Source organism: Streptomyces sp. NPDC026522, from assembly GCF_055567555.1.
Map to the genome: position 1 here is coordinate 225,911 of NZ_JBVHQF010000008.1, position 55,569 is coordinate 281,479.

The 55,569-nt window shown below is 73.6% G+C and carries 51 protein-coding genes and 2 pseudogenes (1 of these 53 running past the window's edge); 25 read left to right on the top strand and 28 right to left on the bottom strand.

The genetic code is table 11. From position 1 onward, the window contains the following. The 8 genes from ACZ4M3_RS22120 to ACZ4M3_RS22155 all read right to left on the bottom strand — a co-directional run. On the bottom strand, positions 1–399 hold the 5' portion of the coding sequence (locus ACZ4M3_RS22120) for a roadblock/LC7 domain-containing protein (protein ID WP_467735117.1). 6 nt of this gene lie to the left of the window's left edge; only the first 399 of its 405 coding nucleotides appear in the window; its start codon is at positions 397–399; its stop codon lies beyond the left edge, outside the window. A gap of 6 nt (positions 400–405) precedes the next feature. Continuing rightward, a complete protein-coding gene (locus tag ACZ4M3_RS22125) occupies positions 406–1,962 on the bottom strand; it encodes a sensor histidine kinase (RefSeq protein WP_467735119.1) in 1,557 nt (518 codons plus the stop codon). A 428-nt stretch (positions 1,963–2,390) separates the two neighbouring features. Beyond that, a complete protein-coding gene (locus tag ACZ4M3_RS22130; RefSeq protein WP_467735121.1) occupies positions 2,391–2,867 on the bottom strand; it encodes an MSMEG_6728 family protein in 477 nt (158 codons plus the stop codon). 9 nt (positions 2,868–2,876) lie between these two features. Next, positions 2,877–4,397 carry a glycine betaine/L-proline transporter ProP gene (gene proP / locus ACZ4M3_RS22135; protein ID WP_467735123.1) on the bottom strand — a complete coding sequence of 507 codons (1,521 nt, stop codon included), beginning with the start codon at positions 4,395–4,397 and terminating at the stop codon, positions 2,877–2,879. Between the two features lie 176 nt (positions 4,398–4,573). After that, positions 4,574–5,860, bottom strand: a complete 1,287-nt coding sequence (locus tag ACZ4M3_RS22140; protein ID WP_467735124.1) for a tachylectin-related carbohydrate-binding protein — start codon at positions 5,858–5,860, stop codon at positions 4,574–4,576. Between the two features lie 77 nt (positions 5,861–5,937). Beyond that, positions 5,938–6,387, bottom strand: coding sequence for a peptidase inhibitor family I36 protein (locus tag ACZ4M3_RS22145; protein ID WP_467735126.1), 450 nt, complete (start codon positions 6,385–6,387; stop codon positions 5,938–5,940). Between the two features lie 154 nt (positions 6,388–6,541). After that, on the bottom strand, positions 6,542–7,537 hold the full coding sequence (locus ACZ4M3_RS22150) for an ArsR/SmtB family transcription factor (protein ID WP_467735128.1): 996 nt from the start codon (positions 7,535–7,537) through the stop codon (positions 6,542–6,544). 197 nt (positions 7,538–7,734) lie between these two features. Beyond that, positions 7,735–8,967 carry a serine hydrolase domain-containing protein gene (locus ACZ4M3_RS22155; protein ID WP_467735130.1) on the bottom strand — a complete coding sequence of 411 codons (1,233 nt, stop codon included), beginning with the start codon at positions 8,965–8,967 and terminating at the stop codon, positions 7,735–7,737. Between the two features lie 121 nt (positions 8,968–9,088). Here ACZ4M3_RS22155 and ACZ4M3_RS22160 point away from each other — a divergent pair, with 121 nt between their 5' ends. The 3 genes from ACZ4M3_RS22160 (at position 9,089) to ACZ4M3_RS22170 (ending at position 11,455) form a co-directional block, all read left to right on the top strand. Further along, a complete protein-coding gene (locus ACZ4M3_RS22160; RefSeq protein ID WP_467735132.1) occupies positions 9,089–9,781 on the top strand; it encodes a spermine/spermidine synthase domain-containing protein in 693 nt (230 codons plus the stop codon). Positions 9,782–9,969: 188 nt separating this feature from the next. Then, positions 9,970–10,158 carry an antitoxin gene (locus ACZ4M3_RS22165; protein ID WP_467735134.1) on the top strand — a complete coding sequence of 63 codons (189 nt, stop codon included), beginning with the start codon at positions 9,970–9,972 and terminating at the stop codon, positions 10,156–10,158. Between the two features lie 85 nt (positions 10,159–10,243). Continuing rightward, on the top strand, positions 10,244–11,455 hold the full coding sequence (locus ACZ4M3_RS22170; RefSeq protein ID WP_467735136.1) for a glycosyltransferase 87 family protein: 1,212 nt from the start codon (positions 10,244–10,246) through the stop codon (positions 11,453–11,455). Positions 11,456–11,500: 45 nt separating this feature from the next. Here the strand turns inward: ACZ4M3_RS22170 and ACZ4M3_RS22175 are convergent, their stop codons facing one another. Continuing rightward, entirely contained in the window at positions 11,501–11,824 is a 324-nt protein-coding gene (locus ACZ4M3_RS22175; RefSeq protein WP_467735137.1) for a nuclear transport factor 2 family protein, read from the bottom strand. 139 nt (positions 11,825–11,963) lie between these two features. Here ACZ4M3_RS22175 and ACZ4M3_RS22180 point away from each other — a divergent pair, with 139 nt between their 5' ends. Next, positions 11,964–12,944, top strand: a complete 981-nt coding sequence (locus ACZ4M3_RS22180) for a TAXI family TRAP transporter solute-binding subunit (protein ID WP_467735139.1) — start codon at positions 11,964–11,966, stop codon at positions 12,942–12,944. Between the two features lie 5 nt (positions 12,945–12,949). Here the strand turns inward: ACZ4M3_RS22180 and ACZ4M3_RS22185 are convergent, their stop codons facing one another. The 3 genes from ACZ4M3_RS22185 to ACZ4M3_RS22195 all read right to left on the bottom strand — a co-directional run bounded on the left by ACZ4M3_RS22185 (position 12,950) and on the right by ACZ4M3_RS22195 (position 16,572). Further along, positions 12,950–14,329: a HAMP domain-containing sensor histidine kinase gene (locus ACZ4M3_RS22185; RefSeq protein WP_467735141.1), complete on the bottom strand. Its 1,380-nt coding sequence runs from the start codon at positions 14,327–14,329 to the stop codon at positions 12,950–12,952. After that, the gene (locus ACZ4M3_RS22190) at positions 14,326–15,039 is read right to left on the bottom strand and encodes a response regulator transcription factor (protein WP_467735143.1); all 714 of its coding nucleotides are present in this window, start codon (positions 15,037–15,039) and stop codon (positions 14,326–14,328) included. Before ACZ4M3_RS22190 ends, ACZ4M3_RS22185 begins: the two co-directional genes overlap by 4 nt. 111 nt (positions 15,040–15,150) lie before the next feature. Then, on the bottom strand, positions 15,151–16,572 hold the full coding sequence (locus tag ACZ4M3_RS22195) for an MFS transporter (protein WP_467735145.1): 1,422 nt from the start codon (positions 16,570–16,572) through the stop codon (positions 15,151–15,153). A 166-nt stretch (positions 16,573–16,738) separates the two neighbouring features. Between ACZ4M3_RS22195 and ACZ4M3_RS22200 the strand changes: the two genes are divergently transcribed. Beyond that, on the top strand, positions 16,739–16,963 hold the full coding sequence (locus ACZ4M3_RS22200) for a hypothetical protein (protein ID WP_467735147.1): 225 nt from the start codon (positions 16,739–16,741) through the stop codon (positions 16,961–16,963). 47 nt (positions 16,964–17,010) lie between these two features. On the opposite strand, the gene ACZ4M3_RS22205 is transcribed toward ACZ4M3_RS22200, so the two are convergent. Together ACZ4M3_RS22205 and ACZ4M3_RS22210 are read right to left on the bottom strand one after the other, a co-directional pair. After that, a complete protein-coding gene (locus ACZ4M3_RS22205) occupies positions 17,011–18,252 on the bottom strand; it encodes an MFS transporter (protein ID WP_467735149.1) in 1,242 nt (413 codons plus the stop codon). Between the two features lie 33 nt (positions 18,253–18,285). Then, entirely contained in the window at positions 18,286–18,807 is a 522-nt protein-coding gene (locus tag ACZ4M3_RS22210) for a GNAT family N-acetyltransferase (protein WP_467735151.1), read from the bottom strand. A 182-nt stretch (positions 18,808–18,989) separates the two neighbouring features. On the opposite strand from ACZ4M3_RS22210, the gene ACZ4M3_RS22215 reads away from it, so the two are divergent. The 3 genes from ACZ4M3_RS22215 (at position 18,990) to ACZ4M3_RS22225 (ending at position 20,835) form a co-directional block, all read left to right on the top strand. Then, complete coding sequence (locus tag ACZ4M3_RS22215) at positions 18,990–19,403, top strand: rodlin (protein ID WP_467735152.1); 414 nt, start codon at positions 18,990–18,992, stop codon at positions 19,401–19,403. A 111-nt stretch (positions 19,404–19,514) separates the two neighbouring features. Then, entirely contained in the window at positions 19,515–20,120 is a 606-nt protein-coding gene (locus ACZ4M3_RS22220) for a GNAT family N-acetyltransferase (RefSeq protein WP_467735154.1), read from the top strand. 127 nt (positions 20,121–20,247) lie between these two features. Further along, positions 20,248–20,835, top strand: coding sequence for a DUF6817 domain-containing protein (locus tag ACZ4M3_RS22225; RefSeq protein WP_467735156.1), 588 nt, complete (start codon positions 20,248–20,250; stop codon positions 20,833–20,835). Here ACZ4M3_RS22225 and ACZ4M3_RS22230 read toward each other — a convergent pair. After that, entirely contained in the window at positions 20,795–21,292 is a 498-nt protein-coding gene (locus ACZ4M3_RS22230; RefSeq protein WP_467735158.1) for a flavin reductase family protein, read from the bottom strand. The two genes, ACZ4M3_RS22225 and ACZ4M3_RS22230, sit on opposite strands and share 41 nt — an antisense overlap. A 416-nt stretch (positions 21,293–21,708) precedes the next feature. On the opposite strand from ACZ4M3_RS22230, the gene ACZ4M3_RS22235 reads away from it, so the two are divergent. Continuing rightward, positions 21,709–21,912 (top strand): hypothetical protein, encoded by a 204-nt coding sequence (locus tag ACZ4M3_RS22235; RefSeq protein ID WP_467735160.1) that lies wholly within the window; start codon positions 21,709–21,711, stop codon positions 21,910–21,912. 80 nt (positions 21,913–21,992) lie between these two features. On the opposite strand, the gene ACZ4M3_RS22240 is transcribed toward ACZ4M3_RS22235, so the two are convergent. Together ACZ4M3_RS22240 and ACZ4M3_RS22245 are read right to left on the bottom strand one after the other, a co-directional pair. After that, positions 21,993–22,742 carry a ZIP family metal transporter gene (locus ACZ4M3_RS22240; protein WP_467735162.1) on the bottom strand — a complete coding sequence of 250 codons (750 nt, stop codon included), beginning with the start codon at positions 22,740–22,742 and terminating at the stop codon, positions 21,993–21,995. Positions 22,743–22,847: 105 nt separating this feature from the next. Further along, a complete protein-coding gene (locus ACZ4M3_RS22245; protein WP_467735164.1) occupies positions 22,848–23,531 on the bottom strand; it encodes a DUF4230 domain-containing protein in 684 nt (227 codons plus the stop codon). A 165-nt stretch (positions 23,532–23,696) separates the two neighbouring features. Between ACZ4M3_RS22245 and ACZ4M3_RS22250 the strand changes: the two genes are divergently transcribed. Continuing rightward, complete coding sequence (locus tag ACZ4M3_RS22250) at positions 23,697–24,866, top strand: aromatic acid exporter family protein (RefSeq protein ID WP_467735166.1); 1,170 nt, start codon at positions 23,697–23,699, stop codon at positions 24,864–24,866. Positions 24,867–25,004: 138 nt separating this feature from the next. Continuing rightward, on the top strand, positions 25,005–25,844 hold the full coding sequence (locus tag ACZ4M3_RS22255) for a hypothetical protein (protein WP_467735168.1): 840 nt from the start codon (positions 25,005–25,007) through the stop codon (positions 25,842–25,844). Positions 25,845–25,865: 21 nt separating this feature from the next. On the opposite strand, the gene ACZ4M3_RS22260 is transcribed toward ACZ4M3_RS22255, so the two are convergent. Further along, positions 25,866–26,825: an anti-sigma factor RsbA family regulatory protein gene (locus ACZ4M3_RS22260; RefSeq protein WP_467735170.1), complete on the bottom strand. Its 960-nt coding sequence runs from the start codon at positions 26,823–26,825 to the stop codon at positions 25,866–25,868. Further along, entirely contained in the window at positions 26,822–27,628 is an 807-nt protein-coding gene (locus ACZ4M3_RS22265) for an MEDS domain-containing protein (RefSeq protein ID WP_467735172.1), read from the bottom strand. Before ACZ4M3_RS22265 ends, ACZ4M3_RS22260 begins: the two co-directional genes overlap by 4 nt. 237 nt (positions 27,629–27,865) lie before the next feature. Here ACZ4M3_RS22265 and ACZ4M3_RS22270 point away from each other — a divergent pair, with 237 nt between their 5' ends. The 3 genes from ACZ4M3_RS22270 (at position 27,866) to ACZ4M3_RS22280 (ending at position 32,751) form a co-directional block, all read left to right on the top strand. Then, positions 27,866–29,074: an MFS transporter gene (locus ACZ4M3_RS22270; RefSeq protein WP_467735173.1), complete on the top strand. Its 1,209-nt coding sequence runs from the start codon at positions 27,866–27,868 to the stop codon at positions 29,072–29,074. Between the two features lie 107 nt (positions 29,075–29,181). After that, a complete protein-coding gene (locus ACZ4M3_RS22275) occupies positions 29,182–30,456 on the top strand; it encodes a hypothetical protein (RefSeq protein WP_467735175.1) in 1,275 nt (424 codons plus the stop codon). A gap of 81 nt (positions 30,457–30,537) precedes the next feature. After that, positions 30,538–32,751: an FUSC family protein gene (locus ACZ4M3_RS22280; RefSeq protein WP_467735177.1), complete on the top strand. Its 2,214-nt coding sequence runs from the start codon at positions 30,538–30,540 to the stop codon at positions 32,749–32,751. Here the strand turns inward: ACZ4M3_RS22280 and ACZ4M3_RS22285 are convergent. Together ACZ4M3_RS22285 and ACZ4M3_RS22290 are read right to left on the bottom strand one after the other, a co-directional pair. Further along, positions 32,687–34,021, bottom strand: a complete 1,335-nt coding sequence (locus ACZ4M3_RS22285) for an RNA polymerase sigma factor (protein WP_467735179.1) — start codon at positions 34,019–34,021, stop codon at positions 32,687–32,689. The two genes, ACZ4M3_RS22280 and ACZ4M3_RS22285, sit on opposite strands and share 65 nt — an antisense overlap. Beyond that, a complete protein-coding gene (locus ACZ4M3_RS22290; protein ID WP_467735181.1) occupies positions 34,018–34,419 on the bottom strand; it encodes a YciI family protein in 402 nt (133 codons plus the stop codon). Before ACZ4M3_RS22290 ends, ACZ4M3_RS22285 begins: the two co-directional genes overlap by 4 nt. A gap of 257 nt (positions 34,420–34,676) precedes the next feature. Here ACZ4M3_RS22290 and ACZ4M3_RS22295 point away from each other — a divergent pair, with 257 nt between their 5' ends. Further along, on the top strand, positions 34,677–36,602 hold the full coding sequence (locus tag ACZ4M3_RS22295) for an extracellular catalytic domain type 2 short-chain-length polyhydroxyalkanoate depolymerase (RefSeq protein ID WP_467735183.1): 1,926 nt from the start codon (positions 34,677–34,679) through the stop codon (positions 36,600–36,602). Positions 36,603–36,980: 378 nt separating this feature from the next. Here ACZ4M3_RS22295 and ACZ4M3_RS22300 read toward each other — a convergent pair whose 3' ends face one another. Next, positions 36,981–37,964, bottom strand: coding sequence for an aldo/keto reductase (locus ACZ4M3_RS22300; protein ID WP_467735185.1), 984 nt, complete (start codon positions 37,962–37,964; stop codon positions 36,981–36,983). A gap of 116 nt (positions 37,965–38,080) precedes the next feature. On the opposite strand from ACZ4M3_RS22300, the gene ACZ4M3_RS22305 reads away from it, so the two are divergent. The 6 genes and pseudogenes from ACZ4M3_RS22305 (at position 38,081) to ACZ4M3_RS22330 (ending at position 43,790) form a co-directional block, all read left to right on the top strand. Beyond that, a complete protein-coding gene (locus ACZ4M3_RS22305; RefSeq protein ID WP_467735187.1) occupies positions 38,081–38,671 on the top strand; it encodes a TetR/AcrR family transcriptional regulator in 591 nt (196 codons plus the stop codon). A gap of 20 nt (positions 38,672–38,691) precedes the next feature. Beyond that, the gene (locus ACZ4M3_RS22310; protein ID WP_467735189.1) at positions 38,692–39,303 is read left to right on the top strand and encodes a nucleoside/nucleotide kinase family protein; all 612 of its coding nucleotides are present in this window, start codon (positions 38,692–38,694) and stop codon (positions 39,301–39,303) included. Positions 39,304–39,511: 208 nt separating this feature from the next. After that, a pseudogene (locus ACZ4M3_RS22315) lies at positions 39,512–40,609 on the top strand (type III polyketide synthase); the annotation flags it as partial. 798 nt (positions 40,610–41,407) lie between these two features. Beyond that, positions 41,408–41,899, top strand: a pseudogene (locus tag ACZ4M3_RS22320) (cytochrome P450); the annotation flags it as partial. 35 nt (positions 41,900–41,934) lie between these two features. Continuing rightward, positions 41,935–42,516 carry a cupin domain-containing protein gene (locus tag ACZ4M3_RS22325; RefSeq protein ID WP_467735191.1) on the top strand — a complete coding sequence of 194 codons (582 nt, stop codon included), beginning with the start codon at positions 41,935–41,937 and terminating at the stop codon, positions 42,514–42,516. Then, positions 42,513–43,790: a cytochrome P450 gene (locus tag ACZ4M3_RS22330; RefSeq protein WP_467735193.1), complete on the top strand. Its 1,278-nt coding sequence runs from the start codon at positions 42,513–42,515 to the stop codon at positions 43,788–43,790. Before ACZ4M3_RS22325 ends, ACZ4M3_RS22330 begins: the two co-directional genes overlap by 4 nt. Before the next feature lie 40 nt (positions 43,791–43,830). Here ACZ4M3_RS22330 and ACZ4M3_RS22335 read toward each other — a convergent pair whose 3' ends face one another. The 3 genes from ACZ4M3_RS22335 to ACZ4M3_RS22345 are packed head-to-tail and all read right to left on the bottom strand — an operon-like array spanning position 43,831 to position 46,242. Continuing rightward, a complete protein-coding gene (locus ACZ4M3_RS22335; RefSeq protein ID WP_467735195.1) occupies positions 43,831–44,166 on the bottom strand; it encodes an STAS domain-containing protein in 336 nt (111 codons plus the stop codon). Between the two features lies 1 nt (position 44,167). After that, positions 44,168–45,439, bottom strand: a complete 1,272-nt coding sequence (locus ACZ4M3_RS22340; RefSeq protein WP_467735197.1) for a PP2C family protein-serine/threonine phosphatase — start codon at positions 45,437–45,439, stop codon at positions 44,168–44,170. After that, positions 45,439–46,242, bottom strand: a complete 804-nt coding sequence (locus ACZ4M3_RS22345) for an alpha/beta fold hydrolase (RefSeq protein WP_467735199.1) — start codon at positions 46,240–46,242, stop codon at positions 45,439–45,441. Before ACZ4M3_RS22345 ends, ACZ4M3_RS22340 begins: the two co-directional genes overlap by 1 nt. A 200-nt stretch (positions 46,243–46,442) precedes the next feature. On the opposite strand from ACZ4M3_RS22345, the gene lanKC reads away from it, so the two are divergent. From lanKC to ACZ4M3_RS22365, 4 genes are all read left to right on the top strand, one after another. After that, on the top strand, positions 46,443–49,127 hold the full coding sequence (gene lanKC, locus ACZ4M3_RS22350; RefSeq protein ID WP_467735201.1) for a class III lanthionine synthetase LanKC: 2,685 nt from the start codon (positions 46,443–46,445) through the stop codon (positions 49,125–49,127). Then, a complete protein-coding gene (locus ACZ4M3_RS22355; protein ID WP_453355770.1) occupies positions 49,114–49,251 on the top strand; it encodes a SapB/AmfS family lanthipeptide in 138 nt (45 codons plus the stop codon). Before lanKC ends, ACZ4M3_RS22355 begins: the two co-directional genes overlap by 14 nt. 74 nt (positions 49,252–49,325) lie before the next feature. Beyond that, entirely contained in the window at positions 49,326–51,224 is a 1,899-nt protein-coding gene (locus tag ACZ4M3_RS22360; RefSeq protein WP_467735203.1) for an ABC transporter ATP-binding protein, read from the top strand. Continuing rightward, the gene (locus ACZ4M3_RS22365) at positions 51,221–52,969 is read left to right on the top strand and encodes an ATP-binding cassette domain-containing protein (RefSeq protein ID WP_467735205.1); all 1,749 of its coding nucleotides are present in this window, start codon (positions 51,221–51,223) and stop codon (positions 52,967–52,969) included. Before ACZ4M3_RS22360 ends, ACZ4M3_RS22365 begins: the two co-directional genes overlap by 4 nt. A gap of 19 nt (positions 52,970–52,988) precedes the next feature. Here ACZ4M3_RS22365 and ACZ4M3_RS22370 read toward each other — a convergent pair whose 3' ends face one another. The 3 genes from ACZ4M3_RS22370 to ACZ4M3_RS22380 all read right to left on the bottom strand — a co-directional run bounded on the left by ACZ4M3_RS22370 (position 52,989) and on the right by ACZ4M3_RS22380 (position 54,873). Then, positions 52,989–53,597 carry a response regulator transcription factor gene (locus ACZ4M3_RS22370; protein ID WP_467735207.1) on the bottom strand — a complete coding sequence of 203 codons (609 nt, stop codon included), beginning with the start codon at positions 53,595–53,597 and terminating at the stop codon, positions 52,989–52,991. Positions 53,598–53,912: 315 nt separating this feature from the next. Continuing rightward, a complete protein-coding gene (locus ACZ4M3_RS22375; RefSeq protein ID WP_467735208.1) occupies positions 53,913–54,263 on the bottom strand; it encodes a PRC-barrel domain-containing protein in 351 nt (116 codons plus the stop codon). A gap of 160 nt (positions 54,264–54,423) precedes the next feature. Beyond that, a complete protein-coding gene (locus ACZ4M3_RS22380; protein WP_467735210.1) occupies positions 54,424–54,873 on the bottom strand; it encodes an SRPBCC family protein in 450 nt (149 codons plus the stop codon). Positions 54,874–55,569: the final 696 nt, after the last annotated feature.

Consider the following 55,569-nt stretch of genomic DNA (forward strand, 5'->3'; position numbering starts at 1 on the left):
GGGCTGCCCGTCATGTCGGGGCGGACTGCTCAGGTGCTCCCTCATCCGGCCCACGAGGTTGCGCATCTGAGCACCCATCAGCCCCGCGTCCACGCCCTCGTCGGCGAGGACCGCCAGGTAGGAGCCGTCGCCGGCGGCCATCAGGTAGAAGAACCCGCCGTCCATCTCGATCACGACCAGGCGCATTCTGCCTTCGGAGTGCGGCAGTTCGGAGGCCACCGCTCCGGCGAGGCTCTGCAGGCCGGCACAGGCTGCCGCCAGCCGGTCGGCCGTGTCGGTCTCCGCCCCGTACTGCGCCACGCAGAGCCCGTCCGCGGACAGTACGATCACGTGCCGCGTCTGCGGCACTCCGGCGGCCAGGTCCTTGAGCATCCAGTCCATACTGCTTCGCTGAGTCATCACTGTTCATGCCCCTTTGGTCGCTGAGCCCGACGCGTCCTGGGCGTCCTGGGCGTCTTGGCCGGTCGCGCCGGACAGTCCGCTGTGGAATGCCTCCAGCCACATGCCGGGGCCGGGGTCCTCCGCCGAGTGCGGCTCCGCCGCCGGCGGGATGTCGGAGAAGACGGCACGGTCCTTGCGGCGGCGCTGCGGCAGGCCCGTCGCGGTACGTCCGACGGCGGCGCCGTCCGCGGCGGGGGCCGGCCCCGGCACGGCAGCCGGCGCCCGCCGCGGCGCCGGGGCCGCCGCCGGCCTGGGCGCCGACGCGGCGGTGGACGGGCGGTCGACCGGGTGCTCGCGCGGTGTGGCGGGTACCGCCCTGGGCCCGGAGGAGGAACCGATGCCGTGGGCGAGGCCGGTCGCGGCGGCCGCCGTGGTGATCAGGTGCTGCGGGACGATGACCACGGCGCGGACGCCGCCGTACGCGGAGGAGCGCAGGGACACCTGGAACCCGTACGCCTGCGCCAGCCGGCCGACGACCGCGAGGCCCAGCCTGGGCGTCTCGCCGAGGTCGTTGAGGTCGATCCCGGACTGCGCCTGCGCGAGCATCCGCTCGGCGCGCCTGCGGGCCTCCTCGCTCATGCTGAGGCCGCCGTCCTCGATCTCCACGGCGATGCCCGACTGCACCTCGGCGGCGGTGAGGTGGACCCGGGTGTGCGGCGGGGAGTACCGGGTGGCGTTGTCCAGCAACTCCGCCAGGGTGTGGATCAGGGGCTCCACGATCGGGCCGACGACGGCGACCTCGGTGACCGAGTGGAGCTCCACCCGCTGGTAGTCGATGATCCGCGACATCGCGCCGCGCAGCACGCTGTAGAGGGTCACGGCCCGGCTCCACTGGCGGCCGGGGCGCGCCCCGCCGAGGACCGAGATCGAGTCGGCGAGCCGACCGATCAGGGCGGTGCCGTGGTCCAGGCGCAACAGGTCGCCGAACACGTCCGGGTCGCGGCCGTGCCGGTCCTCCATCTCGCGCATTTCCTGCGCCTGCTGGTGGACGATCGCCTGCACGCGGCGCGCGATGTTCACGAAGGCCCGCTGCGCCGAGACGCGCAGGTTCTCCTCGTTGTCGACCGTGTCGATGACGTAGGCCAGCACGCTTTGCAGGGCGGCTCTGAAACGCGGTGTCAGCGCGGTGTCGTTGCCCCAGCGGTTGCCCGGGCCGCCGCGGCCGCCCAGGGCGGTCAGCACCTCTTCGGGCAGCTCGCCCTTGCGCAGTCGCCCGATGGCCTCGGCCAGCACCACCTCGGCCAGGCGGACCGCTTCGGTCTCCTGCCGGACCAGTGCGTGGCGCAGAGCCGCGATCTCGGAGCGGCGGGCGGTGAGCGCCCGGCCGCGCCGGAGCGCTTCGGCGAGGGCCGCGGCGGTGCCCGCGGCGCCCACGGCGATGCAGACGGTGCGGACCGGTTCCGAGGAGGAAACGAGCGCCCCGATGAGGCACACGGCGGCCACGGCCGCGATCGCGGGCAGCGTCCAGGTCGGGCCCGCGGCTGGGCGGGCGGCTTCGGGTGGAATGTCTTCTTGCGCCATCGGCGTCCTCGAACCATCGAAAGTGGGGATCTTATGACCGGTGGGCGGGAGCATAACTACGCCCAACTTCTCGCACGGGTGCTTTCGTTGGAGTTCATCGGACCGGAGGACCCAATACGCGCCATCCACCGGGCCGGATTCCGGCCGCACCGGTGTCCTGTTCATTGCGCTCGGCGCGATAAGCGGAGGTCGCAGGCATTCCGCCGGTTACACCGGCGAGGGAATTCGAACTCATATCCCGCTCGATTTCGGCCGCATTCCGTCGTCCCGATGTGGTATTCCGAACGGAAGTGCGCTATGGCCGGGGCGGAACGGCGCCCGGCGGGGGTTCATAAGACGGACGGCCGTCGGGCCGGCTGTCGAAGGTCCCGCGCTCGCCCATGACCTGGCCGGGCCGCCGGTGGGCTACGGATGCGGGCGGGCCGGCCTCACGGGCCGGGGCCCTGCCGGTCGGACGGCGGCCAGACGTACGGGAGGTCGTCGGGCACGCCGGGGAAGTGGCGGCGGTAGACCTCGGGGGCCTTGCGCAGCAACGCGGACTGATGGCTCCGGTGGAAGGCGGTGTCGCCGAGCCAGGGCGGCAGCTCGCCGACCGCCGCGAGCCGGCGCTGTGCGCGCGGAGCGGCCCCCGGGCGCCAGGCGAGGTAGCCGCCCATGAGCGTGCCCGCACACGTATCGGAGCGCCCCCCGGCGGTCCAGACGCCGCAGACATCGAGGCCGTACCGCACCAGGGCCTCTTCGTAGCCGGCCCACATCCGTACCGCGGGATGGCGACGCCACCCGTACCCGGGCACCGTGAGGCCCCGGAAGACCTGGAGCGCCTCGACGCGCTGTTTGCCCAGCCGCCTGGGGTCCAGTACGGCGGCCGATTCCAGGAATTGCGGATAGGGGAGGAACGTCTGCACGGGCTGCCCCTACTTCCCGTGGCCCCGGTGGGCCCACGGGTGCCGCAGCCGGATCCAGACGTCCCTGGCCTGGCGCCCGGCCGCCGAGCGGCTGCCGGCCACCAGTCGCTCCGCCTCGCCGGGCGTCTCGACCATCGGGCCGGAGCCGCGCAACGGTTTGCCCGCGGTCTCGTGCAGGAAGAGCGTCGAGACGAAGCCGACGGCGCCGGCGACCATGAGGTAGTACGCCGGGACCATGGTGTTGCCGGTCGCCTCCACGAGCGCCGAGGCGAACAGCGGGGTGGTCCCGCCGAACAGCGAGACGGAGATGTTGAAGGCGAGGGACAGCGCCCCGTACCGCAGCCTGGTGGGGAACAGGGCGGGCAGCGTGGACGCGGCCGTTCCGGCGAAGCAGACCAGCAGCAGGCCGAGGACGGCGCAGCCGATGGCGGGCAGCAGGATGCCGCCCTCGCGGATCAGCAGGAACGCCGGAACGGAGAACGCCACCAGGGCGACGCTGCCGGCCAGGAACACCGGCCGGCGGCCCCAGCGGTCCGACGACCGGCCCACGGTGGTGATGGTCAGTACCACCAGCAGCATGGTCGCGAGGACGAGCAGTTGCGCGGTGGTGTCGCTCTGGCCGAGCGTGACGGTCATGTAGGTCGGCAGGTACGAGGTCACCATGTAGTTCGTGACGTTGTACAGCAGCACCAGTCCCATGCAGATGAGTACGGCCTGCCAGTGCCCGGTGACGATCTCCTTGAGGCGTCCCTTGCCGGACTCGCGGGCGGCCTCGACGGGATCCTCGTCCCCCTCCTCGCCCTCCGCGCGGACGGACGCCGCGTAGGCGGCCTCCTTCTTGAAGGCCGGGGTCTCCTCCAGTTTCATCCGCATGTAGAGCCCGATCAGGCCCAGCGGGCCCGCCAGGAAGAACGGCAGGCGCCAGCCCCAGTCCTGCAGGCCCTGGGTGCCGAGAACCACGGTCAGCACGGTGACCAGGCCGGAGCCCAGGGCGTAGCCGACGAAGGTGCCGAAGTCGAGCCAGCTGCCGAGGAAGCCGCGGCGGCGGTCGGGGGCGTACTCGGCGATGTACGTGGTGGCGCCCGCGTACTCGCCGCCCGTCGAGAAGCCCTGGACCAGGCGGCAGACGAGGAGCAGCAGCGGCGCGACCACGCCGACGGCGGCGTACGTGGGCAGGAAGCCGACGGCGAAGGTGCTGGCCGCCATCATGATCATGGTGGCGGCCAGCACCTTCTGCCGTCCCACGCGGTCGCCGAGCGGCCCGAAGACCAGTCCGCCCAGGGGGCGGACCAGGAACGCGGCGGCGAAGGTGGCGAAGGCGGAGACGACCTGCACCCCGGGGGAGCTGTCGGGGAAGAAGACCTTGCCCATCGTCCCGGCGAGGTAGGCGTAGACGCCGAAGTCGAACCACTCCATGGTGTTGCCCAGGGCGGCGGCGGTCACGGCCCGCCGTACCTGCGGCCGGTCGGAGACGGTCACGTCCTCGCTGCGGATCGGCGTCTTGCGGCGGCGCAGGAGGGTACGCAGCATCCGGTCGGTCGCGGGGTGGCCGCCGCGGGGCAGCCTCCTCCCCCGTCCGCCCCCGGGCCTCTGCGCCGGTCCTGCCATGCTGTCAACCCTCCTGGCTGGTTCGCCGCTGTCCCGCCGGTCTCCGATTCTGTCGTCTTCGCCCGGGCGGGGCCTGCCGGCGGGGCCGAGCGGGTGACTCAGGTGATCTTGTCGTACCGGATGGCCGCGTAGGAGGAAGCGGGATGGCCGGCGATGCTGCCGCTGTAGACGTTCGCCGTCCCGTATTCCATGTCCACGGCCGGATTCGATTCGGAGTAGTAGGTGAAGGTGCCCGCCTCCTGGTCCTTCCAGCCGATGAACAGCACCGTGTGCTGCCCCGGGTAGTTCAGGGCGTCGCCGGGGCGCAGGGCGCTCTTGGGGATCGTGGAACTGACGTCGCTGAGGGTGGAGGTCGTCTTGGACGTGGTCAGGTGCCAGGCCATCGAGACGAAGCCGGAGCAGTCGGTGCGGTAGTAGTCGTCGCCGTTGATGTCGACGGCGGTGGCGCTCTGGCTGTAGGCCACGTCGCGCACGTACCAGTCCTTGCCGCGGACCAGGACTTCGCTGCGGCTGATGGGGCCGCCCTGGGTGGAGGCGGGCGGAGCCGTGGGTACGTAGGCGCAGTTGCCGGCCGAGGCGGAGAGCAGTTGCTGGGTCCAGCCCGATGCGTCGACGGGGTCGTCGGGGTGGTAGGTGATGTCCTCGCCGTCGCTGTCGAACGGGTCGGCGTCCTGGTACCAGTACATCCCGCCGTTGGTCCGGCCGTAGTAGAGGCCGCCACCGGGCGATACGAGGGAGTCGACGGCGGACCAGCCCGCCGGCCGGAGCACCGCGCGGTCCCAGTCGTTCACACCGTTGATCTTGTAACTGAGCAGCCGTCCGTCGGCGGTCGAGGCGATGATCCGGTCGTCGCCCGCGGCGGCGAGGGTCTTGAGGACGAAGCCGGTGTCGATGACCGCGTGCTGGCCGATGTGCGCGGGGCCCTGCGGCTTGTCCTGGGACACCACGTACTGGTGGAGTTGGCCGGCCACGGTTCCGTAGAGGTGGCCGTGACCGTCGTAGGTGAGCTTGTCGAACGTCCAGCCGCCGTCCCAGATCTTCTCGACGGCGGCCAGGGTGAGGGAGGTGGAGTTGGTCTGGACGTCGACGCGGTACAGGTTGCCCGCCGCGTCGGTGACCAGGACGGTGTTGAAGTTGAGCGTGGCCATCGCCCTGGGGGCGAAGCCGAGGTCGGGGCCGATCAGGGTGCGTATCCGGTCACCGGTGGCGGGGGCTATCGCCGTATAGGTGAGCCTTCCGTCGTCCAGGACCCCGTACACCGACACGTACCCGCTGCAGGACGCGGCGGCGTGGGCGGTGCCGGTGGAGACCGGCAGGAATCCCAAGGAGAGGGAGGCGGCGAGCACGGCGCCGGTGACGGACGTGCGTATGCGCGCGAGGTTCAAGGCGAGTTCTCCGTTCGGTTCGTCGAGGTGGGCGGGAGACCGGGCGCGGGCGGGTCGCCGGCGCCCGGTGCGCTCGTTCAGGAGCCCTTGTAGGAACCGATCGGGGTCGCTGTTCCGCAGGACGTGCCGCCCAGCTTCTGCACGGAGGAGATCTTGTCGTGGAGGCCGAACCAGTCCCCGAGCTTCGACACCGAATAGCCGGGGCGGACGCAGTACTTGGCGCCCTGGTCGTAGGCGTCGACGTAGACGTACCAGGACACGCTGTTGCGGTTCCACAAGGAGTCGAACCGGTCGTTGTCACCGCCGAGGGCGGGCGCGGAGGCCGGGTAGGCGGTGAAGATTCCGGCGTAGTTGTCGTCGGACCAGGCGCACAGGCGGTTGTCGGCGCACTGGGCGGTACTCGCCGACGCGGGTGCCTGAGCGGTCGCGAAGGCGATCGCCGCGGCGCCCAGGAGGACGGCGGCGCGCTCCCCCGCCCGGCGCGCGCGGGACTTCGTACGCCGTGGCGTCATCCCTGAAATTGCCATGTTCATGCTCTCATTCCCGTCGTGGATGTGCGGACGTGCGGATGTGGTGCCGCGCGCGGTCACGGGCCGGCGCCGTCACGCATCCTGCTGACGATCGGCTTCCGGCGGCCATGGCCTTAAGCCACCGCTTAAAAGGGGCGGCCGCCCGCCTGTGCTAACCCGTCCCGCCGAGCAACTCCCGTCCCAGGGCGGTCGCTACGTGCAGTACGGAGCCGCCCCGACGGCTCGTGGCGATGAGGCCCGCGCCGCGCAGGACGCCGGCGTGCTGACTCGCCGCGGCCGGGCTGATGCCGAGCCGCCGGGCGAGTTCGGTGGTGCCGCAGCCGTCGGCGAGGAGGCGCAGCGCGGCGGCCCGGGTCCGGCCCAGGAGGGCGCCCAGGGCCTCGTCGGCGGTCGGGCCGGCGCCGTCCTGCCACAGGGCGGAGCCGCTCGCCGGGTCGGTCACCGCCGGTACGGTCAGCCGGGGTACCGACGCGTCGTCGTACGGGTCGTAGAGCAGGCTGAGCTCGCGCCAGGAGAAGACCGTCGGCGCGAGGACGAGTCCCCGGCCGCCCAGCTGGACGTCGACGGAGCGGGGGTGACGCACCTCCAGCACCGGTGCGGTCCAGCGCACCAGCGGCGGGCACAGCGATGCGAGCAGGCCCTCGACGCCGGTCTCCAGGAAGGTACGGGCGTACTGCGCGCGTACCGCGTCGAGGCGGGAGCGTGCGGCCGCCCAGTACGGGCCGACGGTCACCCGGTGGCAGGCCGCGAGGGCCGCCGCCAGTTGCCGGCGCGCTTCGCCGTCCCCGTCGGCGACGGTCCTCGCCCAGGAGGAGTGGACCGGGCCGAAGCCGACCGGCTCCAGTTCACGGCGTACGCGGGCGCGCGGAGCCCGCAGCAGGGTGTCGACGGCCTGGTCGATGTCGGGCGAGTCCCCCGCCAGGGTCAGCAGGTCCAGCCCCGGGCCGCGGTCCGGCACGAGCACCGTGAGCGGCTTGCCGTCCTCGGGTAATCGCCCGGCCACCTTCGCCCGCCAGCGGTGGAAGGGCACCGCGAGGGAGCCTCTGCCCAGCATCTCCAGGCTGTAGTACGTCTCCGCCGCGGCGCCGATCGTGGGAGCCACTCGGGTGCGGGCGAGATCGTCCGCCGTGAAATGAATGCGCAGCACCACTGGCCCCACTGACCCCGGACCCCTACGGCGACGCGGGTGGGTCCGATGTCACTCGCGGCCGGCCGCTCGGGTGGCGGCGGAAGAGAGTCTGGGGCGCTCACCGGCGGCGCTTCAACGGCGTTTCCGGACCTTCTGCGCGACGGTGGCCGATGTCCCGATGAGGGCGGACACCGGCCACCGGGCGCAGTGGGCCGTCAGCCGGCCTTGGGCGCGGCCGGCTGGTGACCGGGATACACGTGCTGGGGGGTCACGATGCCGGTGACCGCCTTGCCGAAGAGCGTGCTCGGCTCCTGGCCGTTGTGCAGGATGTCCGTGTTGAGGACGATCACCATGGTCGCCTGCGCCTGGGGCAGGTAGACCACGAGGCACTCGTAGCCGGGGAGCGAGCCGTTGTGGCCGATCCAGCCCTGGACGTTGAAGACACCCAGCCCGTAGCCGTCGCCCGAGGCGTTGATCGGTCGGGTCTTCAGCCGCTCGGCCTGCGTCGCGGGCGTCAGCAGCGTGCCGGTGGCGACGGTGTGGGCCCAGCTGCGCAGGTCCTGCATGTCGGAGATCATCGCGCCGGCGGCCCAGGCCCAGGAGGGGTCCCAGTCGGTCGCGTTCTCGACCTTGCCCGTCGCCGTCTGGTTGGTGTAGCCCTGCGCGTGGGGGTCCGGGAACTCCGCGCCCGTGGGGAAGAGCGTGTGGTGCAGCCCCGCCGGCCCTACGACGTCGCGCATGACGACCTCGTGGAGCGGCCGGCCGGTGACCTTCTCGATCACCAGGCCGAGCAGGACCAGGTTGGTGTTGGAGTAGTCGAACTGGGCGTCCGGCTGGAACTGGATGCCGTGCTTGAAGCTGTAGCCGAGCAACTGCTGCGGGGTGAAGGGCTGGTCGGGGTGGGCCTCGAACGCCTTGTCGAAGTCCGGGTCTTCACTGTAGTTGAACAACCCGCTGCGCATGCCCGCCAGTTCGCGCAGCGTGATGTGGTCCCCGTTCGGCACGCCCTGGACGTACGTGCCGATGGGGTCGTCCAGGCCGGCCTTCCCCTGGTCGACCAGCCGGAGGAGGGCGGTGACCGTGAACGTCTTGGTTTCGCTGCCGATGCGGATGCGCAGCGCCGTCGTCATCGGGGCGCCGGTCGCCTCGTCCGCGACGCCGAAGGACTTCACGTAGCTGCCCTTGCCGGGCGCCCACAGCCCCACGGCCACGCCGGGCACCTGCGTCTGACGCTGGACGAGCCGGATGGCGGCGTCGAGTTCGGCGGCGACGGCCGGGGTGAGCTGTGCGAATTCCGTGTCCGGGGAAGGGGCTGCGGGGGCTGCGGGGGCGGACCGCGCCGGATCCGGCGCGCCGTGCGCGGGGCCGGCGGCAGCCGGAGCGATGAACAGACCTGCGGTGGCAGCGGCCACGCAGGCCCGGCGCAACCGAATGCGGTACGGCTTCACGGCGTGGCCTCCAGTATCCGAGGACCCGAGCAGGACCAGGGTAGGTCCGCCCCGTCCGGGCCGCCCGGCGAGCCGCCCGCCGGCCCGGAACACCGGTCGGCCGTGGTTCGTTGGGCCTCGCATGACCACACCTGTGACATCGGGAGCGGCCCGGACAGTGGACCGCCGGGAGGGCCGGTTCGGCGAGGTCGTACTGCGCCGGCGCGGAGCCGTGTACGAGATCATCGCCAACGGCTGCTTCCTCATGGACACCTCCGACGGGCGCTCGGAGCGGCTGCTCGTCGACGCCGCGTACCTGGCACTCGACCCGCCGCCCGGCAGCCCGCCGCCGGACCTGCTGATCGGGGGCCTGGGCGTCGGCTTCTCACTGGCGCACGCCGCAGCGCAGCCGCACTGGGGACGGATCGCCGTCGTCGAACGCGAAGAGGCGATCATCGAGTGGCACCGGACCGGGCCGCTCGGCTCGATCTCCGCCCGGTCCCTCGCCGACCCGCGGACGGCGATCGTGCACGCCGACCTCGTGGAGTACCTCGCGACGTCCGCCGACCGGTACGACGTGCTCTGCCTGGACATCGACAACGGCCCCGACTGGACGGTCGACGAGGAGAACCGGACGCTCTACTCCCCGGCCGGCCTCGCGTCATGCCGTGACCGGCTCAACCCCGGCGGAGTCCTGGCCGTATGGTCGGCACAGCACTCTCCCGCCTTCGAACACGCCCTGCGCGCGGCGGGTTTCACCGACGTCCGCACCCGGGAGGTGCCCGTCGCCCGAGGAGTCCCGGACGTGGTCCACCTGGCACGCGAACCCGGGTGAACCGTCACCCGGCGTGATCCGCTCCCGGCGCGGTCCGTAGGGTTCGCCGGGCCCGGCGAGCTTCTGGACCCGCTGGCCGCCGGGCCGGCGAAGGGCGCCCGGACGGGGCGCGGCGGCGCCCGGATGCGGATCGCGGGCCTCTGGAACATCCTGGGAGCGCTGGACAACGAGCCAAAAGGAGATCGGTCATGTCCGTGATGGACAAGCTCAAGCAGATGCTCAAGGGACATGAAGACAAGGCCGGCCAGGGCATCGACAAGGCCGGGGACTTCGTCGACGAGAAGACCGAGAACAAGTACCGCGCCCAAACCGACATGGCACAGGACCAGCTCAAGCGGCGCCTCGGCCCGGACGAGCCCCCGCCGCCCACCCGGTAACCGCCGGCGGTAGCCGCCGGAACGCCCGCGCCGGTGCGTCGCACGGTGCGGGCGTCGAGGCGTGGGACGCGAGATGATGGCCGGCATGACGAGTTGGCTGACGCGCCACGCCACGCTGATCCTGGCGTGCTCAGCGGTCGCACACCTGGTGGTCGCCTTCTGCACGGCCGACATGTTCGACCTCCGGGTGTACCGGGAGGGGGCGCCCGGCATCCTGACCGGCCACCTCTACGACTTCCGGCTGGCGCGCGCCGATCCGCAGGCCCTGCCGCTCCCCTTCACCTACCCGCCCTTCGCGGCCCTGCTGTTCCTGCCGCTGGCGTACCTGCCGTGGTGGCTGACGCAGGTGCTGTGGCAGTTGCTCTCGCTGGTCGCCGCCTGGTACCTGGTCCGTGGCTCGTTCGTACTGCTCGACCCGGGCAGAGCCGCGCAGCCCTCGCGGGTCTTCCTGTGGACGGCGCCGGTGCTGTGGCTGGAACCCGTGCTCCACGGGCTCTCGCTCGGCCAGATCAGCCTTCCGCTCGCCGCCCTGTCGCTGGCCGCCGCGCTGCGGCCGGCTCCCTTGGCGGCGGGCGCCGGAATCGGTCTCGCGGCCGGCATCAAGCTGACCCCGGCGGCCGGCGTCCTGTACCTGCTGGCGGCGGGCCGGCGCCGGGTCGCGGTGTGGGCGGCCGGCGCGTTCACGGCGACGGTCGCCCTGGCCGCCTTCGTGGCCCCGGCCCAGTCCTGGCGGTACTGGCGCCACATCATCGGCGACAGCGGGCGCATCGGGCCGATGGCCTCGGTGGAGAACCAGTCGCTGCGCGGCTGCCTGGCCCGGCTCCTCGGGCACGACGGCGGTGTCACGGGCCTGTGGTGGCCGGCCGCGGTGCTCCTCGCGGCGGCCGCGACGGCCCTCGCGCTGCGGGCCGCGATGCGGCGGGGCGACCGGCTGGCCATGATGCTGGCCGCCCAGTTCTTCGTCCTGCTGGCGAGCCCGATCTCGTGGAGCCACCACTGGGTGTGGGTGGTGCCGGCGCTGATCTGGCTGCGGTACGGCCCCCTGCGCGGTCGGCGCCTCAGCGCGGCGGCCGCCGCGGTCTGGATCCTGACGGCCGGCGCCTGGGTCGTCCCGGCACTCCACGCGGTGGCCCCGGCGGGCCGTCCCGTGCCCTGGCCCGTCGCGGTCGCCGCCTGCGCGTACCCGCTGGCGGCCGCCCTCACCCTGGCAGCCCTCGCGTCTTCCCGGCCGTCCGTCCCGGCCCCGCCGCCGGGCCCCTTCCCGGTGGCGGCCCGTACCGCCGCCCGCGGTCGCTGACCGGAACCGGCCCGGTCCACGCGCGGGTCCGGGGACGAGGTGCCGTCAGGCCTGGCCGGTCTCGAAACGGGCCACTTTGCCGCCCTGCACGGTGAACTGCCAGGCGGTGCGCATGCTGCCCCACGTGTCGTTGCGGAAGTCGGCCACCAAGCCGAGGCCGTCGTGGCTCTGGGTCTCGACGGCCATGTGGCCGCCGGAGCCGAAGATCTCCCGCTCGGTCCAGTCGGCGAGGTCACGGTCGCTGCCGTCGTCCGACATCGTGGCGCCCTGGGTCAGGGACGCGTGGAACGCCTGCCGGTCTCCGGCGTTCAGCGCCAGGACGAAGGCGCGCACCGCCGGTTCGGTCAACTGCTCTGGGGGGATGGCCATCACTGTTCTCCGTGTCTGTCTCGGGGCGGACACCGTGCTGGTATTGGACCCCACGGAGCGGTGCTCTTCGCGGTCCGCGGGGCGCGTGTCGGGGATCCGGACCGGTGGCGGTGGGCCGGGCACTGGCTACCCTCTTGGCGTGAGCAGTACAAAGTTGGACCGCCGGCGGATGCTGGTGGCGGGGCTCGGCGCCGTCGCCTCCGCCATGGCGGGCGGCTGCGCCGGATGCTCCGGGAGACCGGGTCCGACCACCCGGCTGCGGCTCGCGACGGGCCCCGAGGGAGGTCCGTACAACGCGTTCGGCCGGGCCCTCGCTCGGGCCGTCGCGGTGAGCGGCAGCCGCCTGCGGATCGTTCCCGTGAGCACCGCCGCCAGCGTGGACAACCTGCGCGAGCTGGACGCCGGGTCCGTCGATCTCGCGCTGGCCATGGCGGACGTGGCCGAGGACGCGGCGCTGGGGCGCGAGCCGTTCGCCCGCCCGGCCGCGGTGACGGCCCTGGCGCGGGTCTACGTGAACTACACGCACCTCCTCGTCCCGGCGCAGGGGCCGGTACGGTCGGTACGGGACCTGGCCGGACGTCCGGTCGCGGCGGGCGCGGCGGGCTCGGGCGTGCAGGTGGTGGCGGGGCGGGTACTGCGCGAAGCCGGGCTGGGCGACGGCCCCTCCCCCGCGCGCGAACGGCAACTGGGCCTCGCCGAGTCGGTGACGGCGCTGCGCGAGGAGACCGTCGACGCGCTGTTCTGGTCGGGGGGCGTGCCCACCCCGGCGCTGTCGGCGCTCTCGCACGAGCTGCCCCTGCGGTTCCTGCCGCTGGACGGGTACGTGGGGCCGCTCCGGGAGCGCTACGGGCCCGTGTACACGGCCGTCACGCTGCCGGCCGGTGCGTACGGGCTGGCGGAGCCCGTGGGCACGCTCGGGGTCGCCAACTACCTCCTGGCCCGTGCGGACGTACCGCAGGGCGCGGCGCGGGAGCTGCTGACGGTGGTGTTCGACCGGTGGAGCGACCTGCTGCGGGAGGTGACGGCCGGGGCCCGGCTGGAGCCCCGGTTCGCCATCTCGACCGGCCGCGTACCGCTCCACCGGGGTGCGGTCGCGTACTACCGGTCGGTGTACGGCTGAGGGGACTACGAGGGCGGCAGCCGCAGCTCGAAGGCCAGTCCGCGGGGCGTGTTCCCGCTGACGTCGAGCCGGCCGCCGCTGATCCGGGCGATCTCGTCCGCGATGGCCAGCCCCAGACCGCTGCCGGGGACGTTCTGGTGCTCGGGCGAGCGGCCGAAGCGCCGTAGCAGCACGGCCAGTTGCTCCTGCGGAACTCCCGGACCGTCGTCCGTGACCCGGACCACCGCCTGCCCGTCGTCGGCGTCCCGCACCGCGCCGACGACCACGCGGCCGCCGGGCGGGACGAACTTGACGGCGTTGTCGAGGAGGGCGTCCAGGATGCGGCCGGCGGCGTCGGGCAGGGCGGTGGCCCGCAGGTCCTCGGGGAGGCCGGAGGTGGTCAGCTCCAGTCCGGCGGCGCGGAACACCGGGGTCCAGGCCGTCACCCGTTCCCGTACCGCCCGCGACACGTCCTGGTCGCCCAGCTCGGCGGCGCCCGACTCCACCCGCGCCATCGCCAGCAGGCCGTCGAGCAGTTCCTCCAGCCGTTCCGCCTCGTCCAGGGCGCGGGCGTGCTCGGCGCGGCCGGGGCCGGGTGCGATGTGCGGTTCGACGTTCTCCAGCTGGAGCACGAGGGTGGCGAGCGGATTGCGCAGCTGGTGGGAGGCGTCGGCGACGAAGTCGCGCTGGCGGCCGATGGCGTCGGCCATGGCCTGCGCCATGGTGTTGAAGTGCTGCCGCAGGCGGCGCAGTTCGGGCGGGCCGGTGTAGGAGACGGCGCGTGCCTGGAGGCGTCCCGCGGTCAGCCCTGCCACCGCCCGGTCCAGGTCGAGGACCGGACGCATCAGCCAGCGCGCGGTTCCCGCCGCGACGAGCGCGGCCGCCGCGAAGGCGGCGAGCGCCCCGGCGGCGATCAGCGACCAGCGGACCGTCACGTCCCGGCGGGCCGCCCCCGTGGGTACGGACATCAGGACCGCTCCGCTGACCCGCTCGTCGCGGCCCACCGGTTCGGCGACGACGACGCGCCGCGGACCCCACGGGCGCAGGGTGGGCAGCCGGTCGGTGGAGCGGCCGGTCAGGGCCCGGCGGCGGGCGTCCGCCGTCTCGGCGGACGAGGCGGGCGAGACGGGTCCGGCCTGTGCGAGCGGGCGTCCCGCCGGGTCGACGACGAGCACCCCGGCGCCGTACAGCTGCGCGTACCGGCCGATTTCGGCGGACAGCTCCGACCGGTCGGCGCCGGTGCGCATCCGGTCGGCGAGGTCGGCGAACCGCACCGCCTCCGAACGCCGTTGCAGGAGCAGGTGCTCGGTCCGGCCGCGCGCGTACGCGTCGGCGAGGGGGAGGCAGAGCAGCAGCGCGGCGGTGCCCATGAGCACCGTCAGTACCGCGAGGAGCCGGCGTCTCACCGCCCCGCGTCCGCTTCGTCGCGTACGGCGGGTGAACCGAGTTGGTAGCCGAACCCGCGGACGGTGCGCACCAGGGCGGAGCGGCGCGTCTTGGCGCGGATGCCGGCCACGTGGACGTCCAGTGAGCGGGAGGCGCCGAGGAAGGCGTCGCCCCAGATCCGGTCCAGGATCTCCTCGCGGGAGTGGACCTCGTCGGGGCGGGCGGCAAGGAAGGCGAGGACGTCGAACTCGCGTCGGGTCAGGCGCACTTCCCGGCCCGCGACGGTGACCGTGCGGCCCGCGAGGTCGACTTCGACGTCTCCGCTGCGTACCGACCGGTCGCCCTCGGAGGCACCGGCCGCCGAACGGCCCGCCGGGGTACCCGTCCGGCGGCGCACGGTGTCGATGCGGGCGATCAACTCGGCCATCCGGAACGGTTTGACGACGTAGTCGTCCGCGCCGGCCCGCAGGCCCTGCACGATGTCGCGCTCTTCGCAGCGCGCGGTCACGACGATCAGCGGCGCATCGCAGACGGTACGCAGCCGGCGCAGCAGTTCCAGGCCGTCCAGGTCGGGCAGACCCAGGTCGAGCAGGACGAAGTCGGCCTCGTGGACGTGCCGCAGGGCGTCCAGGGCGCGGCCGGCCCGGCGGACCGTGTGGCCGCGCTGGGCGAGCGCGGTGCCGAGGGCCTGGGCCATGCGGTCGTCGTCCTCGACCAGAAGGGCGTGCACCGGCAGTCCTCCTCGTCAGGCGTACGGGCCCGGGAGCCGGGCCTCCCCGCCCGACCGGTCGGCCCGGTGCAGCAGCTTACGTGAACTGCCGCCCCGGGCCGTCCGCGCAGCTCAGCGGGCGCTCTCGCGGGCGCCGGCGGCCGGCTGCCCCGCGCGGTCGGTGCGGCCGTCGGCCGCCGTCTCCGCCGCTGCTTCCGCTTCCGCCTCCGCTTCCGAGCGGCTGAGCGCGGCGCGGCGGGTGTCGGGCATCAGGACGTAGGTCACGAGGGAGACGAGCGCACAGCCGGAGACGTACCAGAAGAACAGCTTCTCGTGGCCGGCGTCCTTGAACCACAGCGCCACGTACTCGGCCGTGCCGCCGAAGAGGGCATTGGCGACGGCGTACGGCAGCGCCACGCCCAGCGCGCGCACCCGGGTCGGGAACAGCTCGGCCTTGACCGCCGCGTTGATGGAGGTGTAGCCGGTGACGATCACCAGGGCCAGCAGGGAGAGCCCCAGCGCGGACCAGTACGAGGACGCCGACCCGAGGGCGGTCATGATCGGGTAGGTACCGACGGTGCACCCCACCGCGAAGGTGATCAGCAGCGGGCGGCGGCCGATCCGGTCGGACAGCATCCCCGCGAAGGGCTGGAGCACGGCGAAGAGGGCCAGGGCGGTGAAACTGACCAGGGTGGCGGTGGTCTTCGCCATCCCCGCGCTGCCGACCAGGTACTTGGTGAGGTAGGTGGTGTACGTGTAGTAGGCCACGGTTCCGCCGAGCGTGAGCGCCATGACCAGACCGGCTTGCCGCCTGTACTGCCACAGGGCCTTGAGGGTGCCGCGTGCGCTGTGGTCGGCTGCGGCGGGGCCGGAGGACTCCTCCCGGAACGCTTCGGTCTCCTGGAGCCGCCTGCGCAGCCAGAAGACGACCACCGCGAACAGGGCCCCGAAGACGAACGGGACGCGCCAGCCCCAGTCCTGGAGCTGCGCGGTGGTGAGCGTGTGCTGGAGGGTGATGAGGATGCCGAGTCCGAGCAGCTGACCGCAGGTCATCGACACGTACTGGAAGGACGAGCCGAGGCCCCGCCGGTCGCGGGCCGACGCCTCGGTGAGGTAGGTGGCGCTGGCCGCGTACTCACCGCCGATGCTCATGCCCTGGAGCAGCCGGGCGAGCAGCAGCACGAGCGCGCCCGCGTAGCCGGCCTGCCCGTACGTAGGGGCGACGGCGATGAGGAGGGCGGCCCCCGACATCATGGCGACGGTGAGGGTGAGTGCGCTCTTGCGGCCGCGCCGGTCGGCGGCACGGCCGAGGATCCAGCCGCCGACGGGGCGCATCAGGAAGCCGACCGCGAAGATGCCGGCCGTGTTCATCAGCTGTGTGGTCGGGTTGTCGCCGGGGAAGAACGAGTCGGCGAAGTAGATGGCGAAGCTCGCGTAGACGAACCAGTCGTACCACTCCACGAGGTTGCCGAGGGACCCGCCGACGAGGGCGAGACGGCGCTGCTTGCGGGCGTCACCGGGCCGCGCCGGCGGCAGGACGGCGGACGAGGACATGGCGGCTCCAGACGGACGTCCCCGAGGGGGAGGAGGAAGTGCCCAGAGCATGCGGCCGCCACGCGCACCGGGACAAGGAACGCCGCCCAGATCTAACGTCCCGCTAAGAAAGCCCCCTCCGGTCCCTGGCAGTCCCGGCCGGCAACCGGTTTCGTACACTCGCCGGATGACCGAGATGCGGTGCACTTACTGCGGCGAGGGCGAACTCGATCCCGGATTCGTCGAGGACACCGGCCAGTCCGCTCCCGGGTACGCCCGCTGGATAGCCGGGCCACTGGAACGGGGCCTGTTCGGCGGAGCGAAGCGACTCGGGCGCCCCCGGCGCCAGATCGACGCCTGGCGCTGCCGGCGGTGCGGGCACCTGGAACTGTTCGCCACGCACCCCAGCTGAACCCCTCGGCGGCCCCCGCCCGGGAGGCATGCGCAGCGGTGGGTCGGTCAGCGGCTGCCGACGAGGTCGGTCTCGACCGGCGCGCGCCGCCGTACGGCCCACACGCTCGGGGCGAGGAGGAGCACGAGGGTGGCCAGGGTCATCACGACCGCGCCGCCGAGGAGGACGGAGGCCGGCCCGAGTGAGGCGGCCGTGGCGCCGACGACGAGGTAACCGAGCGGCACCGCCATGAGTTCGCCGGTCGAGCTGAGGGAGTTCACCCGGCCCAGCAACTCGGGCGGCAGCTGCTCCTGTAGGGCGGTGTGCCAGCAGACGATGGCGATGTCCAGGCCGATGCCGGCCAGCACCGCGCCGGCCGCCACGACGACGAGCGGGGCGCGCAGTCCCAGAGCGAGCAGCGGAAGCGCCGACGGCAGGTTCGCACAGACGCACACGACCATGAGCCGGTGGGGTTTCCACTTGAGGGATATGAACCCACCGCCGAACAAGCCGAGGGCGAAGGCGCCTTGGACGGTCCCCCAGGCGGCCGCGCCCAGCTGCCGGTCATGGGCCACGACGGGTCCAAGGAGCTGGTAGCCGCCGAGCCACAGCGCAACGACGACCGTCCCCGACGCCACGTACGACCAGAGCCAGAAGCGGCCCGCGAACGCCGCCCAGCCCTGCTTGAAGTCCCGCAGGACCGATGACGTCCGCTTCTCCTGTACGGAGATGCCGATGCGGCCCACGAGGACGGCTGCGACGGCGAAGCTGGCACCGTCCCAGGCCAGGGTCCACTCCGGTCCGATCAGTGCCACCAGCACGCCGCCCACTGCCGGTGCGACGATTTTGACCGCGTTGACGGGAAGGCGCATGAGCGCGTTCGCTTCCTGGATTTCGTCCGCTCCGACGAGGTGGGGAAGAAGGCTGTTCATCGCGGGCTGCGCGAGGGCGGAGGCAGCGCCGGCGAGGACGGCGAATGCCGCGACCCGCGTGACGTCCGCCGTCCCGGAGGCCACGAGCAGGGCGACTCCTGCCTGCGTGCACGCCGATAGGAGGTTGCCGAACACGACGACCCGCCGCCGCGACAGCCGGTCGGCGACCACTCCTCCCACGAGCAGCATGATCAGCTGCGGAACGGTGTTGCAGGCCAGGACGATCGCCAGCGAATCCGGACGGTCATCGAACCCGAGCACCGCGAAAGCCAGGGCGACCGGCGCCATGGCCGAGCCGCTCATCGAGATGATCCGGGCCAGGACGAACAGACGGAACGGCTTGTGCCGCAGTACGGAGAAGGAGGAGGTGACAGCCACCCGGCGCACAGTACAACCCGCCCCGGGCGGTGTTCAGCGCAGCGGGCGTTCGTACCCGAGCTCGGTGAGGGTGACGTCGCCGTAGACGTCGCCCCGGCTCCCGCCGTCGGGCCGGTAGCCGGCTCGTTCGTAGAAACGCCGGGCCTGCCGGTTGTCAGCGAGGACCCACAGGGCCGTGGTCCGGTACTGCTGCTCCTGCAACCGGGCGTGGGCCGCGCCGACCAGCGAGCGGCCGACGCCCCGGCCGGTGAGGTCGGGCCGGACGTAGCAGGCGTAGATCTCCCCCGTCGGCCCACGGGCGGGCACCTGCCCCCGGTAGGGGCCGCAGCTGACCCAGCCCACCGGAGCGCCGTCGGCACCGAGGGCGACCAGGTCCGTCGACCGCCGGAGCGGGTTCGCGAACCAGGACCGGCGCTGTTCCGCGTCGCCCTCGACGGTCATCGCGTCCAGGTACGCCTGGGGAACGATCCCCGCGTACGCGGACTGCCAGCCCCGCACCCGGATCGCCGACACGTCATCGACGTCGCCCTCGTCCATCTCCCGTACCCGCACCATCACGCCACCCTAAACACACAGCTCGGTGAGCCGAACCGGTTTACGGGGCCGGCGGCGGGTGAGGCAGCGGCCGCCTCTTACGCGATCGGGTGACACACCGCCACATCGGGGGCCACTGCGGCGTTAGCAGGACGACTCCCCCTCAGGGACCCGTTTCCGCTCAAGCTAAGGAACGCTCGAGAATGCTGAAGAACATGATGATCACCGCAGCCGCCACCGCCGCCGCGCTCGGCGCGGGCGCTGCCGTCGCCGCCCCGGCCATGGCCATCGGCAACGACAACGGGATCAACACCGTCAACGGCAACGGCGCCTCCCAGATCTACGGCAACCAGAAGACCGAGGGCGCCATGAGCCCGCAGCTGAGCCTGGTCCAGGGGACGCTGAACAAGCCCTGCATCGGCCTGCCGGCCAAGGTCAACGCCCAGTCGCTGGTGGCGGTCATCGCCAACATCGGCGTCCAGGACATCAACGTCCTGTCCAACCCGCAGAACCAGCAGTGCACCGAGAACTCCACCCAGGCCAAGGGCGACGAGTCCCTGTCGCACATCCTGGACAACATCCCGATCGCGTCCGGCAACCTCTCCAGCGGCAGCTGACCTGCCGGTCCGCGCGGCGAAGGGACCCGGCCTCCCCGAGGGGGCCGGGTCCCCGGCCGCATCCGCCGGGGCCGGGTGGTGGCCACAGCCGCGCTTCGGCATGATGCGGTGATGATCCCTTCGATAGGCCCTGTGGTACCGGCCGGCAGCATGAGCGGTGGCGGCCAGCCGTCCTTCCGTCTCGCGAACGGCTTCCTGTTGCGTCCGTGGCGGCGCGAGGACGCCCACGTGCTGGTGGCCTCCTGCCGCGACCCCGAGGTCCGGCAGTGGAACCGGCCCGTGGAGCTGTCGTTGGACGCGGCGCGCGCGAAGATCGCACGGTGGGAGCAGGGCTGGCAGGCCGAGGAGGTCGCGGTCTGGGCGGTCTGCCGGACCGGAGACCGCGGCCCGGTGGGCCTGATCGGGCTGGCGGACATGGACCTCCCGGGCGGCAGCGCGGAGTTCCTGTACTGGCTCCTGCCCGCCGGGCGCGGCCACGGGGTCATGGCCGACGCCACGCTCCGCGTCAGCCGGTGGGCCGTCGGTGAACTGGGCCTGCACCGGCTGAGGATCACGCATTCCGTGGCCAACCCGGCGTCCTGCCGCGTCGCGACGAGGGCCGGGTTCCCCCTGGAGGGAGTCATGCGGAGCGCTCTGCTCCACGCGGACGGCTGGCACGACGAGCACCTGCACGCACGCGTCAAGGGCGATCCCTGGCCTTCCGACCGCGTCGAGTGAGGCGCGCGGACCCAAGCCGCCGCTCGGGCCGGGCGAACCGGACCCGAGGATTGACCCGGGGCTTCGCCCCGCGTGACGATTTCGTCGGCCGGTCCGGCCCGATCCGATCCGAGAAGGCGTGATCCAGATGACGTTGCCCGCCGACAGCACCGCCGACGCCGCCCTGCGCCTCCTGGACGGGCTCGGTGCCTCGGCCACCGCGCATCCCGGGGGCACTCTCGACGCGCACCTGCGACGGGTCCGGGAGCAGCTCGAACGCTGGGCGGCCCGCCCCGCGCTGCAACTCGCGGGACTGTGCCACGCGTTCTACGGCACCGACGGGTTCGCCACCGCTCCCCTGCCGCTCGCTGAGCGTTCCCGGCTGGTGGGGGTGATCGGCGCCGAGGCCGAGTCCATCGTCTACCTCTACGCCAGCTGCGACCGCGGCGCTTCCTATGCCACGCTCGGCGACACCGACGCGCCGATCCGGGACCGGTTCACCGGCCACGCTTTCCTGCCCACGCTCCGGCAGCGCATGGACTTCGTCGAACTCACCGCCGCCAACGAGCTGGACATCGCACGCGTCGACCCGGGCTTCCGCGAAACCTCCGGAGCCGGCCTGCTGACGCTGTTCACCCGCCTGCGGGCGCTGTTGAGCCCGCCGGCGTGGAGGGACTGCACCTCCGTACTGGCGGTCAGGCCGGGTGGCCCGGCTCGAAGTCCTTCACGTCGCTGAACCTGAGCAGCGCGGGCGCCCCCGGGGCCGGCGGGGACTGCTCGGTGGGCGTCAGGAGGAAGCCGACGTGGTCGCCGCCCGGGATGCGCTCCTCGATCCGTCCGACGAACCAGGCGCAGGCATCCGTCAGGACCGGGCTGCCGTCCGCGCTCGCGCGCCAGGCGACCCTCTCGAACTTGTCCACGCGGTCGCCCGTCTCACTGCCGAACCATCTCGCCAGCTCGCGCTGCTCCCGCCGCAGCACGTGCACGGCGAGGTGGGTGGCCCGGCCGGCGACCGCGAAGGTGTGGTTGGCCTCGGACAGCCACACCATGTAGCGCGCCGGATGGATCGAGCACTGCGAGGCGAAGCCGACGAGGCACCCGGCCCGCTCGTCGCCGGCCGCCGCCGTGACCACGTACATCGGGCCGTCGAGCAGATCCGTGAACGGATCAAGGTCCAGGTCCAGCTCCGGCATCACGGCTCCTCACGTTCGTCCCGGCCCGGCATGCGGCGGCTACCCAGCGCACGCGCGTCCAATCAGCCCCTGGCCGGTCGCCCCCGCCGAGGCCGTCCCGTCCGGACCGATCGCCGCCCGGCCGGACGCCCTCGCTCCCCCCAACAGGTGGTGCGCCCCTTCAGCCGGTGACATTGCGCCGAACGGCGGCAAGTCGCCTTCCCGCCGCCGCGTCCCCGGGGTCCCCCGCAGGCGCGGATGCCGACGGCTCGGGACTGCGGGGGCCGGCTCCGCGACGGGCCGTTCGTTGCCGCGCAACCGGATCACCGCCCAGCACGGCCGCTCGCTCCTCCATCCGACACAGGGCGTGTTTCCGGGCCGCCGGCAGAGGTGATTTCTGATGAGCACATCAACCCCTCTCCATTCAAGGAGCAGTCATGCGCATTCGTGCCGCAGTCACCACCCTCACCCTTGCCGCCACCCTGGTCCTCGGCGGCGCCGCCACCGCGCTCGCCCACGATGACGACGACCACCACGGCGGCTCGGCGCACTACGGCGCCTGCCGCCTGTCGGGTGGCGTCACCAACGGCAACCCGGGCTTCGACGGCGCGTGCGGCTTCGGGGCCATCGACTGGCGCTGACCGTCCGATGCAGGGGCGCCGCCCGGAGTCCGTTCCGGGCCGCGCCCCTTGTGACCGGGCCGGTGGCCGGGCGGCGCCCGTCAGGCGTGGGACACGACGAAGGCCACCAGGAACCCGAGCACCGTGGTGAGCCCGGTGAGGAGGTGCGCCTGCTCGAACGCCTCCGGGATCATGGTGTCCGCGACCATGGCGAGGATGGCCCCGGCAGCCACCGCCGTGATGGCCGCCAGGACGCTCGGGGAGACACCGCCGAGCAGGGTGTACCCGGCCAGCGCCGCCAGGGCGGAGACCACCGCGATGACCGCCCACAGCGTGAAGACGTACGTGCGGCTGCGGCCCGCCCGCTTCATCCCGGCAGCGCTCGCCATGCCTTCGGGGACGTTGCTGATGAAGACGGCCACCACCGTGGCCACGCCCACGCCGCCCCCGCCGAGCAGGCTGGTGCCGATGACCACCGACTCGGGAATCCCGTCGAGCAGCGCGCCCAGGGCGATGGCGTTGCCCGAGCCGGGCTGTTCCTGCTCCGACGGCTGCACCGGGCCCGACCGCTTGCGGTGGCGGGCCCCGTGCCGGGCCAGCAGTACGTTCGCCAGGGAGTAGGCGGCCGCCCCCGCCACGGCTCCGGCGGCGCTCGGCAGGAGGCCGCCCTCGTCGTACGCCTCGGCCATCAGGTCGAAGGACACGGCGGAGATCAGGACCCCGCTGCCGAAGGCCATGATCAGCGCGATCCACTGGGCGGGCACCCGGAACAGCGATCCCACCGCCGCGCCCACCAGCAGTGCGGCTCCGGCGAACAGCCCCCATCCCCCGGCGACCAGTGCTCCCGCCATGACCCGTCCTTTCGCCCGTGTGCGTCACCGCCCCCCTGCCCCGGCGAGCCGCAGCTCACGCCGTCCGGTGCGTGCGGAAGATCCGCCGCGAGGAGGATCCGCGGCTCACACGTAGCCGATGGTCACCTTGCGGAAGCCGAGCGAGCGCAGCAGTCCCTCTAGCATCGCCGTGGTGTTCTGCTCCGCGCGCGCGGCGAGGCCGCTGTCGCGGGCCGCTTCACCGATGTGCTGTACGGCCAGCCGCTGGACGGCCTGTTCACCGGCCGGGTTGTCCGAGAAGAGGTCGCCAAGCCGGTCCAGCAGGCCGCGCTGTTTCGACACCGCGTAGGAGCGGTCCGGGTCCAGGGCGGGCGGACCGAGGGTCGCGTGCGGCAGCCGGATCGTGGCCTCGGTACGGTCGGCGTTCACGGTGACGCTCTGCTCGCCGAGCCCGCCCAGTTCGACGTACCCGCTGACCGCGCCCGCGCCGACGTACAGCGTGCGGGTGCCACGGATCGCGTCCGGCAGGAACGCCGCGTCCTTCTCCAGGTCGACCACCACCTGGAAGTTGCCGACGGCGCCCTCGTAGCGGTGCATGTCCTGGATCGACTTGAGCAGCGCGGGTCCCGAGCGGTCCCGGGTGTCCTCGCCGAACAGGCCGCCGAGGCCGGGGAGCAGGCTGAACCGGCCGGCGACGACGAACAGCACCACGACCAGGGCCAGTCCGCCGGCCACGGCCGCCCACCGCGGCATCCTGCCCCGGCGCGGCGGGGTGACCGACTGCTCGGAGGAACGCGAAGAGGTCTCCATGGTTCCCGTCTACCCCGTCGGGGCGCCCCCACCTCCGGTTCCGGTGCCCCGGGGCGGGTCAAGTCCATTGCTGCAGACGATGTTTGTGGCCGGGGCATGGGACGGGGGGTTGCGGGCACAAGCGCCCGATCCGGTTCCGAAGAGGTGATGTGAGGTGATGCCCCCATGGCCGTGACCGATGGTCCGGCAGGACGGACGTACGCGGCGGTGCGCGAGGCGGCCCGATACGTCCGCCGAAGCGTCAAGTCGCCGGGCACCGAGCGCGACGACCTGATCCGGCAGGCGAAGACGGTGGTGGCGGCGATGACCGCCTGGGCCCTGGCGCACCGGCTGCTACCACCGACGGTGACGACGTTCGCGCCGTTCACGGCGATCGTCGCCCTCCAGGCCACGCTCTACCGCTCGGTGCGCGAATGCGTCCGGTACCTGGGAGCGATGGTGCTCGGAGCGGCCCTGGCCGCCGGGCTCGCGGCGGCCCTGGGCATCCACGCCTGGTCCTTCGGGCTGCTCGCCCTCCTCGCGCTGGTGGCCGGACGGGTGCGGCACCTGGGTTCCCAGGGGCTCCAGGTCGCGGTCGTCGGATTCTTCGCCTTCACGGCGGGGCACGGCCGCATCGACTACATCGGCCACCTCGCCGGCTCGGTCGCCCTCGGCGCGCTCTGCGGTCTGTCGGCGCATCTGCTCCTCGCGCCCGCCCGCCACGTCCGGCGCCGCCAGCAGGCGGTGGCCGACCTCTACGAAGGGCTGCGGCAGGTCGTCACCGAACTGGCGTCGGCGGCCGAGGAAGGCGGTACGCCCACCCGGGAGCAGGTCGGGCAGTGGCGCCGGGACTGCGACCGGGTGGCGGCGGACGCGCCGCGCGTCCAGGCGTCGGTCGACGCGGAGGCCGAGAACAGCCGGCTCAACCCGCGCCGCGCCGACGGACGCGACCGGGACGTCCTGCCGCGCGCCCAGGAGGCCGGCCGGGCGGCCGGCCGGAGCGCCGCGCACCTGCGCTCCGTGCTGCGCAGCCTGTCCCACTGCCTCGACCGCGGCCATGACGCCCACCTGCCGCGCCGGTTCCTGACCGGGTACGGCGCCGTCCTGGAGACGGTGGCCGCGGCGCTGGCCCTGGTCGGCCGGCCCGGCCGGACCGACGTGCGGGAACTCGACGCCCTGGTCCGGCGCGGGCTGGCCCGCCACGAGGACCTGGAGTACGCCGTCCAGCGGGACAACGGGGTACCCGCCCCGGTACGGACCCTGTGCGGCACGCTCCTCACCGACGCCGGCCGCCTGCTCCACGAACTCCGTGCCGCGCTCCCCCACCCCGAGCCGGAACCCGCTCCCACCGCCTGAGAACGCCGCCTGAGGCCGCCACCCCGCCGATCCCGTGACACAGCGTGATGGTCTCGGTGGCGAGCGGAGGCGGCGCGGGTGAGCATGGCTGCGGAGGGGGTGAATGGCGCCTGAGGACCGCTCTGCTGGGAGGCCGTCGTGAACGCCCATTCCTCTGATGGGAAATCGGATGACGGTGAGCCGCGGACGGGAGCGGATGCGGGCAGGAGCAAGAAACCCTTCTGGAAGCGGCCTTTGACGTGGGCGGTGACAGTCGTGCTGGGGGCCCTGGCGGCGGTGCTCGGCGCCGCTCTCCAGGACCTGTTCAAGACGGCGGGCACCAAGGTCGTGCACGAGTTGGGAAAGGACCGGGCCCCTTTTACCGTCGCGTTCCAAAACGACTCGTGTCCGGTGGTCTGGACGCATTTCCCGGACGAGCTCCGGAAAGCCGTGACCGGCAAGCCGGAGGACGAGGGGCGCACCATCCTGGCGGAGAACGGGGAGGCCGACGGCGGGGCGACCGATCTCACGGTCACGCTCCAGGGGAGGACGCAGAGTGCGGTGGTCATCACCGGCGCCCGGGTGGTGCGGTCCGGTCCCTCCCAGTCGCCACCGGCTTCGGTATTCGGTACGGGAGGGTGCGGGGCCGCAATGCCGATCCGGTCCTTCGCGATCGATCTCGACAGCAGGTCGCCTACCGCCAGGGCGCTGAAACCGGACGAATTCCCCGGGCCCTCGCCGGGGATCGTCAATTTTCCGTACAAGATCTCCACGACCGACCCGGAGGTGTTCCACTTCTCGGTGCGGACCACCGGGTGCGACTGCACCTGGTACCTGGAAATCGAGTGGAACAGCAACGGCAAGGTAGGCGCATACCGACTGGACAACGGGGGGAAGCCGTTCCGCACGCTGGCGCTCAAAGCCGGTAACTGGCAGCCGGTCGGACTGGACGTGGGCGGGGACGGCAGGGTCATCGGCCTGTCCCGGACCTCCTACTAGGTCCGGGCCGGGCCGACGCGACTAGCGCGGGACGTCCATGTGGAGCCGGACGGTGGTTCCCTGCTCGGCCGTGGAGCGGATCTCGACCAGGTCGCACAGCTGGTGGGCGAGCCACAGGCCGCGGCCGCCGATCTGGTCCGGGGCCGGCCTGCGCCGGCCGGCCAGGACGTCGGTGATGTGACCGCTGTCGCGGAATTCGCAGAGGAACGTCGCGTCCTGCACCCAGGTGCGCAGGGTTCCGCCACCCCCGCCGTGCCGGATGCTGTTCGTCGCGATCTCCGTGACGGCCACGGCCAGCTTCGGCAGCCGCTCCGCGGGCACTCCGGCGTCGGACGCGCACTGGGAGGTCTTGGCCCGGATCGCCGCCAGGTCCCCGTGCGTGTAGCTCATCTCCTGGTACGGGTCGCACGGACCGGCGAGGGCGTCGAAGGGGTACTCCTCGTCGGCGAGGTAGCCCTCGTTGCGCACGTACTGCCCGTCCCGGCTGATCAGGGGGTGGCAGCGGGACAGGGACCGCAGGGCGTCCTGGTCCCCGTCACCGGTGTCGTAGGGGCACAGCATCGACCACGCGGGGCTCTGCGCGAAGGCCCGGTTCATGAGCCACTCGTGATAGCGCAGCTCGGAGAGTTGCGCGGCGCTGCGCGCGGTGTGCCAGGCGGTTTCACCGATGCCCCGGACCGGCCTGCCGCCCTCGCCGCGCTCCCTCATCCACGCGTCCCAGACGGCGACGAGCCGGCCCGGGTTGGGGCCGATGGCCGAGGTGTCGACGAAGGTGACGTCGGGTTCGTCGGCGAGTTCGCCGCGCAGCAGGGACGTCTTGTCCGAGGGGACGGCGACCACCACCGCCTCCCCGCCGTCCAGGGCCTCGTGGATGAAGCCCAGGGTCCCGGACAGGAACTGCGCTTCCCCGGCGTAGGGGTACAGCTGGTGGCGGAACGGGATCCGGTCCGGCCCGGACTGCTGCGGCACGGTCTCGGTCATGCGGCCATCACCACCGGGACGCCGGGAGCCGCGTAGCCCGCGAGCTCCCAGCACAGGCGCACGGTGTCGTTGGCGCCTTCGACGATCACCCTGCGGTCCGGCAGGTGCCGGGCCGCGTCGACGAGCGCGTGCATTCCCGCGGCGTCGATCATCTCCAGGGTGTCGAACCGCAGCCTCACCCTGGGCGTCCGCCGTATTGCTGCCCGTACCGCGGCGTTGAACGCCGCCGCACACTCCGAGTCGATCACTCCGTCTACGCTCCACCTGTCGGCGCCGGTGCTGAACATCCGGAAAGCCGGACGCTCCGCGCGGGTGCCCGTCTCGTGCGGGTGCACACATGCCACCCGCTCCAGAGTAGGCGCGTCCCACAGTGACGGGCGGAAGGCGCAGACCACGATGGCGCCGCTCTCCGAGGCGAACTCGTCGAGCTTGAGCTCCTGGGCGAGCAGTTCCTCGGCGCCGTCGACCGCCGTCGCCGGCGTCCGCTCGGCGAGTACCCGCACGGAGCGGAACCCTTCGCGGGCTGCGGTACGGGCCTCGCGGCGCACCGCGGCCAGAACGGAATCGGGATCGGCGGGCCCGGGGAAGTCGAGGATCACGGAGCCGGCGGACCCGGCGTCACGCGGGACGCCGGAGGCGCCGCCGGGGCGTCCGACGACCACGATCTTGTCCCCGTACAGGGCTCCGTCGGCCACATAGGCGCGCGCGTCGCCGGGGAACGCGGCGGCGGGGTCCATGCGCCAGCAGACGTGGTCCCCGAGCTCGACCTCGTCCAACGTCGCCAGTGCCCGCGCCGCTCTCACTCGTCCCCTTCCGGCGTTCGTGACCCCCGTCCGGCCCAGCCGGATACGGCAGCTTACTGGGCGCCGCCGGGCGGCCGGGTGCCCACCCGGCAAAGCGCCGGGGGCGGGACGGTCCACGTCCTGCCACTGCCCGCTCCGGGCGGGGCCAATCACCGACCGACGGACGCGGCAGGCCCGGCGGACCCGGGAGGTCCGCGCCGGGAGGCGGTGCGCGCCCGGGTGCTTAGGGTGTTGCCCATGACCCGGACCAGTGCGCCTTCCCGTATCCGCCGCCCGCACCGGTTCGGTTACGTGGGCGCGGGGGCGGTGTTCGCCATCGGCATGGCCGGTACGACGCTGCCCACCCCGCTGTACGGCCTGTACCGGCAGGAGCTGGGCTTCTCGGAACTGATGGTGACCCTGGTCTTCGCCGCCTACGCGGTCGGCGTGATCTTCACCCTCCTGGTGGCAGGGGGGTACTCCGACGACGCGGGACGCCGTCCGGTCCTGTTCTACGCGCTCGGGCTGGGAGCCCTGAGCGCGGTCTGCTTCCTGCTGGAGGGCGGGCTTCCGCTGCTGTTCGCGGGCCGGGTGCTGTCGGGGTTCTCGGCGGGGCTGCTCAGCGGGGTGGGTACGGTCGCGGTGCGGGAGCTGGCCCCGCCGGAGCGCAAGGCGCGCGCCGCCCTCGTCGCGACCGCCGCCAACATGGGCGGGCTGGGCTGCGGTCCGCTGCTCTCCGGGCTGCTGGCCGAGTACGCCCCCGCCCCGCTCGTCCTGCCCTTCGTCGTCCATCTGGCCCTGCTGGCGGTGGCGGGCGGCGTGGTGCTGGCACTGCCCGAGACGGTGGACGACGCCGATCGGCGGGCGACGCTGAAGCCGCAGGGGCTGGCCGTCCCGGCGTCCGTGCGCGGCGTGTTCGTCCCCTGTGCGCTGGCGGCCTTCGCCGGATTCGCGCTGCTCGGGCTGTTCACCTCGCTGGCGCCGAGCTTCCTGGCCGAGACCTTGGGCGTGCACAACCTGGCGGTGGTGGGGCTCGTGGTCTTCTCGGTGTTCCTCGCTTCGACGGTGGGCCAGTGGCTGGTGGGCCACATGCCGGTGGCGCGGGCGCTGCCGCTGGGTTGCCTGATCCTGGTGGCCGGGCTGCTGCTGGTCGCCTCCTCGCTGCGGGCCGAGTCGCTGGCGCTGCTGGTGGCCGGGGCCGTGTGCGGTGGGCTGGGGCAGGGCGTGGCCTTCCGGGCGGGGCTGAGCGCGGTGGGCGACGCGGCGCCGGCCGCGCACCGGGGCGCCACGATCTCCTCGTTCTTCGTGGTGGCCTACACCGGCATCTCGCTGCCCGTGGTGGGCGTCGGCGCGCTGACCCTGTGGCTGGGGCTGGTCGGCGCCGGTCTGGTCTTCAGCGCGTGCGCGATCGTGGTCACCACCGCCACCGGCCTGTACCTGTTGCGGCACGGACCCTCCGCTTCCTGAGGCGCGCTGCCGCGTGATGTGCGCTCCCCCGCACGCCGTTGACGCCCCGCGGGGCCGGCCGGAGAATGTGCCGCGTCTTCAACGTGCTGTGCCACGAGGGGAGTTCCATGACGACACCGCGACCGGCCGAAGAGGACAACGGAAAGGCCCTGCCTCCCGGAACCGCCCGGACGGTGCCGGACAAGGGCAAGTGGGCCGTCGTCCCGCTGAATTCGGGGAAGCAGGCGTACACCCTGCCCGCCGAATGGAAGGCCGGGGCCCTGCACCACAAGATCGCCAAGGAGAAGCTCAGCTGGATCGCGGAACAGCTGGTCCCCGCGTTCAACGCACAGGACAAGCGCCTGCGCGAGGCGGCGCAGGCGTTCTGGTCGGTGTGCTGGAAGGCGGCCGGCAAACCGGTCACCGATGCCGTCCTCCAGGCCGGTTCCGGCAGCGCTCCCAACCCGCACAGGCTGCTCTGGAACATCCCGCTCATGGTGTCGATCGGCCCGCCCAGTCCCGCCACCGACCCGGGGATGAACTTCGACCCGGACACCGAGCCGCTGCCCGGGGGCCGGGGTTCGCGCCGGACGGACGCCGTCAGCAGCGCGCTCAAGGAGCTGGAGGACGCCTGGTCCCGGGCCTCCGAGGCCCAGAACGGCGCGGGTGTGTACGACGCGGCGCTGTGGCAGGAGCTGGCGCGTCTGCTGGAAGCCGCCTACCAGGCGTCCCGGGCGACGGACCGCGCCGGCCGGGTGCTGTTCCCGCCCCTGTACGAGCAGTGGGTGTTCGACTCGAAGACCTCCCAGCACCTGCGCAAGGGGCTGACCTCCTTCCCGACCCCGGACGAGGGCACCAGACTGTTCCGGGACGCCCGTTGCGGGGCGCCGGACGTCTCCGGGTACGCGGCGAGCGCCGCGCCCGCCGCCACCGCGGCGGCCGCCAGGTCCGTCGACGGCCGGCAGGTGTCCCTGACGCTCACGATGGCGGAGAAGGCCGTGCACCACGTCTGCGAGCGGCACACCCTGGCGTTCTTCGCGTTCCGCGGCGTGGAGCGCCCCGTGAACACCTTCTGGCCGGAGGTACGGACCTTCGCCGATGCCCGGAACATCGCCGTCCGGATGCTCCCCGAGATCGCCGCCGGCTGCCTGCGCGAGCTGGACCGCGAGGCGGGCAACGAGGAACCGATGACATGGGACGGCATGGTCTTCGACATCGCCAACGAGCGGGTCGGTGAGGAGCTGATCTACTTCAAGGCCAAGATCACGGAGGTGAGCGGCACGGACCAGGCCCCCGTCCTGACCGGTACCGTCCAGACCATCGCCCCGAACGGCGACAACGGCCCCGGGTTCACCCGGGCCGACCTCGACACCATCGGCAAGGTGCTCGGGGCGATCGTCTGACAGCCCCTTCGCCGCCCGCTGGCATCCCCGCCCGGGGATGGGACCCTGAGACTGGGACCGCGAACGGCGGGCGGAGACCACATGGGCATCCGAACGGATCCGGGCACCGGAACGGGTACGGGAGGCGGCGGGGCGGCAGGCCGGGCCTCCCGGGCGCTGGCGCAGTTGCGGACCGGTACCGGTGCGGCGGCGGGCGCGGCCCGCCGGTCCGTCCGGGTCACCCTCGCCGCGTGCATCGGCTTCTACACCTTCCTGTACGTGCTGGACCGCCCGGTCCCGGCCACTTACGCGCTGTTCTCCGCCATCTCGCTGGCCGTGCTGTCCAGGATCCCGGGCACGGGCCGGCAGCGGGCGGGGCAGCTCGTCCGGGTGCTGCCCGTGGCCTGTGTGCTGGTCACCCTCGGTACCCTGCTCGCGGTGCGGACCTGGGCCGCCGTGGCCGGCATGCTCGTCATCGGCTTCGGCCTGGCGTTCGCGGCGGCCGCGGGACCGCGCCAGGCCGGAGCCGCGCCCGGGCTCCAGCTGCTCCTCATCCTGCCCTGCTTCCCCCCGTACGTCCCCGGCGACCTCGGCGAGCGGCTCGTCGGCGCCGTCGCCGGGATCCTGCTGCTCACCATCGCCGAGGCCTGGGTGCTGCCGGACCCGCCCGTGCCCTCCTACCGCGACCGGGCGGCCGGGGCGGCCGAGGTGGCGGCCCGGTGCGCCGCCACGCTCGCGGCGCCGCCCTACGCGCTGTCCCGGGCGGCCGCGGAAGAGGCCGTGGCCGTCGGCGGGTCGCTGCGGCCCTCCCGGTGTCCGGAAGCGGAGCGGCCCGCCGGTCCGGGGCTGCGGGAGCGGGCGCTGGCCCACACCGGTCTCACCGCGCGCACCCTCCTGGCGCGGCTGCACACCCTGCCCGTCCCACCGGCGGGCGTCACGCCGCTGCCGGAGAACGTCCGGCTGCTCCGGGCGGTGGAGGCGGCGGCGCGGGAGAGTTCCGTACTCCTCGCGGCCGCGTCCGCCGGCCCCGAACACCCGCGCGAGGCCGAAGGAGAGGCCGCGCGGTCGCTGCGCCGGGCGCGCGCCGAGGTCGCGGCCGCCCTGTCGGCGGTACCGGCCGACCGGCTCCGGCAGGCGAGCGTGCTGGAGGTCGCCGACGCCGCGCTGGTACTGGGCGAGGCGGCGGACATCGCCGTCCGGGGCCGTCGCGCCGCCACCGGGGAGCGGGACCCGGAGCGTTTCTGGTACGCCCGGCGCCGGGCGCCCCGGCTGTGGTGGCACCGGATGGCGGCGCACGCCGGGCCGAGGTCCGTGTACTTCCAGAACGCCGTACGGATCGCCCTGGCGCTCGCGGTCGCCCGGCTGATCGCGGGGCTGGACACGCTGCCCCACGGCTTCTGGGCCATGCTGGCGGTGCTGAGCCTGACCCGCACCACGGCCGTCCAGACCCGCCACACCGTACGCAGTGCCCTGATCGGCACCTGCGTGGGCGCCCTGGTGGCGGGCGGCGTCCTGACGCTGGCCGGTACGGCGGGTACCGCGTACGCGTTCATCCTGCCGCCCCTGATGTTCTTCGCCTTCGCCACCGGGCCGTTGCACGGCGTCGGGTGGGGTCAGGCGACGTTCACGAACGTGGTGGCCATGGCCTTCGCCCAGCTGTCGCCGTCCACGTGGCGGCTGGCCGAGTACCGGTTCCTGGACGTGCTCATCGGCAGCGTCATCGGTCTGACCGTCGGGCTGCTGGCGTGGCCGCGCGGTGCCCACGACGAGCTGGGCAGGGCCGTGGCCCGGTTGCTGCGGGCCGCCGCCGCCGAGGTGGCGGCCACCACCCGGGACACCGGGCCCGGCGCCGCGGGGACCTCCGACGGACGCGAGGACACCGAGGTGCGGCGCTCGCTGACGCTCGCCGAGTCCGCGTACGCGCAGTACCAGGGCGAGGCGCAGCGGCCGGCCGGGCCGGGCCCCGACTGGCAGAGCGCCCTGATGTCCGGGCACCACGTCCTGTGGGGCGCCCGGCGGGTGCGGGCGGCGGCGGGCGGGGAGCCGGCCGCGCCGGTCGCGGAGCGGCGGGTGCGGGACTACGGCGCGTGGGTGGCCGAGGGGTTCCGGACCGCCTCCGAGCGCTACGACGTGCCCGGCAGCGGGACCGGACCGCCGGGGCGGTCCCCCGCGGGCGCCGGGCGCCAGGACTCGGACCCCTCCCTCGACGCCCCGCCGCGCTACTACACGGCACTGGCCTGGCTCGACTCCCTCACCGCTGACCTGGTGCGGATGGCGGCGTCACACCCGGCCCAGCGCGGTCCGGTGCCCCCGTGAGCCCGCCGGCCGGCGGCGCGGGGCGGTCGGGGGCGGTGGCGAGACGGGCGGCCCGCAGGGTGAGGTAGTCCCGTTCCGGAAGGCTCGCCGTCCGCCGGGCGGCGGTGCGGTAGTCGGCCACGGCGTCCTCGCGGTCGCCGGCGAGCTCGTGGAGGTGGCCGCGTACCGCGTACAGGCGGTGGTGGTCGCGCAGCTCCGGGGTCGCGGCCAGCAGGGCCAGGCCCGCGCGCGGACCGTCGACCATCGCCGTGGCGACGGCCCGGTTCAAGGTGATCAGCGGATTTCCGGACATCCGCTCCAGGACCCCGTACAGGGCGAGGATCTGCGGCCAGTCGGTCTCCCGGGCGGTCGGGGCCTCGTCGTGTACGGCCGCGACGGCCGCCTGGACCTGGTAGGGGCCGACCGGACCGCGCGGCAGGGCAGCGGTGATCAGCGCGACGCCCTCGGCGATCGCGGCGGCGTCCCAGCGGGTGCGGTCCTGCTCGGCGAGCGGGACGAGTTCACCGCCGGGCCCGGTGCGGGCAGCGCCCCGGGCATCGGTGAGGAGCATCAGCGCGAGCAGCCCGGTGACCTCGCCGTCGTCGGGGAGCAGCGCGTGGACGGCCCGGGCCAGGCGGATGGCCTCCCGGGCGAGTTCGACGCGTTGCAGGTCGGGGCCGGCGCTGCTGGTGTAGCCCTCGTTGAAGATCAGGTACAGCACGTGCAGCACCGCGTCCAGCCGGGCCGGCCACTCGTCCGCACCGGGCATCGCGAACGGTACGCCGGAGGCCTTGATGCGCTGCTTGGCCCGGCTGATCCGCTGGCCCATGGTCGCCTCCGGCACCATGAAGGCGCGGGCGATCTCCCCCGTCGTCAGGCCGCCCACCGAACGGAGGGTGAGCGCGATCGCCGAGGCGGGCGTGAGCGCCGGGTGGCAGCAGAGGAACAGCAGGGTGAGGGTGTCGTCGTGGGCGACGGCGTCCTCGGCGTCGGCGGGCGGCGCGGCCCGCCGGTCGGCGGGGACCCGGGCGGCCACCAGGTCCTCGCGGCGGCGGCGTGCCTGCTCGCTGCGCACCTGCTCGGTCATCCGGCGGACGGCGACCTGGATCAGCCAGCCGCGCGGATTGTCCGGCAGCCCCTCCTCGGGCCACTGGCGGGCGGCGTCCAGCAGGGCCTCCTGCACGGCGTCCTCGGCGGCCGCGAAGTCGTTGTAGCGGCGGGTGAGCACGCCGACGACCTGCGGCGCGAGTTCGCGCAGCAGGTCCTCGACGGTACGGTCGCCCGAGGTCACAGCTCGGCCGGCGGCGCCGACATCACCTGGCGCACTTCGATCGGCATGTTGAGCGGCCGCCCGCCGGGTCCCGGGGCGGCCGAGACGGACGCGGCGATCTCGACGGCCCGCTCGTCGCCGTCGCAGTCCACGATCCACCAGCCGGCCAGGAACTCCTTGGTCTCGGGGAACGGTCCCTCGGTGATCACCGGCGGGCCGCCGGCGTGCGAGCGGACGATCCGCGCGGTCTCGGGCATCGCCAGGCCCTGGGCGTCGACCAGTTCGCCGGCCTCGGCCAGCTTCCGGTTGGTGTCCTTCATGAAGCGGATGTGGGCCTGCAGCTCCTCGGGCTTCCACTCGTCGATCCCGGGGAAGTCGACGCTCTTCTCGCTGAACTGCATGAGCAGCATGTACTTCATGGTCGGTGCCTCTTTCGCGTCACGGGTACCGGCCCCCGCCGTGCCGGAGGGCCGCTCTCACGGGGAGGTAGGAGCAGGATCCGGGATTTCGACATCCCCGACGGACAATCGCGGAAAAAAATCGGGGCGGGGGCATCGGGGTGCGGGGCCGCCTCCATCTTCGCCCCGCCGTTTGTGGCTGCCGCGCACATGTCCGGGGCTCCGGCGCGGCCCTACCCTCCGGGAAAACGACGCGGTCGAGCCGCCCTGGAGGGTCCATGCGCCTTTCGCCCAACGCCCGGTTCCGCAAGGCCGCGGCCGTGCTGCTCCTCGTCTGCGGTGCGCAGCTGCCGGCCCTCGGAGCCCCCGCGCAGGCGGCGCCCCCGGTCCCGGTGGCCGGCGGGCTGTCCCGGTACGACGTCGACGCGGTGTACAGCGCGGGAGTCTCCTCGGGCGGCTACCTGGCCACCCAGCTGCACGTGGCCTACTCCGGTACGTTCAGCGGCTCCGCGGTGTTCGCCGCCGGGCCCTACGGCTGCGCCCAGAACGACCTGAACAGGGCGCTGGGCGCCTGCATGGACACCGCACAGGACCTCCAGCTGACGAAGCTGGAGGAGACCGCCCGTGACTGGTCCGCCCGGGGCCTGATAGATCCCGTGTCCCAGCTGTCGGACGATCCCGTCTACGTGTTCAGCGGCTCCGCCGACACGACCGTCAAACGGCCGGTGGCGGACGCCCTGGCCGACTTCTACGGCCGCTTCGGCGCCCGGGTCCGCTACGACCGCAGCACGGCGGCCGGTCACGCCTGGATCAGCCCGCTGGGCCCGAACCCGTGCACCGTCACGCAGAGCCCCTGGGTCAACGACTGCGGCTTCGACGCCGAGCACGACCTGCTGGGCCACCTGCTCGGTTCCGTCGCCGCGCCGGGTGACGCGCCGCGCGGCTCGATGGTCCGGTTCGACCAGAACCCGTACGTCCCGGGCGGGTCGGCCCGGCGGATCTCGATGGACGAGACGGGCTTCCTGTACGTCCCGGCGAGCTGCGCGGGCGGCGCGAGGTGCCGGCTGGTGGTGGCGCTGCACGGCTGCAAGCAGGGCTATTCCTACCAGGGCTTCGGCAGCCGGTTCATGGACACGGCCCACCTGGACGAGTACGCGGACACCAACAACCTGCTCGTGCTGTACCCGCAGGCCGTTCCCACCTCGACCCTCGACAATCCCAACGGCTGCTGGAACTGGTGGGGTTACCTGGGTGATGCGGCGTACGCCCGGCACGGGGGCGGCCAGATCGAGACGGTCATGGCGATGGTCCGGGCGCTCGGCGGCGGCGCGCCGGGCACCCCGCCGGGGCCGGCCGGCGTGACGCTCCCCAGCACCGACTCCCAGGACGGTTACGTCAAGGCCGCCGCCGACGGTTCGGGAGCGGCGGTCGGCACCCTGGAGAGTACGTACGGGCTGGCCGTGGGGCGGGGCGCGGACGGCATGTTCGACCGCGCGCTGCTGTCCTTCGACACCTCGCGGATCCCGGCCGGGAAGGAGATCGTCCGCGCCTACCTGACGGTGGCGCGCACCGGGGGCTCCGGCGACCCGTGGGCCGCTCCGCGGGCAACGCGATCGCCGTGGACGTGCGGCGGGGCTGCTTCGGCGGCTGCCCGGTGGAGGCCGCGGACTGGGCGGCCGCCCCGACCGCGGCGGACGCGGCCGCGATCGGCGCCCTCGGCCCGGGCAGCGGGACGTCCTCGGACCTGTCGGCGGCCGGAGTGGCGGCGCTCGACCGGTCGGGGACCACGCAGATCCGGCTCCGGTTCCGGCAGGGGCAGCCGTCCACCGCGTACGTCTTCCTCGGCCCGGCCGCCCGGGCCACCCTCACCGTCGAGTACCGCTGAGGGCCGGATGTGGCACCGGCGGCCCCTTGGGCGACGATGGAGCGAGCTGAGCACTGCGCTGACAGCGAGGAGGCTGACGATGACCGAATCCGCGGCCGGCGGGTCCTATTCGAACGTGGTCGTGTCACCCGTCATGGCGGGGAGCCCGCCGTTCCGGATCGTGCAGGTGTGCGGGGAGGTGGCGGGCCGGGCGCACGACGTGGTCGACGTGATCCACCTGCTCCGGGCCGTCGGCATCCCGCACGCCGACCTCGACGACCCGTCGGTGGTCCGCTGGGAAGGCGGGGACAAGTTCACCTGGGGCCTGCGGCACAAGTGACGCGACCCCACCGGCCGCGGCGGTGAGCAGGGATACGGCGGCGGCCGCGCGGGCGCAGGGCACCGGGCGGCCGTCCCGGCGCTCTCGCGGGACGGGTGCGCGTGCGGCGGGCCAGCCGCAGCGCGTCGTCCAGTAGGGGGCGAGGGCCGTCCCGGTAGCTCTCGATCTCCTCGGCGACCCCGGGCCGGGCCGGCTCCGCGAGCCACCCGCGGTGGGGTCCGGCGGCGACCAGGCGCGGCCTCACCTGGTCGGCCCACCGGTGGTGCACGGGATGCGCGGTGGCTGACACCGGCAGCCGGAAACCGGGCGTGACCTCCCACGTCGGTGAGACGGTGAAGCGGCGGAGCGCATCGGCGGCGGCGCCTGACCCCGCTGCGGTCAGCCGTTCAGCGCCGCCATCAGCTCCGGTGCGTAGCGGTCTCCCGAGACCGCGCCGTGCGGGGCGACGGCGTCGAGCGCGGCCAGATCGGCGTCGGTGACGGTCACGGCGGTGGCGGCGATGTTCTCCTCCAGGTAGCGGCGCCGCTTGGTGCCGGGGATGGGCACCGCGCCCTGGCGCAGCGTCCAGGCCAGGGCGAGCTGCGAGGGGGTGACGCCCTTCTGCGCCGCCAGTCGGCGCACCTGGGCGACGACGGCCATGTTGCGGTCGAAGTTCTCGCCCTGGAAGCGGGGGTCGGTGCGGCGGAAGTCGTCCGCAGCGAAGTCGTCGGGGCTGGTGATGGCGCCGGAGAGGAAGCCGCGGCCCAGCGGTGAGTAGGCGACGAGGCCGATGCCGAGCTCGCGCAGGGTCTCCAGCACGCCGTCGTGCTCGATGCCGCGCTCGAAGAGGCTGTACTCGGTCTGCACGGCGGCCAGCGGGTGGACGGCGTGGGCGCGGGCGATGGTGGCGGGCGCGACCTCGCAGAGGCCGATGTGGCGCACCTTGCCCGCGCTCACCAGTTCGGCCATGGCGCCGACGCTCTCCTCGACGGGCACGGCGGGGTCGACCCGGTGCAGGTAGTACAGGTCGATGTGGTCGGTCCCCAGGTGGCTCAGGGAGCGGTCGGCGGCGCGCCGGATGTACTCGGGGGTGCCGTTGTGGCCGCGGAACTCGCCCCGGTCGGTGAATTCGACGCCGGTCTTGGTGGCGATCACGCCCGCGTCCCGGCGGCCGGTGAGCGCCTTGCCGAGGAGCTGTTCGTTGATGAAGGGGCCGTAGCCCTCCGCGGTGTCCAGCAGGGTGACGCCCAGCTCCAGGGCGCGGTCGATGGTGGCGAGGGATTCGGTGTCGTCGGTCGCTCCGTAGTGGGCGCTCATGCCCATGAGGCCGAGGCCCTCGGCTCCGACGGTGAGGCCCTGGCCGCCCAGTGCGCGCGTCTCCATGGTGTTCCTCCTGCTCCCGCCGCTTCCGACAGGTAAGTAACTAACTGGATAGTTCGAGCATGCAGCACCGTTCCCGCCATGTCAATAACCGGATAGTTACTTGCTAGGCTGGCGCCATGGCACGGGATTCCAGCGCGACCAGGGCACGGCTGCTCGACGCGGCCTTCGCCGAGTTCGCGGCGTACGGCATCGCCGGCGCGCGCGTCGACCGCATCGCGGAGGCGGCTCAGGCGAACAAGCGGCTCATCTACGTCTACTTCGGCAACAAGGAAGAGCTCTTCGACGCCGTCCTGCGGCGGGCCCTGGAGACCGGTTCCGAGACGGTGCCGTTCGACGCCGCGGACCTGCCCGGGTACGCGGGCGCCGTCTTCGACCACCTCGTGGAGCGGCCCGCCCTGATGCGGCTCGTGGCGTGGAAGCAGCTGGAGCGCCCCGGGATCAGCGACGCCGAGTCCGAGTCCTACCGGGCCAAGATCGCCGACGTGGAGCAGGCGCAGCGGGCCGGGCGGATCGACCCCGCACTGGACCCGGCCGATCTACTGACCCTGGTGATGGGGCTGTCGCAGTCGTGGTTCGGCGCCGTGGGCGGCCCGGCTGCGGGCGAGTCGGGCACCGGGTGGCCGGCGCAGCAGCTGGCCCGGCACCGCGCGGCCGTCGTGGAGTCCGTACGCCGCGTCACGGCCCCGGCGCCCACGCCGGCCGCCTGAGGACGGCGGAGGCCGGCAGCATGGACACGGCAGAGCTGGAGGCCCGGGCCCGCTCCCTCGCGGCGGCGGGCGGCCGGCGGATCCTGGGCATCGCCGGGGCGCCGGGAGCGGGGAAGTCCACGCTCGCGCAGCGGCTGGCCGGGGCGCTGGGGCCGGCGGTTGCGGTGGTGGTGCCGATGGACGGCTTCCACCTGGCCCAGGCCGAGTTGGAACGGCTGGGCCGGGCCGACCGCAAGGGCGCGCCCGACACCTTCGACGCGGCGGGCTACGTCGCCCTGTTGCGCCGGCTGCGCGCGCCGACGGCCGAGGCCGTCTACGCTCCGGCCTTCGACCGCGCCCTGGAGGAGCCGGTCGCCGGGAGCATCCGGGTGGAGCCCGGCGTACCGCTGGTCATCACCGAAGGCAACTACCTGCTGCACGCTACGGGCTTGTGGGCCGGGGTCAGGCCGCTGCTCGACGAGGCCTGGTTCCTGGCCCCCGATGACACGGCACGGGTGCGGCGGCTGGTCGACCGCCATGTGCGGCACGGCAAGGAGGAGGCCTGCGCCCGGCGTTGGGTGGCCCGCTCCGACGAGGCGAACGCGCGCCTGATCGCACCGGGGCGCGGCCGGGCGGACCTCGTCGTCGAGTGAGCACCCCGACGGAGCCGGGACCATCGGACGGGTGTTTGGAACCCCGCCGTCCCCCCGATGACACTTTTGTGTACTACTGAACGCTCAGGGACCAGTTCGCGTCCGCGGCCTGCAAGGATTTGTGAAGGCTGTCCAGCCGCCCGCCCGTCCGGACCGCGTCACAGCGCTGCCGGGGCGTCACCCGACCACCCCCCTGGGATGCTTGTCCATGGCTGTCCTGTGCCGTCCCGCCGTCGCCGTGCCCGAGTACGTGATCACCGCCGGGCAGACGCTCGACCTGGTGCGCACCGTGCACCACGGCCATCCCCAACTGGGCCTCGCCCTGCGTCTGATCGAGAACACGGGGGTCGGCAAACGCCATCTCGTGCAGCCGCTCGAAGACACCCTGCGCCATCCGGGGTTCGAGGCCCGCAACAAGCTGTACGAGGCGGAGGCGAAGGCCCGGGTCCCCGCCGTGGTGCGACAGGCGCTGGAATCCGGCGGGTTGTCGGCACCCGACATCGATCTGATCGTCTACGTGTCGTGTACCGGGTTCATGATGCCCTCGCTCACGGCGTGGCTGATCAACAGCATGGGGTTCCGGCCGGACACCCGGCAGGTACCGATCGCGCAGCTCGGCTGCGCCGCCGGAGGCGCCGCCGTCAACCGCGCGCACGACTTCTGCACCGCTTACCCGGACGCCAACGTACTGATCGTCGCGTGCGAGTTCTGTTCGCTGAGCTACCAGCCGACCGACCTGGGCGTCGGCACGCTGCTGTCCAACGGCCTCTTCGGCGACGCCGTCGCCGCGGCGGTGGTCCGGGGCGAGGGCGGCACGGGGATCCGGCTGGAGCGCAACGGCTCGTACCTGGTGCCGGGCACGGAGGACTGGATCGCGTACGCGGTGCGCGAGAGCGGATTCCACTTCCTGCTGGACAAGCGCGTCCCGGGAACGATGGAGGCGCTGGCGCCGGTCCTGACCGACCTGGCGGGACGGCACGGCTGGGACTCGTCCCGGCTCGGCTTCTACATCGTGCACGCGGGCGGCCCCCGGATCCTCGACGACCTCTCCAAGTTCCTGGGCGTCGCCCCGGAGGCCTTCCGCTTCAGCCGGGCCACGCTCAGCGAGTACGGGAACGTCGCCAGCGTCGTCGTCCTGGACGCGCTGGCCCGCCTCTTCGACGAAGGCGGTGCGGCGGAGGGGACCCGGGGCCTGATCGCGGGCTTCGGGCCGGGCATCACCGCGGAGATGACGCTCGGCCACTGGACGTGGGCGAAGGAGCCGGCGCTGGTCGGGGCGGCCGTCGGCGGCTCCCGGGCCGCCGCGGGGCGGCCCGCACCCGCCGTCCCCCGGGCCCGGCCGGGCGAGGGCGCGCCACCCCGGCCGGCCGCCGCCACGGCGAACGCGCCCGCGCGGGCGGACGCGGAGCGGAGCGTGCACTTCTGGGCTCCGCCGGACCTGCCGGGGCTCACCTTCGACCCGCTGCTCGCCCGCCTGCTGCACGAGGAGCCGGTGTCCCGGGTGCGGCTGCCGCACGGCCGGGGGCACGCCTGGCTGGTGACCCGGTACGAGGACGTACGGTTCGTCTCCATCGACCCCCGGTTCAGCCGCCGGGCCGTCCTGGGCCGCGACGTCACGCGCCTGGCACCGCACTTCATCCCGACGGCCGATGCGGTCGCGGTCTGCGATCCGCCGGACCACACGCGGATGCGGCGCGTGGTCGCCCACGCCTTCACCTCCCGTTCGCTGGGGCGGCTGCGCGAGCACGCCCAGCGGGTGGTGGACGGCCTGCTGGACCGCATGGAGGAGCGTGGCGGACCGCTCGATCTCGTGGCGCACCTCAACCGGCCCTTCCCACTGGCGATGGTGGGAGCGCTCATGGGGGTGCCGGAGGAGGAGCAGCCCCAGATGGCCCGGTGGACGGACGCGATCCTGTCCGCCGCCCGGGGCCGGGAGGCGAGCGAGGCCGCGAAGGCGGAGATGTCCGGCTACTTCCACCGGCTGCTGGAGCGCCGTACGGCCGGGCCGCAGGAGGACCTGGCGGGCGCGCTGGCCGATGCCGTGGACGCGGCGGTACTGACCGCGGACGAGGCCGTCGGGCTGGCCGTACTGGTCCAGATCGGCGGCACGCACGCCGTCCGGAACAACAGCGCCAACATGGTGTACGCGCTGCTCACGCACCCGGCGCAGCTGGCCCGGCTGCGCGCCGAACCGGAGCTCGTCCCGCAGGCCGTGGAGGAGCTGCTGCGCTACATCCCGCAACGCAACGCGGTGGGTCTGGCCCGCATCGCCCTGGAGGACGTGGAGGTGGGCGGGGTGCTGATCCCGGCGGGCGAGCCGGTGTACGTCTCGTACCTCACCGCCAACCGCGACCCGGACGTCTTCGCCGATCCGGACCGGCTGGACTTCGACCGGGTCCACAACCCGCACGTCTCCTTCGGCTACGGCCCGCACTTCTGCCCGGCCTCCGCGCTGGCGCGGATGGAGTCCGAGATCCTCCTCCGCTCGCTGTGGGACCGCTTCCCCGGCCTGCGGCTCGCCGTACCGGAGGCGGAACTGTCCTGGGAGCGCGGCGCGCTGATCCGCGGCCCCGAGCAGCTGCCGGTGACGTGGTGACCACCCGACCGGACCGATACCCGCAGGAGACAGCCGTGTCCGAGCCCCGCACCGACCGCACCGACGGCCTGATCGTGCCGCCCGGTGGCGGCCGCACCATCAGGACGGCGGCGCAGGAGGTGACGTTCAAGGTGACCGGCGCGCACTCGTCCGTCGCCTCCACCTTCGAGGTGGTGGTGCCGCCCGGCTTCGACGTCGGCGCCCATGCCCACAGCCGCAGCGAGGAGCTGTTCTACCTCATCGAGGGCGAACTCGACGTGATGGCCTTCGAGCCCAAGGTACGGACCCGCACCGACTGGCGGGAGTGGGAGTCCCGCTCCGGCGGGCGTCACGTACGGGCGACGGCCGGCACGATGATCCTGGTACCGCCCGGGTGTCCGCACGCCTTCGCCAACCCCACCGGCCGCCCGGCCAGGATGCTCCTCCAGGCGTCTCCCCCGCCGGACCACGAGCGCTACTTCGAGGAGCTGCTCGACCTGCTGAACAGCGGCGGCGACGTCGACCAGGCGGCCGTCGAGGCGCTCCGCGTCCGCTACGACATCGAACAGCTCACCCCCTTGCGGCACACCCCGCCGGCCGTCCCGGCACCGGCCGGGCCGCGGGAGGCCGCGCGGTGAAGGGAGCCGTACGCCCCACCGACACCGCGGCGGCCGTGCCGCTGCCGGACCCGAGGGCGGCCGGCCGCCCCCGCCCCGCCGGGCCGGCCCCCGTGCACTACTGGCCGGTGGAGCACCTCGACGCCCTCGACTTCGACCCGCTGCTGCACCGGCTGGTGCGGGAAGAACCGGTGGCGCTGGTCAGGATGCGGTTCGGCGAAGGCCACGCCTGGCTGGTGACCCGCTACGAGCACGTCAAAGAGGTCACCTCCGACCCGCGGTTCAGCCGGGCGCTCACCGTCGACCGGCCGGTGACCGGTATGACACCGCACAACGTCGCCCCCGCGGGGGGCATCGGCCGCACCGACGCCCCCGACCACACCCGGTTGCGCCGCCTCGTCGCCCAGGCCTTCAACCGCAAGCGCGCGGCCGCGCTGCGGGCGGAGACGGAGGCGCTCGCCGAGCGCTTCGTCGACACCATGACGGGCCGCCCGGCCCCGGCGGATCTCGCCGAGCACGTGACGGGGCCGCTGCCCGAGCGGGTCATCGGCAAGCTGCTCGGGGTTCCGCAGCCGGATGTCGGCCGGCTCCAGGAGTGGCGGGCCGTCATCCTGTCGACGGACTCCTCCGTGGAGCTGACCGGCACGGTCAAGGCGGGCATCGCCGAGTATTTCCGGCAGTTGGCCGACCACCGCCTGCGGCAGCCGGGCGACGACCTGTTCAGTGAGCTCGTCGCCGCCCAGGCCGAAGGCGCGCTGAGCCGGCCCGAGCTGGTCTCCCTGTCGGTAATGATCGTTCTCAACGCCCTCGACCAGGTGCGCAACCAGTGCACGAGCATGGTCTACGCCCTCCTCACCCACCCGGAGCAGCTGGCGGCGCTGCGCGCGGATCCCGGGCTGCTGCCCTCGGCGGTCGAGGAGCTGCTGCGTTTCATTCCGCAGCGCAACGGCGTCGGCATGCCCCGGATCGCCACCGAGGACGTCACGGTCGGCGGTGTGACCATCCCGGCCGGCGACGCCGTGTACGTGTCCTACCTGGCCGCCGACCGTGACCCGGAGGTCTTCACGGTGCCCGACCGGCTCGACCTCGCCCGGGACGAGGCACCCACCCTCGCCTTCGGGCACGGTCCGCACTACTGCCTCGGTGCCGCGCTCACCCGGATGCAGTGCCACGTGGTGCTGTCGACGCTGCTGCGCAAGGCACCGCGGCTGCGGCTCGCGGTCCCGGCCGAGCAGGTGCGCTGGCGCCGGGGCACGGTCAACCGCGGCCCGCAGACGCTTCCCGTCGCCTGGTGAGCGGCGGCCCCGGCGGCCGCGGCGGCCGGGGCCCCGCGCGTCAGCCGTCGCCCGGCGGACCCGGTTCGTGGCGGGCGAAGACCTGATCGAGCCCGACGATGCCGAGCACCCGGGTGATGTTGTCGGGTACGGCGGCGAGCGCCATGGCCGCATGCGCGGCCGTCGCCCGGTTGTGGGCGGTGATCAGGGCACTGATTCCGCTGGAATCGCAGAATTCCAGGCCGCCCAGGTCCAGGACCAGCAGCTCGCCCGGGGCAAGGGGGAGCTCGTCCACGGCGTGGCGCAGGCGTGGCGCGGTGTCGAAGTCGAGGTCACCGGTGACTCCCAGTACGGGACCGGTGTCGGCGTCTCGGACGGTGATCGTCAACGGGCTCATGTCAGGTTGTCGCTCCGGGGTCGGTAGGGGGTGCGGGAACGCCGAGGGCGAGCAGGGCGGTGTCGTCGTCCAGCCCGTCGCCGAATCCGTCGAGGAGTCCCGTCAGGGCGCTGACCAGCCCGTCCGGGCCGACGGCGGCGTGCGCGGCGGCGAAGTCGCGCAGCGCCTCGTCACCGTACAGCTCGCGGCTCTCCCCGATCCGGGCCTCGGTCAGGCCGTCGGTGTACAGCAGGAGCGTGTCGCCCGGCTCCAGGACGGTCCGGGCGGCCGTGAACGGCGCGGTGGGCAGGATGCCGACGAGCAGGCCGCCGGGGGTGGAGAGGTACTCGGCGCGGCCGTCGGCGCGCACCAGGAGGGCCGGCGGGTGGCCTCCGGAGGCCAGGTCGACGGTGACGGTGTCGCCCACTGCTTCCAGTACCCCGAAAATGGCGGTGCAGTAGCGGGGATCACCGCTGGTGTACCGCTCGTGCAGGACGGCGTTGAGCGTGGTGAGCGCGGCGACGGGATCGGGGTCGTGCAGGGCGGCGGCGCGCAGGGTGTACCGGGTGAGCGAGGTCACGGCGGCGGCCTTGGGGCCCTTGCCGCAGACGTCTCCGAGGAAGAAGGCCCAGCGTTTGCCGTCTATCGGGAACAGGTCGTAGAAGTCGCCGCCGAGCCGGTCCAGGGAGGCGGTGTGGTAATAGGAGGAGGCCTCCAGGCCCGGCACGTCGGGCAGGGTGGTGGGCAACAGGCTCTGCTGGAGGACCGCGAGGGCCTCCTGGAGGCGCTGGCGGTCCGCTTCCGCCTGAACGCGGGCCTCCTCCGCCGCTTTCTGCCGCCGCAGCAGCTCGGTCTCGTAGGCCCGCCGCTCGCTCGCGTCGAAGACGGTGGTGCGGATCAGCAGGGGCTGGCCGTCGCCGCCGGTCTTCACGACGGAGGTGACCAGGACCGGGAGCCGCTTGCCGGCCGCCCCCTTGATCTCGAAGGCGACGCCGCTGACCTGGCCCTGCATGCGCAGCATCGGCGCGAAGTGGGTCTCGTGGTACAGCTTGCCGCCGACCGTCAGCAGGTCGGCGAAGCGCTTGCGGCCCACCACTTCTTCACGGGTCAGGCCGAGCCAGGTCAGCAACGTGGTGTTGATCTTGGCAATGGTGCCGTCGAGGAGGGTGGAGAGGTAGCCGCAGGGCGCGGACTCGTAGAGGTCCTCCGCGCTGTCCTCCAGCAGAGAGGTGAACAGGGCGTCGGTGGCCGCTTTGTCCCCCGGCTGCTCGGCGCTCTGCCCCGTGCAGGACATCAACGCAACGTCCGGACGAAGGCGAGGATCTCCGCGCTGGTGGCCTCGGGGGCGCTCAGCTGGGGGCAGTGCCCGGTGGCGTCGAGGGTGACCAGGCGGCTGCCGGGGATGGCGGCGTGCACGTAGGCGCCCACTTCGCGCGGGGCGATCACGTCCTGCGAGCACTCCAGCACGAGCGTGGGGACGGTGACCTTCCGGAGGTCGTCGCGGCTGTCGGTCAGGAAGGTGGTGCGGGCGAAGACCCGTGCGATGTCCGGGTCGGTGGCGCAGAAACTGGCGGTGAGTTCCGCACCGAGTTCGGGACGCTCGGGGTTGCCCATGATGACGGGCGCCATCGCCGCGGACCAGCCCAGGTAGTTGGATTCCAGTGATTCGAGCAGTTCGTCGATGTCGTCGGCGCCGAACCCGCCCCGGTAGCCGTCGTCGTCGATGTAGCGGGGGGAGGGGCCCACCATGACGAGGGAGGAGAACCGGACGGGGGCGGCCGCCGCGGCGAGCACGCCGATCATGGCGCTGACCGAGTGGCCGACGAAGGCCACGTCCCGCAGGTCGAGCTCGTCACAGATCTCCACCACGTCCCGCGCGTAGCCCTCCAGCGAGGCGTAACGCTCCTCGCTCCACGCGGACAGGTCGGAGCGGCCCGAGCCCACGTAGTCGAACCGCACCACCCGGAATTCCTCCACCAGCGCGGGCGCCACCAGCCGCCACATGTTCTGGTCGCAGCCGAACCCGTGCGCCAGCATGATGACGGGCGCTCCCTCGGGTCCGCTCACCGTCACGTTGTTTCTGCGGAGGATGTCCATCCCCTTATCCTCCCATCCCGCCGCACGGCGCCCGAGGGCGCCTCCCCCCGCGCCGTCGGCGCGGCCCTTCGTCCCCCTGCGCGGGCCGCGGCCGGGCGACGCGTGCGTTCTGCACACCGCGCCGGTGACAGCCGTGACTGTCGCGGCGCCCGGCCCGGGTGGCACGGTGGTTCTGCCGCCGACCGACCGAGGGAGTACGGGTGAACAAGGGGTACGCCGCCTTCTGCGACGCAGACCGCTGGTTCTACGACGCGCCGTACCGGCGGGCCGAGGAGAGCTATCCGGCCGCGCTCGCCCCCGTCCCGGCGGGCTGGCGCTCCCACCGCACCGGCAGCTGGTACGCCCTGCGGCCGCTCGGCCTCGAACTGCCCTCCCAGGGCTGGAAGATCCACGTATCGGCCACGCTCGACAACGCCGAATCCGTCCTGGCCCGGGTGTACGACTACTGCGTGGCCGGGCGGGTCGCCTTCAAGTTCGTGCCGAGCCGGTACCTGCTGCACCTGCGCAACGCCAAGTACGCCGACCGGGGCGCCAGCGGCAAGTTCCTGACGGTCTATCCGGCCGACACCGAGGAGTGCCGCCGCATCGCCGAGGACCTGGACGCACTGCTGTCCGGGGAGCCGGGGCCGTACATCCTCAGCGACCTGCGGTGGGGCGCCGGTCCGGTCCACCTGCGCTACGGGAGCTTCACCCTGCGGCACTGCTACGACGAGCACGGCGAGGTCGTCCCGGCCGTCGAGGCCCCCGACGGACGCCTGGTGCCCGACCCGCGCGGGCCGGTGTTCCAGCCTCCGGAGTGGGTCGAGCTGCCCCCCTTCCTGAAACCGCACCTCGACGCGCGGTCCGCCGTCAGCCTCGCCGGTCTCCCCTACACGGTGGAGCGGGCCCTGCACTTCTCCAACGGCGGGGGCGTCTACGCCGGCCGCGACACCCGCACCGGTGAGGCGGTGGTCCTCAAGGAAGGCCGGCCGTACGCGGGGCTCGCCGCCGACGGAGCGGACGCGGTGGCCCGGCTGCACCGGGAGCGGGCGGCGCTGGAGCGGCTGGCCGGACTGGACTGCGTACCATCCGTCCGCGACGCGTTCACGGTCGGCGATCACCACTTCCTGGTCCTGCAGTACCTGGAGGGCAAGCCGCTCAACACCTACTTCGCCCGCAAGCACCCGCTGATCGAGGCGGATCCGACGCCGGAAGCGCTCGCCGCCTACACCACCTGGGCCGTCGAGATCCACGAGCGGGTCACCGAGGCCGTGGCGGCCGTGCACGCCCGCGGGGTGGTCTTCAACGACCTGCACCTGTTCAACGTCATGGTCGCCGAGGACCCCGCGGGCGAACCGTCCGTCGCGCTGCTGGACTTCGAGGCCGCCGCGCACGTCGACGAGGGGCTGCGGCAGACCGTCGCCAATCCGGCCTTCGTCGCCCCGCCCGACCGCCGCGGCTTCGCGGTGGACCGCTACGCCCTCGCCTGTCTGCGCCTGGCCCTGTTCTTGCCGCTGACGAGCCTGCTGGTACTGGACCGGGCCAAGGCCGTACACCTGGCGGCCGTCGCCGCCGAACGCTTCCCCTTACCACCCGGGTACCTGGACGAGGCCGTCGAGGAGATACTCGCCGGGCCGGATCCGGCGCCCGCCGGGCCGGCGCCGAGTGACCCCGCGGCGGCGCCGGGCGGCCGGGTGGCCGCGCCGGCCGGCCCGTACCTCCCGGTGGAACCCGGGGACGGGGAGGCCGCCCGCCGCTCCATGACGGCCGCCCTGCGCGCCGCTGCCACACCGGAGCGCGAGGACCGGCTCTTCCCCGGTGACATCGCCCAGTTCACCACCGAAGGCGGTGGTACCGGCTTCGGATACGGCGCCGCCGGGGTGCTGTACGCGCTGGCCGAGACCGGCGCCGGGCCCTGGCCCGAAGCCGAGGAATGGCTGCTGGCCCGGGCCGCGGAGCCCGGCTCCGGGACTCCGCTCGGCTTCTACGACGGTCTCGCCGGCACCGCCTGGACTCTGGACCGGCTCGGACACCGGGAGCAGGCGCTCGCCCTGGCCGGGGAGCTGCTGCGGCAGCCCTGGCAGGAGACCGGCCCGGACCTGCACGGCGGGCTGTCGGGCATCGGGCTGGCCCTGGACGCGCTGGGCACGGCGACCGGCGAGGGTGAGCTGCACGCGGCCGCCCTGCGCTGCGCCGAACTCGTCGCGCGCTCGGCCCCCCGGCTGACCCGCGCGGGACTGCTGTACGGCAGCTCCGGTCCGGCGCTGCTCTTCCTGCGCCTCTACGACCGCACCGGCGACGAGGAGTACCTCGTCCGCGCCCGGGACGCCCTGCACCGCGATCTCGACCGGTGCGTGACCAGCGCGTTCGGCACCCTGCAAGTCGACGAGGGCTGGCGCACGATGCCCTATCTCGGCGCCGGCAGCGTGGGCATCGGCATGGTGCTGGACGACTGGCTGGAGCATGCCGGGGAACCGCGCTTCGAGCAGGCCCGGCGCGAGATCGTGCGCGCCGCCCGGTCGAACTTCTACGCGCAGCCGGGCCTGTTCCGCGGCGCGGCCGGCATGGTCCTGCACCTGGCGCGGACCAGCACTCCCGATCCCGACGGCACGCGGAGCGGCGACCTCGGCCGCCAGATCGCCGCACTGGCCCGGCACGCCGTGCCCTACCAGAGCCATCTGGCCTTCCCCGGCGAGCAGTTGATGCGCCTGTCCATGGACCTTTCCACGGGCACGGCCGGCGTCATGCTCGCCCTCGGCAGCGCGGCGCCCGGCGGGCGCGGCCAGTTGCCGTTCCTCCCACCGCTGCGGCACGCCGCGGCGGTCCCAGAGCCGGTCCCGCACCCCAGCGGGGCCGTGACCCATCGCACCAACTCATCGAGAGGAATTCGACATGACCCTTCTTGACCTGCAGTCGATGGAGACCGTGAAGGAAGAGACCACCGAGGCCGCGGCCCTGCACGGCGGTGGCAGCCAGGCGAGCCTGCTGCTCTGCGGCGACAGCAGCCTGAGCCTCACGACCTGTCACTGATCAGGTAGCTTCCGGGCCCGGGCGGTTCACCGCCCGGGCCCGGAGCCATCTCCGGAGCCCTGGGAGCCGCGACGATGACCCCGCCCCCGTCCCCGCCCCCCGGTCCTGCGGGCCGCACCGCGTCCGGACGCGGCGGTGACCGGGCCCTGCGGGAGGCCGCCCGGCACAGTGCGGTGCGGACCGCCGCCGTGGGCGTGTGCTCGGTCGCCGCCGCCCTCGCGGCCCTCGCCGAACCCGCCGTGCTCGGCCACGCGCTCGACCTCCTGCTGCGCCGCGACCCGGCCGGGTCCTCCTGGGCCCTGTGGTGCGCCGCCGTCATCGCGGCCGAGGTGTCCCTGGACGCCCTCACGACGCTGCTGACCGGGCAGGTGGGCGGCCGCACCACCGCCTGGCTGCGGCGCACGGGGCTGGCCGCGCTGCTGCGCACGTCCCCGCACCACGCGGGCCGCCATTCCCCCGGCGACCTCACCGCACGGCTGACCGCGCACGCCACGGAGGCGGGGACGGGACCAGCCGCCGCGGCGGCCGGCGTCGCCTCGCTGCTGCCGCCGCTGGGCGGGCTCGTGGCGCTGTTCCTCATCGACACCTGGACCGCCCTCGCCTTCCTCGCCGGACTCCCGCTGCTGGGATGGCTGTTGCGGTCCTTCGCGCGGGACTCGGGGTCCAGCGTGGCCCGGTACCAGGAGGTCCAGCTGGCCATGGCGGCCCGGCTCGTGGAGGCCCTCGCCGGGGCCCGGACCATCGCCGCCGCCGGCACGGCCGGCCGGGAACGCGTGCGGATCCTGCGCGGACTGCCCGAACTCGGCGTACAGGGGCGGCGGATGTGGCGCGTCTACGGCGGTACGACGGCCCGGACCTCCGCCCTGATGCCGCTGCTGCTGTACGTGGTGCTCGGGGTGGGCGGGCTGCGGCTGGTGGCGGGGGCGCTGGGCGTCGGGGAACTCCTCGCCGCCGTGCGCTACGCCGGACTCGCCGCCGGGATCGGGGCGGTGACCGGCCGGGTGGCCGCCGTCGTCCGCGCCCGGTCCGCCGCGGACCGGACGGCGGCCGTCTTCGACCTGCCCGAACTCGGCTACGGCGGAGCGCAGTTGCCGGTGTGCGGGCCCGGGCGGCTGGACCTGGAGGGGATCCGGGTGGTGCGGGACGGCAGGACGGTGCTGGACGGCATCGACCTGGTGGTGCCGGGGGGCGCCACGCTCGCGGTGGTGGGCCGCTCCGGCGCGGGCAAGTCGCTGCTCGCGGCGGTGGCCGGCCGGCTGACCGACCCGGACGGCGGCCGCGCCCTGCTCGACGGGGTGCCGCTGGAGGAGTTCTCCGCGGCCGCGCTGCGCCGGGAGGTGGGGCATGCCTTCGAGCGGCCCGCACTGCTCGGGGAGAGCGTCGCGGACGCCATCGCGTTCGGCCGGAGCCCGGAGCCCACGCGGCAGGAGGTGCGGGCCGCGGCGCGGGCCGCGGGGGCGGAGCCGTTCGTCCGCCGGCTGCCCGAGGGCTACGACACCGTGCTCGCGCAGGCTCCCCTGTCGGGCGGTGAACTCCAACGCCTGGGCCTGGCCCGGGCGTTCCTACGGGCGGGCCGGCTGCTGGTACTGGACGACGCCACCTCCAGCCTCGACACGCTGACCGCCCGCGAGGTGGAACGGGCGCTGGCGATCCGGGTCCCGGGCGGGACCCGGATCGTGGTGGCGCACCGGGTCTCCGCGGCTGCCCGGGCGGACCTGGTGGTGTGGCTGGAGAACGGCCGTGTCCGGGCCACCGGGAGCCACGCCGACCTGTGGCGGGACCCGGCCTACCGGGCGGTCTTCGCCGCGGAGCCGGAACGGGGGCGGGACGAGGCGCCGGGCTGCCGAGCGGGGCCGGAGCCGGATCCGGGCCCTGTGGCGGGGCCGGGGCCGGAGCAGGGTCCTGTCGGGGCCGGACCGGCCCGCGGGCCCGGGCCGGCGGCCGGCGGGGCGGGCGCGGGCGGTATCCGGTGAGCCGGTCCGGGGCGTGGGGGCGGGTGGCGCCCGACGCGCGGCGGTTCCTGCGCTCCCGCATCCGGCCGCTGACCGCCCTCGCGCTGTGGTCGCTGCTGGAGTCCGCACACACCTTCCTCGGGGGCTACGGCGTCGCCCGCGCGCTCGACGACGGCTTCCTCGCCGGCCGGGCCGCCACCGGCGCGGCCTGGCTGGCGGCGGCCGGCGCCGGGGCCCTGCTCGGCGGCTTCGCCCTGCGCGGGGTGTTCGCCGGGCTCGCGGAGCTGGTGGAGCCGCTGCGCGACGGGCTGGTCCGCCGGGCCGTGCGCCAGGCGCTGGCCGCGGCGGTCGCCGATCCCGCCCGGGCCGCCGACGCGCGGGCGGTCTCCCGGCTCACCCAGCAGACCGAGATGGCCCGCGACTCCTTCGCCGGCCTGGTCCTGACGGCCCGTTCCTTCGTCTTCACCGCCGTGGGCGCGCTCGTCGGCCTGGCCGCGCTCGCCCCCGTACTGCTGCTGGTGGTGCTGCCGCCGCTGCTGCTCGGGCTGGCCGCCTTCCTGGCGACGCTGCGCCCGATGGCGGCCGTACAGCGGGAGGCACTGGACACGGAGGAGGCCCTGGCCGCGCGGGTGGGCGAGGCGGCGGGGGCGCTGCGCGACATCGTGGCGTGCGGCGGCGGCCCGGCCGTGACCGCCCGGGTGGAGCCCCTGGTCGCGGCGCAGGAGCGGTTGGCCGGACGGCTCGCCGGGTGGGGAGCGGTCCGTACCGTCGCCCTCGGCGTGGCGGGCCGGGCGCCGGTCGTCGCGTTGCTGGCCGCCACTCCCTGGCTGCTCGGGCGCGGGGTCACGGCGGGCGCGCTCGCCGGCGCCGTGACGTACCTGGTGCAGTCCCTGCTGCCCGCGCTCGACACCCTGATGGCCGCCCTCGGTTCGGCGGGGACCCGGTTGCTGGTGGTACTGGACCGGTTCTGCGCGCCCCCGGTTCCCGAGCCCACGGAGCCGCCGGCCGGTCCGGCCGAGTACGAGGAGCAGGCTGCCGCCGCCGAGTTGCGGGGGGTCGGCTTCGGCTACGGGCCGCACGCCCACCCCGTGCTCCGGGATTTAGACCTGCGGGTGCGCCCCGGGGAGCACCTCGCGGTGGTGGGCCCGAGCGGTATCGGTAAGTCCACGCTCACCGCGCTGCTCGCCGGGCTGCTCACCCCGGACCGGGGGACGGTCCTGGTCGCGGGAGCGCCCGCGCGTCCGGCCGCGGGGGGCGGGCCCGATCCGCGCCGGACGCTGCTGCCGCAGCAGGCGTACGTCTTCACCGGCACCGTGCGCGAGAACCTGACCCACCTCTGCCCGGGGCCGGTCAGCGGTGCCCGGCTGGACGCGACCGTCGACGCGCTGCGGCTGCGGGGGCTCGTCACCCGGCTGGGCGGCTACGACGCGGTCCTCGATCCGCCGCGGCTGTCCCAGGGCGAGCGGCAACTGCTGGCCCTGGGCGCGGCCCACCTCTCCCCCGCCCCGCTGCTCCTGCTCGACGAAGCCACCTGTCACCTGGATCCGGAGGCCGAGGAGCGGGCCGAGCGGGCCCTCGCGGCGCGTCCCGGCACCCTGATCGTGGTGGCCCACCGGATCTCGTCGGCCGCCCGCGCCGACCGGGTCCTCGTACTGGACGGGACCCGGGCGGTGTGCGGCACGCACCGGGAACTCCCGGCGCGCTCGGCCCTCTACCGGGACCTGGTGGGCATGTGGGGCGGGGGAGAGCCGGTCACGCCCCACTGAACCCGGCGGTCCGGGCGGCCTACACCCACCCCGCGCTGCGCGATATGCGGATCGCGTCGATGCGGTTGCGCGCGCCGGTCTTGCGGGTCACGGCCGCCATGTAGTTGCGGACCGTGCCGCTGGCGAGGTGCAGGGCGCGGGCGATCTCGGCGACCGAGTCGCCCTGTGCGGCCCGGGCCAGGACGCTCAGTTCGCGCGGGCTGAGGGGGACCGGGTCCGCCTCCATGAACGCGGAGGCCAGCGCGGCGTCGATGAACCGCTCCCCCGCGGCCACCTTGCGGACGGCGCGGACGAGCCGGCCGGGCGAGCCGTCCTTGTCCACGTAGCCGAGTGCCTTGGCCTGGAAGGCGCGGCCGAGCGCGCCGGGCGTCTTGGCGGTCGCGAGGACGAGCAGTGGCGTGGGCGGGTCCAGCAGCCGCCCGGGGCCCTTGCCCTCCCCGGTGAGGGCGGCCGTCGCCCCCGGACAGTCGACGTCCACGACGGCCACGTCTGGTCGTAACGACTCGGCCCGGCGGGCGGCGGTCCGCCACCCCGCGGCCGTGACGTCGAAGTCGCCTTCGGATCTCAGCAGGGCGGCCAGCGCGGATCCGACGAGGCTGACGCTGTGCAGTACGAGGACCTTGGTCATGGTGACTCTCCGAACGTGGGTTGGCGCGGACGGTCAAGGCTTCATCAGCATCAAGCGGTTGCCCAGGTACCGGCCCCCGGAACACGACCTTCGGGGGCACGTGGGGGGCGCGTGGCCGTAATGAGTCGGCGCGCCGGGTGCCCGTGCACGGCATGTCGTACTTGTCGCCGCAGTCCGCCGCCGTCCGGGTCCGTCGGGCACCGCGATGTGTCCGGATCCTGCGGGCGGCCGCGAAACCAGGCGGGCGAACGCAGGCGGGCGGCGCCGGATGAACCGGTGCCGCCCGCCTGCTGGTTCGGGGGAGTCAGCTGTGAGTCAGCCGAGGAAGCCGCTGTAGTAGCCGCCCACCTGGCCGCGGTAGTCCTCGTCGTGGAGGTGCTTCTCCCGCTCGAACTCGGGAGCGTTCTTGATCTGCTCCTTCGTCCCGTCGACGTAGATCTTCTGCTCCTCCGGGTCGATCCGCGTGATGGTGCCGGCCGGGAGCAGGACTTCCCGGCCGAAGATCCACGGGCCGGTATCGACCACGATGTAGGAGGAGCCGACCTCGTCCGAGTGCTTGTCGACCTTGCCGATGCTGCCGTCGGTGGCCTCGACCTTGTAGCCCGTCAGGTCGGCGCCCAGCGCTCGGCCCGACGTCTCGCGGTAGCCCCACACGTTCCCAGACATGCGCACATCTCCTTGATCGGTTCGTCGGCTCCCTGCTCCGCCGGGCCCGTCGAGGGGCGTCGGAGGAGCGGGGGCCTCGTAACGGCCCGCCTGCCCCGGCACGCGGATCCCACACACCGGGAACGGACTTCCCCGCTCCGGCGGGCGTCGGCGGGCGGGATCAGACCTGGCCGCGCCAGGACCCCGTCTCCTGCCCGCGCGCCTCGATGTACTGCTTGAACCGCTTGAGGTCACCGCTGATCCGGTGCTTGACGATGCCGAGCTTGTCGCCGACGTTCTCCGCGAACCCGTCCGGGTCGTAGTCGAGCTGGAGCATGACCTTGGTCGTGGTGTCGTCCAGGCGGTGGAAGGTGACCACACCGGCCTGCTTCACCTCGCCGCCCAGGGTCGTCCACGCGACGCGCTCGTCCGGGATCTGTTCGGTGATCTCCGCCTCGAACTCCCGCTGGGCGCCGCCCACCTTGGTCACCCAGTGGGTCAGGGTGTCGGTGCGCTGGTCGATCCGCTCGACCCCCTCCATGAAGTGGGGGAACGTCTCGAACTGCGTCCACTGGTTGTAGGCGGTACGGACGGGGACCTCGACCTCGATGGACTCTTCGACCTTCGACACGGATGCACCTTCCTGCTCACGGCCGCCGACGGCTTCCGCCGCCGGGCGCACCGGGGAGTCCGTCTCCCGACTCCGCCCGTGCCCCGGTTCCGCCGTCTCATCACCTCCGCCGAAAAAGAAAAACCTTGTGCGGCGGGCCGTTTGGAACCTCCCGGTCGGGTCACACGCGGGGTTGTCGGTGTACGGACGCCGCTCGAACCGGCGCCGAAGGCGTACACCGAGGACCGGTGGCCGCGCGCAGAGCCCCTCCCCCGGTAACCGCGCGCGGCTCACGGGCCCCACACCACGCTGCCGTCCCGCCACACCGGCGCCCCGGGCCCGCCCGCTGCCTCCGCGCAGCGCGGGCCCGGGCAAGCCCCCGGCGGCCACTGCCCTCCAGAGACCCCCGGGCCCGGGCGGGACGGCGGCGCCGTCCGGCCGGAAGCGGCGGACGGGGCTTGCCGGTGCGGCCGGTCAGGACAGGAGTTCGACGTACCCGCCGGTTCCGTGCACGCGGCTCCGCCGGCCGTCCCCGATCAGCCGGGCGGCCCGCTCCACACCCACGACGGCCGGCCGGCGCGTGCCCCCGCGCCGGGGCGCCCGGTTCGACGTCAGCGCGTCCGCGTCCTCCGTGCACCGCCTCCAACATGCGCACGTCGTATGCTCCGCATCCCGGGTCCACCAGCGGCCCGTACCGGAGGAAGGCGGTTGTCTTCG

Excerpts from the sequence above, each read along its gene's own strand:
- ACZ4M3_RS22145 (WP_467735126.1), bottom strand. The coding sequence starts at position 6,387 with ATGGCAATTTCAGGGATGACGCCACGGCGTACGAAGTCCCGCGCGCGC.
- ACZ4M3_RS22360 (WP_467735203.1), top strand. The coding sequence starts at position 49,326 with ATGACCCCGCCCCCGTCCCCGCCCCCCGGTCCTGCGGGCCGCACCGCG.
- ACZ4M3_RS22280 (WP_467735177.1), top strand. The coding sequence starts at position 30,538 with ATGGGCATCCGAACGGATCCGGGCACCGGAACGGGTACGGGAGGCGGC.
- ACZ4M3_RS22295 (WP_467735183.1), top strand. The coding sequence starts at position 34,677 with ATGCGCCTTTCGCCCAACGCCCGGTTCCGCAAGGCCGCGGCCGTGCTG.
- ACZ4M3_RS22305 (WP_467735187.1), top strand. The coding sequence starts at position 38,081 with ATGGCACGGGATTCCAGCGCGACCAGGGCACGGCTGCTCGACGCGGCC.
- proP (WP_467735123.1), bottom strand. The coding sequence starts at position 4,397 with ATGCTGCGTACCCTCCTGCGCCGCCGCAAGACGCCGATCCGCAGCGAG.
- ACZ4M3_RS22230 (WP_467735158.1), bottom strand. The coding sequence starts at position 21,292 with ATGCCGGAGCTGGACCTGGACCTTGATCCGTTCACGGATCTGCTCGAC.
- ACZ4M3_RS22355 (WP_453355770.1), top strand. The coding sequence starts at position 49,114 with ATGACCCTTCTTGACCTGCAGTCGATGGAGACCGTGAAGGAAGAGACC.
- ACZ4M3_RS22245 (WP_467735164.1), bottom strand. The coding sequence starts at position 23,531 with ATGGAGACCTCTTCGCGTTCCTCCGAGCAGTCGGTCACCCCGCCGCGC.
- ACZ4M3_RS22260 (WP_467735170.1), bottom strand. The coding sequence starts at position 26,825 with ATGACCGAGACCGTGCCGCAGCAGTCCGGGCCGGACCGGATCCCGTTC.
- ACZ4M3_RS22370 (WP_467735207.1), bottom strand. The coding sequence starts at position 53,597 with ATGACCAAGGTCCTCGTACTGCACAGCGTCAGCCTCGTCGGATCCGCG.
- ACZ4M3_RS22340 (WP_467735197.1), bottom strand. The coding sequence starts at position 45,439 with ATGTCCTGCACGGGGCAGAGCGCCGAGCAGCCGGGGGACAAAGCGGCC.
- ACZ4M3_RS22290 (WP_467735181.1), bottom strand. The coding sequence starts at position 34,419 with ATGAAGTACATGCTGCTCATGCAGTTCAGCGAGAAGAGCGTCGACTTC.
- ACZ4M3_RS22240 (WP_467735162.1), bottom strand. The coding sequence starts at position 22,742 with ATGGCGGGAGCACTGGTCGCCGGGGGATGGGGGCTGTTCGCCGGAGCC.
- ACZ4M3_RS22210 (WP_467735151.1), bottom strand. The coding sequence starts at position 18,807 with ATGGTGCGGGTACGGGAGATGGACGAGGGCGACGTCGATGACGTGTCG.
- ACZ4M3_RS22345 (WP_467735199.1), bottom strand. The coding sequence starts at position 46,242 with ATGGACATCCTCCGCAGAAACAACGTGACGGTGAGCGGACCCGAGGGA.
- ACZ4M3_RS22335 (WP_467735195.1), bottom strand. The coding sequence starts at position 44,166 with ATGAGCCCGTTGACGATCACCGTCCGAGACGCCGACACCGGTCCCGTA.
- ACZ4M3_RS22250 (WP_467735166.1), top strand. The coding sequence starts at position 23,697 with ATGGCCGTGACCGATGGTCCGGCAGGACGGACGTACGCGGCGGTGCGC.
- ACZ4M3_RS22375 (WP_467735208.1), bottom strand. The coding sequence starts at position 54,263 with ATGTCTGGGAACGTGTGGGGCTACCGCGAGACGTCGGGCCGAGCGCTG.
- ACZ4M3_RS22215 (WP_467735152.1), top strand. The coding sequence starts at position 18,990 with ATGCTGAAGAACATGATGATCACCGCAGCCGCCACCGCCGCCGCGCTC.
- ACZ4M3_RS22195 (WP_467735145.1), bottom strand. The coding sequence starts at position 16,572 with ATGTCCTCGTCCGCCGTCCTGCCGCCGGCGCGGCCCGGTGACGCCCGC.
- ACZ4M3_RS22225 (WP_467735156.1), top strand. The coding sequence starts at position 20,248 with ATGACGTTGCCCGCCGACAGCACCGCCGACGCCGCCCTGCGCCTCCTG.
- ACZ4M3_RS22275 (WP_467735175.1), top strand. The coding sequence starts at position 29,182 with ATGACGACACCGCGACCGGCCGAAGAGGACAACGGAAAGGCCCTGCCT.
- ACZ4M3_RS22200 (WP_467735147.1), top strand. The coding sequence starts at position 16,739 with ATGACCGAGATGCGGTGCACTTACTGCGGCGAGGGCGAACTCGATCCC.
- ACZ4M3_RS22125 (WP_467735119.1), bottom strand. The coding sequence starts at position 1,962 with ATGGCGCAAGAAGACATTCCACCCGAAGCCGCCCGCCCAGCCGCGGGC.
- ACZ4M3_RS22310 (WP_467735189.1), top strand. The coding sequence starts at position 38,692 with ATGGACACGGCAGAGCTGGAGGCCCGGGCCCGCTCCCTCGCGGCGGCG.
- ACZ4M3_RS22235 (WP_467735160.1), top strand. The coding sequence starts at position 21,709 with ATGCGCATTCGTGCCGCAGTCACCACCCTCACCCTTGCCGCCACCCTG.
- ACZ4M3_RS22220 (WP_467735154.1), top strand. The coding sequence starts at position 19,515 with ATGATCCCTTCGATAGGCCCTGTGGTACCGGCCGGCAGCATGAGCGGT.
- ACZ4M3_RS22300 (WP_467735185.1), bottom strand. The coding sequence starts at position 37,964 with ATGGAGACGCGCGCACTGGGCGGCCAGGGCCTCACCGTCGGAGCCGAG.
- ACZ4M3_RS22160 (WP_467735132.1), top strand. The coding sequence starts at position 9,089 with ATGACCACACCTGTGACATCGGGAGCGGCCCGGACAGTGGACCGCCGG.
- ACZ4M3_RS22165 (WP_467735134.1), top strand. The coding sequence starts at position 9,970 with ATGTCCGTGATGGACAAGCTCAAGCAGATGCTCAAGGGACATGAAGAC.
- ACZ4M3_RS22270 (WP_467735173.1), top strand. The coding sequence starts at position 27,866 with ATGACCCGGACCAGTGCGCCTTCCCGTATCCGCCGCCCGCACCGGTTC.
- ACZ4M3_RS22170 (WP_467735136.1), top strand. The coding sequence starts at position 10,244 with ATGACGAGTTGGCTGACGCGCCACGCCACGCTGATCCTGGCGTGCTCA.
- ACZ4M3_RS22175 (WP_467735137.1), bottom strand. The coding sequence starts at position 11,824 with ATGGCCATCCCCCCAGAGCAGTTGACCGAACCGGCGGTGCGCGCCTTC.